This is a genomic window from Faecalicatena sp. Marseille-Q4148 (genome assembly GCA_018228665.1).
In the GTDB taxonomy this organism is placed as follows: domain Bacteria; phylum Bacillota; class Clostridia; order Lachnospirales; family Lachnospiraceae; genus UBA9414.
In genome coordinates this window covers 2,640,491-2,698,161 of record CP073692.1, presented here as the reverse complement: position 1 = coordinate 2,698,161, position 57,671 = coordinate 2,640,491, and the positions used below count along the sequence as shown (strand labels likewise).

Annotated in this window: 54 protein-coding genes and 1 pseudogene (2 of these 55 running past the window's edge); 12 read left to right on the top strand and 43 right to left on the bottom strand. The window is 41.9% G+C overall.

Going from position 1 to position 57,671, the window contains the following annotated elements:
• A protein-coding gene (locus KFE17_12915) for an RNA-binding transcriptional accessory protein (GenBank protein ID QUO31727.1) crosses the window boundary here: on the bottom strand, nucleotides 1-30 show its 5' portion. The gene continues 2,124 nt to the left of window position 1, outside the view; 30 of the gene's 2,154 nt are visible here — the first part of the coding sequence; the start codon lies at nucleotides 28-30; the stop codon falls past the left edge of the window.
• Between the two features lie 182 nt (nucleotides 31-212).
• On the opposite strand from KFE17_12915, the gene KFE17_12910 reads away from it, so the two are divergent.
• Complete coding sequence (locus KFE17_12910) at nucleotides 213-851, top strand: TetR/AcrR family transcriptional regulator (GenBank protein QUO31726.1); 639 nt, start codon at nucleotides 213-215, stop codon at nucleotides 849-851.
• 93 nt (nucleotides 852-944) lie between these two features.
• On the opposite strand, the gene KFE17_12905 is transcribed toward KFE17_12910, so the two are convergent.
• The 12 genes from KFE17_12905 to KFE17_12850 all read right to left on the bottom strand — a co-directional run bounded on the left by KFE17_12905 (nucleotide 945) and on the right by KFE17_12850 (nucleotide 14,952).
• Entirely contained in the window at nucleotides 945-2,102 is a 1,158-nt protein-coding gene (locus KFE17_12905; protein ID QUO31725.1) for an amidohydrolase family protein, read from the bottom strand.
• Nucleotides 2,102-3,217, bottom strand: coding sequence for an amidohydrolase family protein (locus KFE17_12900; GenBank protein QUO31724.1), 1,116 nt, complete (start codon nucleotides 3,215-3,217; stop codon nucleotides 2,102-2,104). Before KFE17_12900 ends, KFE17_12905 begins: the two co-directional genes overlap by 1 nt.
• 157 nt (nucleotides 3,218-3,374) lie before the next feature.
• Entirely contained in the window at nucleotides 3,375-5,075 is a 1,701-nt protein-coding gene (locus KFE17_12895; GenBank protein ID QUO31723.1) for a peptide ABC transporter substrate-binding protein, read from the bottom strand.
• A gap of 42 nt (nucleotides 5,076-5,117) precedes the next feature.
• Nucleotides 5,118-6,101: an ATP-binding cassette domain-containing protein gene (locus KFE17_12890; protein QUO31722.1), complete on the bottom strand. Its 984-nt coding sequence runs from the start codon at nucleotides 6,099-6,101 to the stop codon at nucleotides 5,118-5,120.
• The gene (locus KFE17_12885) at nucleotides 6,101-7,135 is read right to left on the bottom strand and encodes an ABC transporter ATP-binding protein (protein QUO31721.1); all 1,035 of its coding nucleotides are present in this window, start codon (nucleotides 7,133-7,135) and stop codon (nucleotides 6,101-6,103) included. The genes KFE17_12890 and KFE17_12885 overlap by 1 nt, the downstream gene beginning before the upstream one ends.
• Nucleotides 7,136-7,147: 12 nt before the next feature.
• On the bottom strand, nucleotides 7,148-8,062 hold the full coding sequence (locus tag KFE17_12880; protein ID QUO33715.1) for an ABC transporter permease: 915 nt from the start codon (nucleotides 8,060-8,062) through the stop codon (nucleotides 7,148-7,150).
• A 46-nt stretch (nucleotides 8,063-8,108) separates the two neighbouring features.
• Nucleotides 8,109-9,068, bottom strand: coding sequence for an ABC transporter permease (locus tag KFE17_12875; protein QUO31720.1), 960 nt, complete (start codon nucleotides 9,066-9,068; stop codon nucleotides 8,109-8,111).
• A gap of 16 nt (nucleotides 9,069-9,084) precedes the next feature.
• Nucleotides 9,085-9,753, bottom strand: a complete 669-nt coding sequence (locus tag KFE17_12870) for a GntR family transcriptional regulator (protein ID QUO31719.1) — start codon at nucleotides 9,751-9,753, stop codon at nucleotides 9,085-9,087.
• Nucleotides 9,754-10,179: 426 nt separating this feature from the next.
• Nucleotides 10,180-11,214, bottom strand: a complete 1,035-nt coding sequence (locus KFE17_12865) for a galactose mutarotase (GenBank protein QUO31718.1) — start codon at nucleotides 11,212-11,214, stop codon at nucleotides 10,180-10,182.
• An 18-nt stretch (nucleotides 11,215-11,232) separates the two neighbouring features.
• Nucleotides 11,233-12,726, bottom strand: coding sequence for a UDP-glucose--hexose-1-phosphate uridylyltransferase (gene galT / locus KFE17_12860; GenBank protein ID QUO31717.1), 1,494 nt, complete (start codon nucleotides 12,724-12,726; stop codon nucleotides 11,233-11,235).
• Between the two features lie 31 nt (nucleotides 12,727-12,757).
• A complete protein-coding gene (locus KFE17_12855) occupies nucleotides 12,758-13,927 on the bottom strand; it encodes a galactokinase (GenBank protein QUO31716.1) in 1,170 nt (389 codons plus the stop codon).
• A gap of 107 nt (nucleotides 13,928-14,034) precedes the next feature.
• Nucleotides 14,035-14,952, bottom strand: a complete 918-nt coding sequence (locus tag KFE17_12850; protein QUO31715.1) for a helix-turn-helix domain-containing protein — start codon at nucleotides 14,950-14,952, stop codon at nucleotides 14,035-14,037.
• Nucleotides 14,953-15,174: 222 nt separating this feature from the next.
• On the opposite strand from KFE17_12850, the gene KFE17_12845 reads away from it, so the two are divergent.
• The 3 genes from KFE17_12845 to KFE17_12835 all read left to right on the top strand — a co-directional run bounded on the left by KFE17_12845 (nucleotide 15,175) and on the right by KFE17_12835 (nucleotide 19,568).
• On the top strand, nucleotides 15,175-17,007 hold the full coding sequence (locus KFE17_12845; GenBank protein ID QUO31714.1) for an FAD-dependent oxidoreductase: 1,833 nt from the start codon (nucleotides 15,175-15,177) through the stop codon (nucleotides 17,005-17,007).
• Complete coding sequence (locus tag KFE17_12840) at nucleotides 17,001-18,749, top strand: [FeFe] hydrogenase, group A (GenBank protein QUO31713.1); 1,749 nt, start codon at nucleotides 17,001-17,003, stop codon at nucleotides 18,747-18,749. The genes KFE17_12845 and KFE17_12840 overlap by 7 nt, the downstream gene beginning before the upstream one ends.
• A gap of 165 nt (nucleotides 18,750-18,914) precedes the next feature.
• A complete protein-coding gene (locus KFE17_12835) occupies nucleotides 18,915-19,568 on the top strand; it encodes a phosphatase PAP2 family protein (protein ID QUO31712.1) in 654 nt (217 codons plus the stop codon).
• Between the two features lie 28 nt (nucleotides 19,569-19,596).
• Here KFE17_12835 and KFE17_12830 read toward each other — a convergent pair whose 3' ends face one another.
• From KFE17_12830 to KFE17_12745, 18 genes are all read right to left on the bottom strand, one after another.
• Nucleotides 19,597-20,556: a hypothetical protein gene (locus KFE17_12830; GenBank protein ID QUO31711.1), complete on the bottom strand. Its 960-nt coding sequence runs from the start codon at nucleotides 20,554-20,556 to the stop codon at nucleotides 19,597-19,599.
• Nucleotides 20,549-21,679, bottom strand: coding sequence for a DUF58 domain-containing protein (locus KFE17_12825; GenBank protein ID QUO31710.1), 1,131 nt, complete (start codon nucleotides 21,677-21,679; stop codon nucleotides 20,549-20,551). The genes KFE17_12830 and KFE17_12825 overlap by 8 nt, the downstream gene beginning before the upstream one ends.
• 3 nt (nucleotides 21,680-21,682) lie before the next feature.
• Nucleotides 21,683-22,624: a MoxR family ATPase gene (locus KFE17_12820; protein ID QUO31709.1), complete on the bottom strand. Its 942-nt coding sequence runs from the start codon at nucleotides 22,622-22,624 to the stop codon at nucleotides 21,683-21,685.
• 114 nt (nucleotides 22,625-22,738) lie between these two features.
• Nucleotides 22,739-24,058: a TldD/PmbA family protein gene (locus tag KFE17_12815; protein QUO31708.1), complete on the bottom strand. Its 1,320-nt coding sequence runs from the start codon at nucleotides 24,056-24,058 to the stop codon at nucleotides 22,739-22,741.
• Nucleotides 24,058-25,437 carry a TldD/PmbA family protein gene (locus KFE17_12810; GenBank protein QUO31707.1) on the bottom strand — a complete coding sequence of 460 codons (1,380 nt, stop codon included), beginning with the start codon at nucleotides 25,435-25,437 and terminating at the stop codon, nucleotides 24,058-24,060. The genes KFE17_12815 and KFE17_12810 overlap by 1 nt, the downstream gene beginning before the upstream one ends.
• 21 nt (nucleotides 25,438-25,458) lie before the next feature.
• Nucleotides 25,459-26,421 carry an ATP-binding cassette domain-containing protein gene (locus tag KFE17_12805; GenBank protein QUO31706.1) on the bottom strand — a complete coding sequence of 321 codons (963 nt, stop codon included), beginning with the start codon at nucleotides 26,419-26,421 and terminating at the stop codon, nucleotides 25,459-25,461.
• 4 nt (nucleotides 26,422-26,425) lie between these two features.
• A complete protein-coding gene (locus KFE17_12800; GenBank protein QUO31705.1) occupies nucleotides 26,426-27,463 on the bottom strand; it encodes an ABC transporter ATP-binding protein in 1,038 nt (345 codons plus the stop codon).
• Between the two features lie 10 nt (nucleotides 27,464-27,473).
• Nucleotides 27,474-28,394 (bottom strand): ABC transporter permease, encoded by a 921-nt coding sequence (locus KFE17_12795; GenBank protein ID QUO31704.1) that lies wholly within the window; start codon nucleotides 28,392-28,394, stop codon nucleotides 27,474-27,476.
• A gap of 17 nt (nucleotides 28,395-28,411) precedes the next feature.
• Entirely contained in the window at nucleotides 28,412-29,338 is a 927-nt protein-coding gene (locus tag KFE17_12790) for an ABC transporter permease (GenBank protein ID QUO31703.1), read from the bottom strand.
• Nucleotides 29,339-29,422: 84 nt separating this feature from the next.
• Nucleotides 29,423-31,132, bottom strand: coding sequence for a peptide ABC transporter substrate-binding protein (locus KFE17_12785; GenBank protein ID QUO31702.1), 1,710 nt, complete (start codon nucleotides 31,130-31,132; stop codon nucleotides 29,423-29,425).
• A gap of 154 nt (nucleotides 31,133-31,286) precedes the next feature.
• Nucleotides 31,287-32,147 (bottom strand): MurR/RpiR family transcriptional regulator, encoded by an 861-nt coding sequence (locus tag KFE17_12780; GenBank protein QUO31701.1) that lies wholly within the window; start codon nucleotides 32,145-32,147, stop codon nucleotides 31,287-31,289.
• On the bottom strand, nucleotides 32,135-33,292 hold the full coding sequence (gene glf / locus KFE17_12775) for a UDP-galactopyranose mutase (protein ID QUO31700.1): 1,158 nt from the start codon (nucleotides 33,290-33,292) through the stop codon (nucleotides 32,135-32,137). Before glf ends, KFE17_12780 begins: the two co-directional genes overlap by 13 nt.
• The gene (sfsA, locus tag KFE17_12770; protein QUO31699.1) at nucleotides 33,285-35,066 is read right to left on the bottom strand and encodes a DNA/RNA nuclease SfsA; all 1,782 of its coding nucleotides are present in this window, start codon (nucleotides 35,064-35,066) and stop codon (nucleotides 33,285-33,287) included. Before sfsA ends, glf begins: the two co-directional genes overlap by 8 nt.
• A 3-nt stretch (nucleotides 35,067-35,069) precedes the next feature.
• Nucleotides 35,070-35,507: a 4Fe-4S dicluster domain-containing protein gene (locus KFE17_12765; protein QUO31698.1), complete on the bottom strand. Its 438-nt coding sequence runs from the start codon at nucleotides 35,505-35,507 to the stop codon at nucleotides 35,070-35,072.
• 5 nt (nucleotides 35,508-35,512) lie between these two features.
• Nucleotides 35,513-37,558, bottom strand: a complete 2,046-nt coding sequence (locus KFE17_12760; protein ID QUO31697.1) for a molybdopterin-dependent oxidoreductase — start codon at nucleotides 37,556-37,558, stop codon at nucleotides 35,513-35,515.
• Nucleotides 37,540-38,073 carry a molybdopterin-guanine dinucleotide biosynthesis protein B gene (gene mobB, locus KFE17_12755; GenBank protein ID QUO31696.1) on the bottom strand — a complete coding sequence of 178 codons (534 nt, stop codon included), beginning with the start codon at nucleotides 38,071-38,073 and terminating at the stop codon, nucleotides 37,540-37,542. Before mobB ends, KFE17_12760 begins: the two co-directional genes overlap by 19 nt.
• Before the next feature lie 94 nt (nucleotides 38,074-38,167).
• Entirely contained in the window at nucleotides 38,168-38,986 is an 819-nt protein-coding gene (locus KFE17_12750) for an undecaprenyl-diphosphate phosphatase (GenBank protein ID QUO31695.1), read from the bottom strand.
• A 13-nt stretch (nucleotides 38,987-38,999) separates the two neighbouring features.
• Nucleotides 39,000-39,830: an HAD family phosphatase gene (locus tag KFE17_12745; protein QUO31694.1), complete on the bottom strand. Its 831-nt coding sequence runs from the start codon at nucleotides 39,828-39,830 to the stop codon at nucleotides 39,000-39,002.
• A gap of 189 nt (nucleotides 39,831-40,019) precedes the next feature.
• On the opposite strand from KFE17_12745, the gene KFE17_12740 reads away from it, so the two are divergent.
• Complete coding sequence (locus KFE17_12740; GenBank protein ID QUO31693.1) at nucleotides 40,020-41,144, top strand: cell wall hydrolase; 1,125 nt, start codon at nucleotides 40,020-40,022, stop codon at nucleotides 41,142-41,144.
• Nucleotides 41,145-41,223: 79 nt separating this feature from the next.
• Here the strand turns inward: KFE17_12740 and KFE17_12735 are convergent, their stop codons facing one another.
• From KFE17_12735 to KFE17_12715, 5 genes and pseudogenes are all read right to left on the bottom strand, one after another.
• On the bottom strand, nucleotides 41,224-42,453 hold the full coding sequence (locus KFE17_12735) for an MFS transporter (GenBank protein ID QUO31692.1): 1,230 nt from the start codon (nucleotides 42,451-42,453) through the stop codon (nucleotides 41,224-41,226).
• Nucleotides 42,454-42,558: 105 nt separating this feature from the next.
• A pseudogene (locus KFE17_12730) lies at nucleotides 42,559-42,726 on the bottom strand (RelA/SpoT domain protein).
• Nucleotides 42,727-42,771: 45 nt separating this feature from the next.
• Nucleotides 42,772-44,634, bottom strand: coding sequence for a carbohydrate-binding domain-containing protein (locus KFE17_12725; GenBank protein ID QUO31691.1), 1,863 nt, complete (start codon nucleotides 44,632-44,634; stop codon nucleotides 42,772-42,774).
• A 21-nt stretch (nucleotides 44,635-44,655) separates the two neighbouring features.
• Entirely contained in the window at nucleotides 44,656-45,351 is a 696-nt protein-coding gene (locus KFE17_12720; GenBank protein ID QUO31690.1) for a DUF4956 domain-containing protein, read from the bottom strand.
• Nucleotides 45,344-46,063 (bottom strand): polyphosphate polymerase domain-containing protein, encoded by a 720-nt coding sequence (locus KFE17_12715; GenBank protein ID QUO31689.1) that lies wholly within the window; start codon nucleotides 46,061-46,063, stop codon nucleotides 45,344-45,346. The genes KFE17_12720 and KFE17_12715 overlap by 8 nt, the downstream gene beginning before the upstream one ends.
• A 487-nt stretch (nucleotides 46,064-46,550) precedes the next feature.
• On the opposite strand from KFE17_12715, the gene KFE17_12710 reads away from it, so the two are divergent.
• Both KFE17_12710 and KFE17_12705 read left to right on the top strand, forming a co-directional pair.
• On the top strand, nucleotides 46,551-47,750 hold the full coding sequence (locus KFE17_12710) for a transposase (protein ID QUO31688.1): 1,200 nt from the start codon (nucleotides 46,551-46,553) through the stop codon (nucleotides 47,748-47,750).
• A 22-nt stretch (nucleotides 47,751-47,772) separates the two neighbouring features.
• Nucleotides 47,773-47,967: a hypothetical protein gene (locus tag KFE17_12705; protein ID QUO31687.1), complete on the top strand. Its 195-nt coding sequence runs from the start codon at nucleotides 47,773-47,775 to the stop codon at nucleotides 47,965-47,967.
• Nucleotides 47,968-48,104: 137 nt separating this feature from the next.
• On the opposite strand, the gene KFE17_12700 is transcribed toward KFE17_12705, so the two are convergent.
• From KFE17_12700 to KFE17_12690, 3 genes are all read right to left on the bottom strand, one after another.
• On the bottom strand, nucleotides 48,105-49,328 hold the full coding sequence (locus tag KFE17_12700; protein QUO31686.1) for a HAMP domain-containing histidine kinase: 1,224 nt from the start codon (nucleotides 49,326-49,328) through the stop codon (nucleotides 48,105-48,107).
• Nucleotides 49,325-49,999: a response regulator transcription factor gene (locus KFE17_12695; protein QUO31685.1), complete on the bottom strand. Its 675-nt coding sequence runs from the start codon at nucleotides 49,997-49,999 to the stop codon at nucleotides 49,325-49,327. The genes KFE17_12700 and KFE17_12695 overlap by 4 nt, the downstream gene beginning before the upstream one ends.
• A 105-nt stretch (nucleotides 50,000-50,104) precedes the next feature.
• On the bottom strand, nucleotides 50,105-50,992 hold the full coding sequence (locus KFE17_12690) for a LysR family transcriptional regulator (GenBank protein QUO31684.1): 888 nt from the start codon (nucleotides 50,990-50,992) through the stop codon (nucleotides 50,105-50,107).
• 197 nt (nucleotides 50,993-51,189) lie between these two features.
• Between KFE17_12690 and KFE17_12685 the strand changes: the two genes are divergently transcribed.
• From KFE17_12685 to KFE17_12665, 5 genes are read left to right on the top strand one after another with little or no spacing between them, the layout of a single operon-like run.
• Nucleotides 51,190-51,465, top strand: a complete 276-nt coding sequence (locus KFE17_12685) for a hypothetical protein (protein QUO31683.1) — start codon at nucleotides 51,190-51,192, stop codon at nucleotides 51,463-51,465.
• 14 nt (nucleotides 51,466-51,479) lie between these two features.
• Nucleotides 51,480-52,352 carry a DUF3737 family protein gene (locus KFE17_12680; protein ID QUO31682.1) on the top strand — a complete coding sequence of 291 codons (873 nt, stop codon included), beginning with the start codon at nucleotides 51,480-51,482 and terminating at the stop codon, nucleotides 52,350-52,352.
• Nucleotides 52,353-52,377: 25 nt separating this feature from the next.
• A complete protein-coding gene (locus KFE17_12675; GenBank protein QUO31681.1) occupies nucleotides 52,378-52,917 on the top strand; it encodes a flavodoxin family protein in 540 nt (179 codons plus the stop codon).
• An 11-nt stretch (nucleotides 52,918-52,928) separates the two neighbouring features.
• The gene (locus tag KFE17_12670; GenBank protein QUO31680.1) at nucleotides 52,929-53,297 is read left to right on the top strand and encodes a hypothetical protein; all 369 of its coding nucleotides are present in this window, start codon (nucleotides 52,929-52,931) and stop codon (nucleotides 53,295-53,297) included.
• A 14-nt stretch (nucleotides 53,298-53,311) separates the two neighbouring features.
• Nucleotides 53,312-53,833: a flavodoxin family protein gene (locus tag KFE17_12665; GenBank protein ID QUO31679.1), complete on the top strand. Its 522-nt coding sequence runs from the start codon at nucleotides 53,312-53,314 to the stop codon at nucleotides 53,831-53,833.
• 136 nt (nucleotides 53,834-53,969) lie between these two features.
• On the opposite strand, the gene KFE17_12660 is transcribed toward KFE17_12665, so the two are convergent.
• From KFE17_12660 to KFE17_12645, 4 genes are all read right to left on the bottom strand, one after another.
• Nucleotides 53,970-55,178: an ABC transporter permease gene (locus KFE17_12660; protein ID QUO31678.1), complete on the bottom strand. Its 1,209-nt coding sequence runs from the start codon at nucleotides 55,176-55,178 to the stop codon at nucleotides 53,970-53,972.
• Nucleotides 55,165-56,052 carry an ABC transporter ATP-binding protein gene (locus tag KFE17_12655; GenBank protein QUO31677.1) on the bottom strand — a complete coding sequence of 296 codons (888 nt, stop codon included), beginning with the start codon at nucleotides 56,050-56,052 and terminating at the stop codon, nucleotides 55,165-55,167. Before KFE17_12655 ends, KFE17_12660 begins: the two co-directional genes overlap by 14 nt.
• Nucleotides 56,053-56,306: 254 nt before the next feature.
• Entirely contained in the window at nucleotides 56,307-57,614 is a 1,308-nt protein-coding gene (locus KFE17_12650; protein ID QUO31676.1) for a GHKL domain-containing protein, read from the bottom strand.
• Nucleotides 57,611-57,671, bottom strand: partial view of a response regulator transcription factor gene (locus tag KFE17_12645; protein QUO31675.1) — the 3' portion only. Its footprint extends 659 nt past the window's final position; only the last 61 of its 720 coding nucleotides appear in the window; its start codon lies beyond the right edge, outside the window — the gene reads right to left on this strand; it ends in the stop codon at nucleotides 57,611-57,613. The genes KFE17_12650 and KFE17_12645 overlap by 4 nt, the downstream gene beginning before the upstream one ends.

Here is a 57,671-nt window from a genome sequence, read left to right as displayed (position 1 = left end):
TTCTTCTGTCAGTTTTTGATTAATGTCCATATGTTCTTGCCTTTCCTCATAACTTTTCAATGCCTGCCAGACTCTTCTGAGCGCATTCTTACTTCATTATATCCCGAACTTTCTCTCTGTGCAAGACAGCAAAACAGAGCTTACTCTCTTTTCTTGTCTTTTCCTCTAAGCTATGCTATAGTTATATATCATAATGTTGGAGGGTAAGAGCCATGAATAACTCTATTGCTATTGACGAGAATGAAAACGGACTTTCCAGGCAGCAGCTGAAATCACAGCGGACTAAGGCTCGTATTTTCCAGGCTGCCAAAACTATTTTACAAAAAAGAGGCTATGAAGCACTCTCGATTAAAAATATATGCGAAGAGGCCGGTGTATCTAACGGCAGCTTCTATCATCATTTTCAGACAAAAGATGATCTGCTTTCCTACTATATCGAAGAACAGCCCGCTTTGCCGCCGGAACTTTCCTCTGCTCCTAATTCTCTTTCAGAAGCCAGAGAACAGATTATCCGTGTATACTTGAATTATGCTTCCTACTGCCGTGAACTGGGAGTCGATTTTCTTGCCAGTTACTATACGCCTAAAAATCAGGCTTTGAACCCTGAGAGCCGTACGGAACGTCCTTATCCGATCCTAACAGTCCGCTCTTATCTGGAAAAAGCCATTGCCAATCATATTCTTCCGGATACGCTGAATCTGGAGGAGGTTACAACCGATATCCGCATGCTTGTCATCGGAAATGTATTTGAATGGAGCATGCGCTCAGGACAGCCTGACATCGAGGCAAATCTGAGACGTTCCATCGGAACCTATCTGGATGGACTGTTTTCTTCTATTTCACAGCCTTAACAAACAAAAAACTGCGGCATACTGTCGGGAGAAATTCTCAAACATTCTCCGGCTGCATGCCACAGTTTTTATTTTATAAAACTTTTGTATTACCTAGACTTCCCTGCGATAGATCACATTTCCATCCATAATTGTGTACAAAACTTTTGCGTCTGTATCAAGTCCAAGACGACCTTTCATCACAATCACATCCGCATCTTTTCCTGCTTCCAGACTTCCAAGACGATCTTCCAATCCAAGCTGTCTGGCCGGATTGATCGTAACCATACGCACTGCCCGCTCCTGTGATAATCCCTCGCGCACTGCCTCACCAATATGGTGATATAAAGACTCCTCGCTCAGAATAGGAGAATCTGTAATAATCGCAACATTTACTCCGCGGTCATCCAACATCTTTACGGCCTCTACATCTACTTTACGGCGTTCTCCCGGAGAACGGTAGGTAGCGATCGGTCCATAACAAATGTCACAGCCGCTTTCTGCAATCTCATCAAGATAATCTGTTGCTCCCCATGCATGCTCCAGAGAAAACCGCACGCCATACGCTTTTGCAACTTCAATCGCTGTCAGCATATCGTACTGTGTACAGTGGATCTTACAAGGGATCTCTCCTCGCAGCGCCGGGATAATTGCTTCCATATTTGCATCATACGGCTGTTTTTCTCCCTTTTCTTTCTTATCCAGATATTCTTTTGCTTTTCGTAACGTATCCCAAAGAACATGCGCTACTCCCATTCTGGTCATCGGAAGACGTTTCATATCTCCAAATGTATTTTTCGGATTTCCTCCAAGCGCGATTTTGACTGCTGCCGGAGCCTTTACCGTCATTTCAAAAATATTGTCTCCATATGTCTTTCCGACAAATGGCTGTCCGCAAAAAACATCTCCGCTTCCCGGTGTAAAGAGGATTGACGTAATTCCATGTTCATAAGCAACTTTCAATTCTCTTGCCTTTGGATTCATACCATATCGCGCATCAACTGCCGCCGATACCGGATCTGTCATTTCATTGGCATCGTCAACACTTTTATCATGATTAAAATCAAATAATCCAATGTGAGAATGTGCATCGATTAATCCCGGAAGCACATAACATCCTGCTGCATCAATTATCTCAGCATCAGCATCTTCGATCTGTTCTGCTACTGCTTTGATCTTTCCGTTTTCCAGAAGAATATCTCCCTGAAAAATATTCTTCTCATCATCAGTCATTGTGTAAAGTGTTCCACCTTTAATTAGTATCTTAGCCATTAGAAGAGCACCTCCCCGTTTACAATACTGTGTACAACTTTCGCCGCATAAGTTGTTACCGGATGTCCTGAGAATACAGAAATATCTGCATCTTTTCCCGCTTCAATCGTTCCAAGTCTCTGCTCTATCCCGAGCATTTCTGCCGGATACAGACACATCATCTTAACGACTTCTTCTGCCGGAACGCCCGCTCTGTACGCCTCTATCGCACTCCAGATAAATACTTCGCGTCCTTCAGACCATCCTCCGCATGTGTTCGTAAATGCAACCCTGTTTCCATTTTCCACAAGATCATTTAACTTCGACAGATCCATTCCATTTTTGGCAATCTGAGACATATTATTTACATTTCCAAGAATAATTCCAACTTTCTTTTCTTTAATCTGTTTCAGTGAATCCGCAAAGCAAAATGCGTCAACCAGGTTAATCTGTACCTTCTCATCTTTCAGAAGATGCAGCAGCCCATCGATTTCATTTTTTGTAGAAGCGGCAGCAAACAGCGGCATACTCTCTTTATCAAATACATCTGTAATCACTTTCTGCTTATCTGTACGTTTCTCTTCTTCTGCTTCTCTTGCAGCGCGAAGCGTCTCTTCAAACAAATGAAAAATCCCCATTTTTGTCATCGGAACCTGACTGTTATCGCCATAAGTCTCTTTCACACTGCTTGTCACACTGCATTTCAATCCTGCATGTTCTTTCACAAGACGTTCTCCCATTTTCTGAGGAGCAGTCTTGCAGACAGCAATCTGTCCGCCCATCAGGTTGTTGTTCGTCGGCGCCGCTCCAATTGCCGTAATACCGCTTTTATAAAATTCCTGGCGGTTGACTTCATCCGGATCAATACTGTAACGCAGATTCATTTCCGGTGTGATTGGATTCGTCCGCTCATCATTGTCAAAATAGCGTCCCGGAATCCCCATTGCTCCAATACTGGATACCGGATCAATAAATCCCGGAAATACCTCACATCCTGTTGCATCAATCACTTGTGCATCGCTTTCACTCAGTCCGCGCCCAACTGCCTTGATCGCCTTTCCCTCTGTCAGAATGTCACACTCCGGAAGTACTGTTCCATTTCCTACATGGACATTACCGTTTTTGATCAAATACATTGCTTGATCTCCTCCTTTATCATTTCATTTTCTTTTATCCAGCCTGATCGTTCCCGCGCAGACACTGTTCTCATCGCAATGGCCTGCACCTAAAAAGGGGAGCAACCCTTAAAGATTGCTCCCCCGCAATATACATTTCAGGCGACAAAAACTGATATTATTTCTCTACATCAACTGCTGCCCAGTTAACACTTCCCTGTGTAGATACATAATAGTTCTTCACATATCTTGCAAGGAATGTTGGTGATTCGTACAGGAATACCGGTGCGATCAGTGCATTCTTAACAAGAAGCTCTTCTGCCTGCAGATAGATTTCTGCTTTCTCTTTATCATCTACAATGAATTTTGCTTCTTCGCAAAGTTCTTTGAATTTCTTAGCATCATCATTCTTCCATCCTGTCTTGTCTGCGTTGAAGTATCCGTTATCCGGATCAAATAATGTCAGGATTGCACTTGGCTCATTATAGTATGGTCCCCATCCGCCGGAAGCGATGTCATAGTCACCAGCGTCGATCTTATCCCACATGATGTTCCATTCCATCATATCGATCTCTACTGTAATTCCAAGCTGTTCTTCCCACGTCTGTTTGTACCACTCAGCCATCTTCTTAGAAAGTTCCGTTGTACCACGGCTTGCGTAACTTACTTTAATTTCTGACGGATCAGAGATTCCGAGTTCTTTCATACCTTCTGCTAATAACGCTTTCGGATCTTCTTTCTGAAGATCTTTAACAAAGTAGTTCTTTCCATCTACAAGCTCTGTATATGTTTTCTCTCCAACTTTCATTGTATCCGGCATTACAGAGTAAAGCGGAAGTCCACGTCCATCCCAGATTGCTTCAACTAATGCTTCACGGTCGATAGCTGCTGAAATTGCCTGGCGAATCTTTGTGTTAGCTAAGTACTGGTTGTTCAGGTTGAACATTAAGAACTCTGGAGCGCTGTCCGGAACAGTAATTGTCTCAGACATATCGGCAGCCTCTACTGTCTTAATCCAGTTAGAGTCAGATGTTCCACACTTATCAATCTCACCATTGATAAATGCCTGAACAGCTGTAGAGGACTCCTGAATAACTTTCTGAACGATCTTATCCAGTTTTACATTTTCAGCATCCCAGTAGTTTTCATTTCTTGCAACAACAAATTCTGTATTCTGGCTCCATGATTCTACTTTATAAGGACCGCTGCAGATGATCTTATCAGCAGAAGAACCATATTCTTCGCCCCACTCTTCGTATTTGTCCTGTCTTACCGGATAAAGGCTTCCGACTAATTCAAGGAAGTAGGATGCCGGGTGAACAAGCTTGATCTCAAGCGTTGTATCGTCTACTGCTTTAACTGCGATATCATCTGGTGTCTTTCCATTGTTATAGAGAGCTTCACCGAAGCTTTCAATTACACCGTCAAACAGCCATGCATTTACTGCTGCTGTGTTCGGATCTGCCATCAACTTTAATGTGTACTCAAAGTCTTTTGCTGTAAGCGGCTCTCCGTCGCTCCATTTTGCATTTTCATGGATCTTAAATGTCCATGTCAGTCCGTCTTCGCTGACTTCCCAACTCTCTGCTGCTGCAGGAATACTTTCACTTGTGTTATCCTTGGCAGCCACGTTTCTAACGAGGGGATCACAAATGAGGTTATGCGCTTCATTATCCGGAGCCGTTGTATTCAGAATCGGGTTGAGACCAACGATAACACTGTTTGTGCTGTAGTTGAATACCTTTTCTGCTCCTGATGACTTAGCGCCGTCGCTTCCGCTGCTTTTTTTGTCATCGCCGCCACCGCCGCATCCGGCAAGGGAGCCGACAACTAATACAGCTGCGAGAATACCTGCAAGCATTTTTGTTCTCTTTCTCATGGTTACATTCCTCCTTTTATTTTTTATAATCAGCTTACGCTGTTATAAACTCTCATTTAATTCCTTTACCCGGTGACAGGCTACAAAATGTCCTTCTTTCACTTCCTGAAGCTCTGGCGTATCTTTCATACATGCTTCTGTTGCATAGCGGCATCTTGCCGCAAATCTGCATCCCGGTTTTGGGTTGATCGGGCTAGGGATCTCTCCTTCGATCGGAATTCGTTTCTTGCTCTTTTCTTCTTCCGGATCCGGAATCGGAATTGCTGACATCAGAGCTTTCGTATATGGATGAAGCGGTTCAGAATACAATTCATCACTGGCCGCAAACTCAACCATATTTCCAAGATACATAACACCGACGCGGTCTGAAATATGTTTTACCATTGACAAGTCATGTGCAATAAATAAATATGTCAGATTCTTTTTCTTCTGGAGTTCAATCAACAGATTGACAACCTGAGCCTGAATGGACACGTCCAGCGCCGAAATCGGCTCATCACAGACAATAAATTCCGGTTCAATTGCCAGAGCTCTTGCAATTCCGATACGCTGTCTCTGTCCTCCCGAGAACTCGTGCGGGAATCTCGATGCATGCTCTTTATTTAATCCGACAAGTTCCAACAGCTCATGGATTTTATTCGTGCGCTCTTCTCCTTTGTACAAACCGTGAATATCAATTCCTTCTCCGATAATATCTCCTACTGTCATACGCGGATTCAAAGAAGAATATGGATCCTGGAAAATAATCTGGGCACGTTTTGTAAATTCTTTCTTTTCTTTCTTATTCAGACTGTGAATATCTGTTCCATCGAAAATAACCTGCCCGCCTGTTGCATCATAGAGTCCCATAACGGTCTTTCCACATGTTGTTTTACCACAGCCGGATTCCCCAACAAGACCAAGTGTTTCTCCTTTATAAATCTTAAAGTTAACACCATCTACCGCTTTCAAATAAGCATTTTTTCCAACTTTAAAATATTTTTTCAGATCTTTTACTTCAATCAGAACTTCTTTTTTCTCTGCCATTATTGTGCCCCCCTTCTGATCATACCTTCCGGCAGTCCTTTCGTATCAGCCTTCGGATGATGCAGCCAGCAGGAACACTCCTGTGAGCAGCTGAATTTTGTTACGTCCGGATATTTTTCACGGCAAACTTTCATACCGTATTCACATCTCGGTGCAAAAGAGCATCCAACCGGAGGATTAATCAGATCCGGAGGAGTTCCTTTCAGAGAGTATAATGTCTCTTTATTATTTGTATGAATCTTCGGCACGGAGCTTAACAATGCTCTTGTATACGGATGCGTAGATTTATAGAAAATCTCGTCTACCGTTCCTCTCTCTACAATCTTACCTGCATACATTACCTGAATTCGGTCTGCTACGCTGGCTACCACTCCAAGATCATGTGTTACAAGAATCACTGCCATATTCAATTCTTTCTGAAGTTCACCGATCAAATCCATGATCTGCGCCTGAATTGTCACATCAAGCGCTGTCGTAGGCTCATCAGCAATCAGAATCTCCGGCTTACATGCAAGCGCTACTGCAATCATTGCTCTCTGGCGCATTCCGCCTGAAAACTCAAATGGATACTGTTTCATTCTGGCTTTCGCATTCGGGATTTTAACCAGTTCCAACATTTCTAATGCCTGTTTCTCAGCTTCTGCTTTCTTCACATCATGATGGATTAAAATACTCTCCATAATCTGTTCTCCAATCCGCATTGTCGGATTCAGAGAAGTCATCGGATCCTGGAAGATCATAGAAATCTTACGTCCTCTGACCTGTGTCATCTGCTTTTCTGTGTAATCAAGAAGATTCTCTCCATTGAATAAGATAGCAGATCCTCCATCTTTTTTAATATCTGTATTCGATTCCGGAAGCAACCCCATAATCGCTTTTGATGTAACTGTCTTTCCGCATCCGGACTCTCCAACGATCGCAAGTGTTTCTCCACGGTTCAAGTAGAAATCCACGCCTCTGACTGCGTGTGAAATTCCTGCATAAGTACGGAAGTTCACTTGCAAATCTTTCACTTCTAATATTTTCTCACTCATTTTTACGATCTCCTACTGTCTAAGTTTCGGGTCCAATGCATCTGAAAGTCCGTCACCGATCAAATGGAATGAAAGAATCGTCAGGACGATCAGCAAACATGGGAAAAATAACTGGTGCGGATAGAACATTAGCTGCTGCTGTCCGGCACTTGCCAGAGCACCCCAGCTTGTTTCCGGCGGTCTGACTCCAAGTCCGATATAACTTAAGAACGCCTCACTGAAAATGAATCCGGGTACAGACATTGTAATATCTACCATGATAATTCCAAGCGTGTTCGGAAGTAAATGTTTGATAATAATTCTTTTCGTGTCTGCTCCAAGCGCCTTAGCAGCCTGCACATAATCCTGTTCCTTGATCTGAAGAATCTGGCCTCGCACCATTCGCGCCGTTCCAACCCAGGCTGTCAATGACATCGCAAAAACAAGGGAGAAAAGGCTTCGTCCCAATGTAATAGAAAGAATAACAACAATGATCAAGTACGGCAGGTTTCCGACAAATTCACAGATTCTCATGATAATGTCATCTACCAGTCCGCCTTTCAGACCTGCGAGTGCTCCTACAAGAGCACCGATCACAAACATTACGACTGTACAGCAAAGTCCAATATAAATTGAAATACGTCCTCCGACACAGACGCGGGTAAATAAGTCACGCCCCATATCATCTGTACCGAACCAGTATTCAGAGTTCGGCAGCATATCTTTCTTTGAAGCGTCAATGTACTGATAGTCTTTTCCTGAGATCATCGGTCCGACAAATAGAAGGATAATGATCGCCACAAGCAGGATCATACCAAACAGCGCCAGCTTATTTTCACGAAATCTTCTCCATACATCAGCCCAGTATGTGAGAGATTTCTTTCCAAGTTCCTCCCCAGATAATCCTTTCGTACCGACACGCTCGAATAAGTCATCTGCAAGAGACATATCTTCCATATTGTTTTTCGTATTCTCGCTCATCTCTACACCTCACTTATTTCTTGCCCTTTGTTACACGGATTCTCGGATCGACAATACCATACAGGATATCCACAATAATCAATGCCGCTACATAAAGCATTGCAAAGAAGATTGTCAGACCAATTACCATCGTATAGTCATTATCAGATACCGCTTTTACATAATAAGAACCAAGTCCAGGAATTGCGAACATCTTCTCAATAATGAATGATCCTGCGAAGATACCTGCAACTGCCGGTCCAATCATTGTGACAATCGGGATCATAGAGTTTCTTAAAATGTGTTTGCGAACAACTCTTTTTTTCGTACAGCCTTTTGCTTTCGCTGTTATAATGTAATCTTCACTGATAACAGATAATGTACTGTTTCTTGTGTATTTGCAGTAAGAAGCGATTCCACCAATGGCATATGCAGCAACCGGAAGTATGTAGTGTTTTAATTCTCCCCATCCGAATACCGGAACCAGTTTCCACTTAAAAGCAAGGAAATACTGGAGAAGCGCCGCAAATACAAAGCTTGGCACACAGATTGCGAGTACTACCATAATTCGAATCGCATGATCGATAGGTTTTCCTCTGTTCAGCGCTGCAACAAGTCCGAGCAGCACACCGATCGTTACCTGGAATAAAATAGCAAGCAAACCGATCTTGGCTGAGATCAATGTATTGTCCCGGATAATGTCATTGGCAGATTTTCCCGTGTAAATAATTGATTCTCCAAAATCGCCTGTTGTGATTAGATTCTTCATATACATGAAGTACCTTTCAACTACCGGACGGTCAAAACCATATTTTGCATTAATAATGGCTTGTGCCTGTTCCGGCATCTGACCTACTTTCGCTGCAATAGGATCTCCCGGAGCTCCGGCTACCAGGAAAAATGTTGCCGTAGCAATCAAAAACAGCGTCAGTACGGCAAAAGCAAGTCGTTTTCCAATAAATTTCAGCATCTTTTCATCCTCCTTTGATTTCATTATCGTTCTGCTAAAATTATTTTTCTCTCAAACTATGTTTTTTCTCGTATAATGTCTGCGGAACAACCATATAATGTTCTCTGATTCTTCTTTGCGTTTCGCTGACATCACGAGACTGCAGCGCTTCTAAAATCCACCGATGATTTCTTGCGATAACCGCAAACGGCATCAATACTTCATTGCTCATTGTAAGATAGGTTGCTGCATTATCCCCTTCCAGCATTTTCCACATTTTTAAAAGCTTGCTGCATCCGGATGCTTCCACAATACAGCAGTGGAAACGCTCATCTAATTCAACAATACTATAAACATCTTTTGTACTCGATGCGCCTTCCATCTCTTTTAAGATTTCTTCCATCTCGTCTTCATATTCCTTCGGCAACTTCGCTTCGTAGATTTCTACAGCTAACATTTCCAGCGCAGAACGGATCAAGTAAGATTCCTGCATATCTTCATATGTAAGCTCCCTCACAACACAGCCTTTGTGCGATAAATAAGTCACAAGCCCTTCTTCTTCAATCTGCCGAAGCGCTTCTCTTACCGGCCCTCTGCTGACTTGATACTCTTCCGAGATTTCTGCCTCAATTAATCTCTCGCCCGGCTTAATTTCTCCTGACAAAATTTTCTTTCTCAGTATCTCAGCGATTTGCTCACGGAGCGTTTTTTTCATTACATTCTCTTTCATGAATCATTCTCTTTCTAAAATAAATTGTCGTTATTTTTTAAACAATAAATACAACAATCCATTAATTTGTTTTCTCTATTATACTAATATATTAGTCCAATGTCAATTGTTAACAATCTTCAAATATAATTTTTTACCGTTTTTCATTAATTTCATATGCGATTTTTGTGCATTTTAAACACTTTTCTTTTTGTTATTCTTTTAACAAGTTTCTTTTTTGTATTAACGCGGCATTCTTTCATTTCATTTTTGAAAAATTCATGTAAAAATATTTTATACGATAATTTTCCGCACATAGTAAAAGGACCTCCGAGGCAAGCGTCCTCGAAGGTCCTTTGAAGGGAATTGGCAATTTCTTTTGTTGAGATTAATATACTATACTTTCCCCAAAAACACAAATTGTTTGATTTGATATATTCCAGTAATTTATAGATAGAATCTATATGACGTTTTTGTTCGATATGTTTCTCCGGCCTTTGTTATTGGCTGCTGGAAATGTGGTTTATGAACTGCATCCGGATAATACTGCGTCTCAAAGCAAGCTCCGCTTCTTACATGATAGATTGTTCCGCCTTTTCCAAATACATTGCTCACAAAATTTCCTGTATAAAACTGCATTCCCGGAAGATCCGTGTATACATCCATGCCAATCCCTGTTCCTTCTGCGTACATCGCAGCTGCTTTTTTGAATGTTCCGTCATACTTCAGACACCAGTTATGATCATATCCGTGACCAAGCTGTACAGCCTCATATTCTGAATCAATTCCTGCACCGATCAATGTGGGATTACGAAAATCCATCGGTGTTCCTTCAACCGGAACCACTTCTCCGGTCGGAACGGATGTTGCATCTGCTCTTGTGAACGCCTCTGCATCAATCTGCACATGCTGACGCAGCACGTTCCCGGAATCATGTCCTTCCAAATTGAAATAACTGTGATTTGTCATATTTAAAATGGTGTCAGCATCCGGAGTCGCTTCATAAGAAATTTCTACTGCATTTTCTTCTGTCAACCTATATGTAACATAAAGTGTTACATTTCCCGGAAATCCCTGATCCATATGAGGACTTTCCAAAGACAGGCGTATGCTGTTCTCCGTTGTCTCTTCTACCGCCCACATTCTCTGATTAGAAAAGTCCAAACCGCTATGAAGATTATTCTCTCCATCATTTTTTGCAAGAAGATAGGTCTTTCCATTTAATTCAAAAGAAGCTCCGCCGATCCGGTTAGCATTTCGTCCCACAGTAGCTCCAAAAAATTTATCGCTTGCTTCATAACCGCTAACATCATCAAATCCAAGCACGACATCTGTAAGACGTCCATTTCTATCAGGAACTACTACATTTACAAGAGTTGCCCCAAAATCTGTAACGCCCATGAGCATCCCATTCCGGTTTTCAAATACATACAGACTTGCCTGCTCACCTGTTTTTGTCTGTCCAAAAGATTTTTTCAACATGTTTTTTCCTCTCTTAGTTTACAGTGTATGCACAAATCTCAGGAAAGCTTCTCTTCCCTCTTCTGTGCACTTATAAACACCGGCATCTTCAAGTACATGAACAAATACTTTTCCAATCTCTTCTTTCAGAATTTCCATCACATTTTCGCTGTTCAGCTCACTGTGTGCCGCCTGAATTTCTTCTGCCCATTTAGCATGTTTGGCAAGTATTTCATTTTCCCGAATGGCTTTTCCGCTAACCATGGCATCTGCCAGAAGCTCCATCTCTGTTTTCAGTCTTGCCGGAAGAACCGCAAGTCCCATTACCTCGATCAAGCCGATATTTTCTTTCTTAATATGGTGATATTCGTCTCTTGGATGATACAAGCCCATCGGGCGTTCTTCTGTTGTCAGATTGTTCCGAAGTACAAGATCAAGTTCAAACACATTTCCACATTTACGGGCAATCGGTGTAATCGTATTATGTGGTTCTCCGTCTGTTTCCGCCAATATCATCGCCGCCTCATCTGTATAGCTTCTCCACACATGAAGTACATGATCTGCCAGATCAATCAGACGTTTCTCATCTTCATGCCGTATTCTGAGTACAGAAAGCGGCCATTTCACGATTCCTGCTTCTACATCCTCGTAACCCGGAATGGTTACCGGTTTCTCTATTTCTGCCTTTGCCATAGCAAATGTATAGTGACCTCCCTGAAAATGGTCATGGCTTAAAATAGATCCCCCTACGATCGGCAGATCTGCATTTGATCCGAGGAAATAATGCGGAAACAATTTTACAAAATCAAATAATTTCACAAAAGTATTCCGCTCAATCTTCATTGGCGTATGTTCTCCATTAAACACAATACAATGTTCATTATAGTATACATACGGAGAATACTGGAATCCCCAACGGCTGTCATTAATCGTAATCGGAATGATTCGATGGTTCTCTCTGGCCGGATGGTTTAATCTTCCTGCATATCCTTCATTTTCCACGCAGAGAAGACACTTTGGATAGCTGGAAGCTTTCGCATTTTTCGCTGCTGCAATCGCTTTTGGATCTTTCTCCGGTTTAGACAGATTAATTGTAATATCAATCTCACCGTATTCACTGTCCACTTTCCATTTCATATCTTTTTTTACACGGTAACGACGGATATAATCCGTGTTCTGGCTCAGTTCATAATAATAAGAAGTCGCTGCTTCCGGTGATTCTTTATAAAGTTCCCAGAATTTTTCCTGTACCTGCGCCGGACGCGGTACAAGGCAATTCATTAACTTTGTATCAAATAGATCCCGTTCTGTAATGCTGTCTTCGATAATTCCCCGTTTCACTGCTTCATTTAACAGTTCTGAAAGAATCTCTTCCAACTCCGGCTCCTGATCCTTTTCTTCCAAAACTTCTTCGTAGCTGTCTTCCTTCATTAAATCAAGCAGAAGATTTGTTGTATAGATTCTCTCGCACTTTGGTGTAAGTCCTGTTCTAATTCCATAATTCACTAAATCTCTAATCTGTTCTGATAACATGTCTCGTCTCCCTTATTCTTTTATCCGGTTTTTAGGAAAGCACACGGGCTCCGTCACCGATTTCCACCACATAGAATTCTGCTTCATGTCCGGTTTTCTCACGATAACCATTTCCCACCTGCTCTATAAATGTATCGACTGCATCATTTTTCACAATACTGACCGTACAGCCTCCAAATCCGCCTCCGGTAATTCTTGATCCGACAACTCCCTCGATCTGCCATGCCAGTTCAACAAGTACATCGATTTCTTCACAGGATACTTCATAATCATCTCTCAAAGATACATGTGACGCATTCATTAATGCTCCAAACTTCTCAATATCATTGTTCTTCAGAGCTTCCACTGCTTTGATTGTTCTCTGATTCTCATATACTGCATGTTTTGCCCGTCTTTGTCTTACTTCAGACTGAATAGCATCTTTATGAACTTCAAATTCTTCTTCTGTAAGTGCTCCAAGAGACGGAACATCCATCACTTTCTGAAGTTCTTTTAAAGCAGTCTCACATTCATTTCTCCTGTCATTGTACGCAGAACTTACAAGGCTATGTTTCACTTTACTGTTTGTAATCACAATCTTGGCATCTTCCAGTTTGACACATGCATATTCATAACTCAGATCGCTTGTATCAAGGAAAATCGCATGATCTTTTTTGCCCATTGCACTGGCAAACTGATCCATGATGCCACAGTTCATTCCATTATAATTATTCTCTGAATACTGTCCGATAAGAGCAAGATCCGTCATGCTCAAATCATCAAATCCAAACAGATCCCGCAGAACTGTTCCTGTCAGAACCTCAAGAGAAGCGGAAGAAGAAAGTCCTGAACCATTTGGAATATTTCCATAGATCAACATATCAATTCCTGACGGCAGCTTATATCCGCGGCCTTCAAAAGCCCACATAACTCCCTTTGGATAATTTGTCCATCCAGCAGCATCATATGGAGTCAGGTCATCAAGGCTTGTCTCTACAACTCCGCTCTTTGGGAAATTCTGAGAATAAAAACGGATCTTTCTGTCCTCGCGCTTCCTTGCCACCGCATAAGTTCCAATCGTCAGCGCACACGGAAATACATGGCCTCCATTATAGTCTGTGTGTTCCCCGATCAGATTCACACGTCCCGGTGCAAAGTAAACATGAAGCTCTCCTTCTTCCCCGAACAACTCCTGAAACGCTTTGATTAACTGTTCTTTCATGTCATATCTCCTTTCATTTATAACAATATTTTTGTTTTAAAACATTTATCTTGGTTTAATGATATCATCTGCGCTCCTCTCTGTCAATGAGGAGAGACGTCTCTTTCTTATTCATAGATAAGCCGCATAACAATATCCTGTGGATAGTCTCCAAACTCATCGCCAAAAAGATTCATTCCGCCTTTTTTTGCTGCATCCGGACTAATGCCGATCTTTACAGAAATGTATTCATTCTCCTCCAGTTTAAATGCCAAAAGCGGTGTATTCGATGTCTGGGCTCCATCCAGATAACTTCCCTGAGAATCAATCTTCCACACTTTCATCATTCCGTACTGACTGTTCTGAGAAGGCCACCACGCCGGCGTGAGCCTTCCTCTGCGATCTCCGAAATCCGCCGGACTTCTCCATGTTCCAACCTCAATCTCATTAATCCAAAGCGTAATGTCTGACTCCCAGTCCATATTATATTCATGATCTTCTGAGCAGACCTCCGCTGACACTTCAATACTCTTTAATACATTTTTCTTCAGGGCTGCATTCGGAAAACGATATTCCAGATACCCATTGCCAAGCCAGATCAACTTCGCCTCTGTCCTTCTCGGATTATAAAAAACTGCCGGTTCATCTTCAATATCAATATGTCCTGTCCCTGATACAATACCACATGTCGGTTCCACATGATAATCAACGAAATTTCCAATAGGCATTGGGATTGTTTCCGCTTTCTCATAGTTCTTCTCATCCAGACGGATCGCGATACTTCCTACGCTCCTGCGGCAGATTTTCATGGAGCCGCGCACTGCCGCCTTGAACTCTGTCTCAATCAGTCCCGCTTCTTCCAACACTTTAATATGCATTGCCGCAGAAGAGGAAGGAATTTGAAGCAGCTCTGCAATCTCATTGATATTATAATAACGATTTTCCAAAAGCCCTAAAATTCGAATTCTTATCTCTGAAGAGAGTGCTTTTCCGACAATTGCAAGTTTTTCAGGCTCATTCATATTTAATTTTATATTTTTTTCCACAACTGCCTCCTCGTTTTCTTTTCTTTATATTCTGTCATATCTTTTTCGATACTTTCATTATTATAAGAATTCTTCATTTCGTCAATGATTTTCTCAAAAATATTGTGATACTTTTGTTAATCTTTGACTAAAAAATAACTTTTCTTGTTTCTTGCTTTGTTATATATTACAATATTTGTAAATGACCATCAAACAGATCTTTACGAAAAGGAGAGTGATAATATGAGCAGACTTGAGATTCCTACTCCTAGTAAATCTCAGCTCGTTGTTGAAGGACTTTATAAGGAACTTGAACATAGAATCGAAGCCAGCCCGCCGGGGCTTTGTCCTGTAGATATTACACGGGCATTTTTAGAATTGTGCCATGCACAGACATGCGGTAAATGTGCGCCTTGCCGCATTGGACTTTTACAGCTGAAGCATTTGATCACAGATGTATTGAATGGCGAAGCTACTATGGACACATTAGATTTAATGGAAGAAACCGCTCTTTCTATCATGCATTCCGCAGACTGCGCTATCGGCTATGAAGCTGCACATATGGTATACAAAAGTCTGATTGGATGCCGTGATGATTACGAACAGCATATTCGCGAAGGACGGTGTACATGTACATATCATCAGCCGGTACCGTGCGTTGCACTCTGTCCGGCACATGTTGATATTCCTGGATATATTGCCCTTGTCGGTGCAGGAAGATACGACGATGCAATCCGCCTGATCCGCAAAGACAATCCATTCCCAACTACTTGCGGTTTTATTTGTGAACATCCTTGTGAAGCTCGCTGCCGCCGCAATATGGTAGATGATGCAATTAACATCAGAGGTCTTAAGAGAGTTGCTGCTGATTTTGCAGGCAAGGTTCCGCCTCCGCCATGTGCTCCGTCTACCGGAAAACGTGTCGCTGTTGTCGGCGGTGGTCCGGGAGGTCTTTCGGCTGCCTACTATCTGCAGCTGATGGGACATCAGGCTACCGTATTTGAAATGCTTCCAAAACTTGGCGGTATGCTTCGCTACGGTATTCCAAACTACCGTCTTCCGAAAGAACGTTTAGATGATGATATCGAAGCAATCCTGGCAACAGGAGTAGAAGTAAAATACGGCATGCGTATCGGCAAAGATATGACAATCCAGAGTCTCCGTGAAGAGTATGATGCTGTCCTGATTACAATTGGCGCCAGCACAGATAAGAAACTTGGTCTGGAGAACGAAAACGCTGAAGGAGTTATGTCTGCAGTACAGTTCCTGCGCGCTGTCGGTAAGAACGAACTTCCGGATCTTACCGGACAGGATGTAGCAATCGTCGGCGGCGGTAACGTATCTATGGATGCTGTCCGCACTGCTGTACGTCTCGGCGCTAAGAAGGTAAGCTGTGTATATCGCCGTCGTATCGCTGATATGACTGCTCTTCCTGCTGAGATTGAAGGTGCGATTGCTGAAGGTGTAGAAGTATGTACATTGAAAGCTCCATCCCGCATTGAACGTGATGAGAACGGTCATGTAAAAGGGCTCTGGGTAACACCTCAGATGATCAGCAAGATCAAAGACGGTCGTGCAAGTGTAAAACCATCCGGAGAACCGGATGAATTTATTCCTTGTTCTGCACTCGTTGTTGCAATCGGACAAAATATCGAAACAGAACATTTTGCAAATGCCGGTGTTCCTGTTGAGCGCGGTAAGATTATGGCTGAGAAATTCGGTGGATTTTCCGATATTCCTGGTGTATTTGCCGGCGGAGACTGTGCAACAGGTCCTGCTACCGTTATTCGTGCGATCGCCGCAGCGAAAGTTGTAGCTGCCAATATAGATGAGTATCTTGGATACCACCATGAAATTACATGTGACGTTGAGATTCCGGAACCGAACCTCGATGACCGCGCACCATGCGGACGCGTGGAACTGACAGAACGGGAAGCATGTGAACGTATCCACGATTTCGAAGGTGTTGAAAACTGCATGACCAAATCAGAAGCTTGTCAGGAAGCCGGACGTTGTCTGCGCTGTGACCACTTCGGTTATGGTCTGTTCAAAGGAGGTCGGGAGAAAGTATGGTAAATTTTACAATCGATCATAAACAAATTTCTGTGCCGGAAGGCACTACCATTATGGAAGCAGCAGCACAGAACGGAATCCCGATTCCAAAGCTGTGTTATCTGAAAGATGTGAATGAGATTGCTGCATGCCGCGTCTGCGTTGTAGAATTAGAAGGCAATGACCGCCTGATCACATCCTGCAACAATGTTGCTCAGGAAGGCATGGTAATTTATACAAACAGTCCAAAAGTACGGGCAGACAGAAGAAAGACGGTGCAGCTCATCCTCTCACAGCATGACTGCAAATGTGCAACCTGTGTCAGAAGCGGTAACTGTTCTCTTCAGAAAATTGCCAATGATCTCAATATCCTTGAGATTCCATTTGGCGAACGTCTGGAACGTCAGCCATGGGATAAAAACTTCCCATTGATCCGTGACTCTGCAAAATGTATCAAATGTATGCGCTGTGTTCAAGTCTGTGACAAGATCCAGAGTCTGAATGTATGGCATGTGGAAGGAACAGGTTCCCGCTCTACAGTCAATGTCTCCGGTCACAGAACAATTAATGAAGCAGACTGTTCTCTTTGCGGTCAGTGTATTACACATTGCCCGGTCGGCGCTCTGCGTGAACGCGACGATACAGAGAAAGTATGGGAAGCAATTGCTGATCCGAAGAAAGTTGTTGTAGCCCAGGTAGCTCCGGCTGTGCGTACTGCATGGGGCGAAGCTCTTGGCATGAAACGGGGAGAAGCAACGGTTGGAAAGATTATGGATTCTTTGAAACGCCTCGGTGTCGATTATGTATTTGATACAACCTTCTCTGCTGACCTTACTATTATGGAAGAAGGTACCGAATTCCTGGAACGCTTCACAAAAGGCGAGACAAAAGAACGCCCGATGTTTACTTCCTGCTGTCCTGGCTGGATCCGTTTCATCAAATCACAGTATCCTCATCTTGTACCACAGCTCTCTACTGCAAAATCACCGCAGCAGATGTTCGGTGCCGTGATGAAGACTTATTTCGCTGAGTCTATCGGTGTAAAACCGGAAGACATGGTAACTGTTTCTGTTATGCCTTGCGTAGCTAAGAAAGGTGAACGTAATATGGAACTTTTCTACGGCGAATACGCCGGACATGACACAGATATCGTTATCACAACCCGCGAGCTTACCCGCATGATCCGCTCTGCACATATCGAACCTTCTACACTTGTAGACCGCGAATGTGATCCACTTATGAAAGAAGGCTCCGGTGCCGGCGTGATCTTCGGTGCAACCGGAGGTGTTATGGAAGCAGCTCTTCGTTCTGCTTACTTCCTTGTAACCGGAAAGAATCCAGAACCGGATGCTTTCAAAGTTGTTCGTGCTACAAGTCAGGAAACTGATATCGTAACTGCTGAATTCCAACTGGGAGATGCTGTTGTAAAGGCAGCCATTGTAAATGGTCTCGGCAATACACGCCGTCTTATCAATCAGATCGAGCGTGGTGAAGTACATTATGACTTCGTAGAAGTTATGGCTTGCCCGGGCGGATGCGTTGGCGGCGGCGGACAGCCGATCCATGATGGCGAAGAACTTGCTTTTGAACGTGGCAAGAATCTCTATTTCCTTGATTCTAATGCACAGATTCGTTTCTCTCATGAGAATCCGGATGTTCAAAAATTATATACAGATTATCTTGAAAAACCAATGTCCCACAAGGCGCACATGCTGCTTCATACAGATCACAATGCATGGGAGATGCCTCGTAAACAAGGTCGATAGATAATATAACTATCAGGGAGAGAATCTTCTATACGATTCTCTCCCTTCACTCTTCTAAATTTCTAAGATTTTATTAAGATTCTAAATTTACTGTGAATATTGTTGTTGCACTTTCGAAATCATGTTATAATCCGAATGACTCCAAAAAGAAAGCGGGGGTTCATTATGAAAAACTTTATTCAGAAATATAAGCATGCGTGGGTGTTTTTATACGGACTGATCTACCTCCCATGGTTCTTCTATCTGGAACAACATGTCACAACTGAATTTCATCTGATCCATTCTCCATTGGACGATAAGATACCGTTTATTGAATTCTTTGTCGTACCTTATTTATTGTGGTTTGGTTATATCGCTGTAACTGTCGGATATTTTTTCTTTCACGACAAAAGAGAATTTTATCAGCTCGTCAGTTTCCTGTTTACCGGAATGACGATCTTCCTCATTATTTCTACGGTATATCCAAATGGGTTGGATTTGAGACCGGATGTATTTCCACGGGATAATATTTTTACGGATATGGTAAAGACACTTTATATTGCCGATACTTCAACAAATGTCCTTCCAAGTATCCATGTATTTAATTCTATCGGAGCTTACATCGCAATTCATCGCAGCCAGGCGCTCAGAAAACATAAAGCACTTCAGATTGGCACATTTTTACTGACAGTATCTATTATTCTGTCTACAATGTTTTTAAAACAGCACTCTGTTATTGATGTTGTAAGCGCTTTTCTTATGGCAGCTGTATTATATTTTTTCGTATACGCGCCTCGTCCGATTAAATCAGAAACTTATACAAAACAGACCATTGGTTAAAAAAGAATCCCGCAAGCGGGATTCTTTTTTATCTCATATTCTGCTGTAGTCTCTCAGCTTCTCTTGCATCAAATTCTTCTTTTCTCCCATACCGAATGCATTCATACATTTCATGGATTTTCTGATTGCCTTCTTCTCCTGACAATCCGACAAATGCTTCGATTTCTTCAGGTGTCCATGCCGGATTAACATTACTCCCTTTCTTCAGACGCCGTCGGATCATTTTTCGATAATGTTTCCGAAACTGTGACGCTGCATCTCTTTGAAATCTATTTTTGAATGAAATCGGCTTTTTTTGCATCTGAACTGTTTTTTCATCCTTTTCAATTTTCAGCACTTCGTCATCAAACTGAAACCGCACTTTTTCCCATATTTTTCGGTAAATCGTTACAAATGTATACACAACAAGAATACAGGTAAGCACAATCCCAAACACAATCATTATTTTTTCCAGAAATCTTCCAAACGCCGTATTAACAGGCGCATCTCCTCTCAGATCAGCAAAATAATCCATCATCCCCATATTCATTCCGGCTTCTTCTCCCGCTGAAGAGCTTATGGCGGTTTTAGCAAATCCACTGAAAATAAACCGAAGCAAATCCCGCAGCCGGATTGCAATAGACGTACCGATCTCCATGAGCGGAAGCTGCATAAAAAGAAATGTGATTCCACCAATCAGTAATGAAAAAACAAGAAGATACATCCCGTTAATTACCTGAAGTTTTTTCTCCGGAATTCCTTTCATATAACGGCTGGAATTAGCGAACCGATATAACCGGTGATGATTCCACTGCACAAGAGCAATAAGAAAATTAATACCGAAAATCCAAAGTGCAGCCGCAGGCGGTACCGCTGTTTTTATATTATCAAGAATCAGGTATAGAAATATGCATACGATTCCAACTCCTACATGGAATGGCATCCGAAAGCGTTCTACCCATTTCTTATACATGCGGTTGGATAATTTTGTACTTGTTCGGCTATGCATAAGGCACCTCCCACATCATAATATTTTCGGAAAGCTGCTCCAGATCTTCTGTTTTGTCATCAATCCGTTTCACAAGAATCATTTGAGAACCTTCACATACTTCTGCAAGCTTTGGAAAGTCTGCTACTGCATTTCGATTCCGCACTTCACTGATTACAACATACACCGTATCCTGATTCTCTTCACTGAGAATCCGCTCTTTGATACAGGATGCAAAAGAGGTCTGATCCGATGTTTCTATCAGTCTGGCAAGGCAGCGGCCGATAGCCTCTACATGACTTCTGGCAGCCCCTGCCTCCAAATAAATCGTTTTGCCGTCTAAACGGTCTCTCCCATTCGAAATCAACCCTGTCTGTATTCCCTCTCTGATCAAATGCTCTGCCAGTGCATAAGCAATCGAAATCCCCTTTTCCACAAGGATACGGTTATCCCCGTCATCGCTTGCCGCATTCAAAAGAATCACGACTTTCTGGTCTGACATACTTCCTTTCTGCATTACCATCAGCTCTGTACAGCGTGCAGAAGCTTTCCAGTTAATATAGCGCATTTCATCATAAGGCTGATATTCCCGTAATCCCCGGAATTCATATGGATCTTCGACCAGAAAGCGCCGCGCTGTCACTTCACCATAAATCTTCCTCGCCGCTTTCTCCGACAACTCTGCCGGAACTGCCGCCGGATAGACATAAAGCACGGAATCGGAATGACATTCTTTATGGAACTGTTTTCGATAAAACAGATCGCTTGTAGATAATTCCAGATCCTCAATCTCATAATACCCTCTCTTCTGACAAAGAATAGGCGCAACCCGTCTTACTTTTTCATATCCTCCTATAGAAAATACATCATAGCGATAAGTATAATCCGATACCGCGCTATTTTCCTCTTCCAGACAACGGATTGTCTTATCTACACGAAATGCAAGACTGACTGCACTGAGCGGTATATTTTTTCGATTGGTCACAGTGATAGAGATGGTTGATCTCTCTCCTGCGTTTAATTCTTCTTCATCGAAATATACTTCCGCCGACAGCCCCCGTCTCGAATATATTTGAAAAAATTTCTGCTGCAGCCACAAAGCAATCCCGGCAGCCGCAAGCATTTCTAACATGATCATCCACATTTTCTAACGGCTCCAATCTTCCGTCGGTACCGGAATTCCTTCGAGAAGCTCTTCTATAATCGTTTCCGGACGTCTTCTCCCTTCCCCCTTCTGAAGAGAAATGCGGTGCGCCAAAACAGGAACCGCCAGCTCTTTTATTTCTTCCGGCGTCACAAACCTCCGTCCATTCACATAGGCCAGCGCTTTTGCTGCACGAACAAGTGCAAGTGTCCCTCTCGTACTGACACCTGTAAAAATCTGTTTATGTGTTCTTGTTGCCATTACGATCTTCACAATATACTCCATCAGTTCCTCATGGAGAAATACTTCCTGCACTTCTTTCTGAAGCACAAGAATCTCTTCTGTTTCGCATACCGGCTCCAATTTCTGAAATGGATTGCCGTAAAGAAACCGTTTGATCACTTCTATTTCTTCTTCCGCTTTCGTATTTCCGAGAGAAAACTTCATCAGAAAACGGTCAAGCTGAGCCTCCGGAAGCGGAAACGTTCCTACTGTTTCAATCGGATTTTGTGTTGCAATAACAAAAAACGGAGCCTCCAGCATATAAGTCTTTCCGTCCACCGTTACTTGCTGCTCTTCCATACATTCCAGAAGACTGGACTGTGTTCTCGGTGTCGCCCGGTTAATTTCATCCGCTAAAAGAATATTACTAAACACCGGTCCTTCTTTAAAAGTAAATATTCCTTCTTTTTGATTATAGTAATTTAATCCAAGCAAATCTGACGGCAGCAGATCCGGTGTGAACTGAACCCTGTGATACTTTGCCTCCACCGACTGCGCCAGCGTCTTGGCAAGCATTGTTTTCCCCGTTCCCGGAACATCCTCAAGAAGCACATGGCCTCTTGCCAGAAGCGCCGTCAGAAGCCACCGTGTCTGTTTCTCCTTACCTACGAGAACACTTCCTATATTCTCTTTTAATCTCTTTATCTGTTCTGTATGATCCATGTTATTCTCCTCCAAGCTTCGTCATCTCCTTTGTTATTATATCACTTCCTTTTCTCTCCGAACAGAAAAAAACAGGAAACTGTTTCTTCTTCCAGTCCCCTGCTTTTCTCCTCACTATTTACCAGACACAACAAGTTCTCCGACAGATACGGATGGAGCTTCAAAGATTCCTCCGGCTCCTCCTGTTACGAGATAGTCATTTGCAATGCCTCGAATATGTTTCAGCATATCATAGAAATTACCTGCTACTGCAATCTGATTCACTGCGCGATCCAGCTTGCCATTTTTCACAAGATATCCTTTTGAAATCAGAGAGAAATCTCCGCTTACCGGATCTGCTCCGGCAAACATGCCGTCACAGGCAGTAATATATAACCCATCCTGCAGTTCTTCGATCAACCTCTCTCTTGATTTTTCTTCTCCAATCAGTTTCAGATTTGTTACCCCAATTGCCGGAACACTTCGATAGCTGGATTTGAACCCATTTCCTGTGGATTTCTTTCCTGCCAGAAGCGCCTCTGCCTGATTGTACAAATATTCTCCAAGAATTCCGTCTCTGATCAGATATTTCTTTACCGTCGGCGTTCCTTCATCATCAAAGCTTCTCGCATTGAGGCCTTCCGGATCTTCTACCAGATTTACAATCTCAGATGCTACTTCCTTTCCTGTCTGTCCTGCCAGTTTGCTGATATTTTTCCGCACAGTATCTGCCCCAAAGGAAGGAAGATACATAGATAACATCTCACAGATAACACTGTTTTTTAAGATGACCGGATATTTCTTCGTCTCTACCGGAGATGCTCCCAACAAGCTGCATGCCTCTTCGACAGCTTCTCTTGCCACTGCTTCCATCTTCAGTTCTCCTGCAGAACCTTTCAGATCTTCGCCCCCGGATGTCTGTACTGCATCATTTTTCACAGCTTCTGCTCCTACATAAACACCGGCAAATTTAACCGCATCTTCCATGCGTCCTCCACGGTCATTTTGGATTACGATCCGACGAATCGTCTCCCTTGCAGATAAATGAGAAAACTTATTAAAATCCGGATGAATTCCTTCACATGCTTCCACGGTCTGAAGCAGCTGCTCCGTCATATGTTCCACACCTGAAAGTTCAAATTCTTTCTGACATGTACAATTGCCAAGCTCTTTTGCTTCATAAGGTTCTTTCAAATATTCAGCAATTTCACAGAACTGATCCAGCTTCTCCTCCAAATATTCCTCTGAAAAATCTTCAGCATAAATATATCCTTTATACCCCTGATATTCTCCTTCTACATAGCAGGCCTCCACATCACTTTCTGTCTGGAATTCCGGCTGTTTTTCGTAAATATTTACCGATGCGGACTGCACAGATTCCGCATAAAATTCCAGATTCCGGATTCCACGTTCATGTGCGGCTTTCGTAAATTCCTCAATAAATTTCTCCACCATTATCGAATCCCTCCTACTGTCATATTACTTACGCGGATTGTCGGCTGACCGGCTCCGATAAAGAGAGCGCCGCTTGATGCATAGCAGTATCCCTGACGCAGATCATAATCTCCTGCCACCATATCTACGTTCTGCAGAACTGTTCCGCCGTTTCCAATCAATGTAGCGCCGCGGACCGGAGTCGTCACTTTTCCGTTTTCAATCAGATAACATTCGCCTGTACTAAAGTTAAAATCACCTGTTGCAGATTCTACAGAACCGCCAATAATGGATTTTACATAAAGTCCTCTCTCTGTCGCAGCAATAATTTCTTCCGGAGTACTCTTACCCGGAGCAATATAAGTATTTGTCATACGGGCTACCGGTGCAAATTTATAGTTCTGGCGTCTGGAAGAACCTGTCGGTGCAAGACCTGCACGCATACCATTCAACCGGTCTACCATATAGCTCTTCAAAATACCATTTTCAATCAGAATATTTTTCTGAGTTGGCGTACCCTCATCATCAATGTGAAGTGATCCCCACTCTCCATCAATAGAGCCGTCATCAATCAATGTTACCACATCTGATGCAACTTTCTTGCCAAGCTTTCCGCAGAACTCTGAAGAATTCTTAGCGATGACAGTTGCCTCCAGGCTGTGTCCGCAAGCCTCATGGAAGAGAAGACCTCCGAATCCATTGTCAACAACAACACTCATACGTCCTCCCGGACATGGTTCTGAATGGAGTACGACCTTCGCCTGACGCGCAGCCTCTCTCGCACATGCTTCTACATCGATTTTATCGTAATACTCATGTCCCTGCATAGCTCCCGGACCAAAATATCCATTCTGTACATCTGTGCCGTTCTGAGCAAATGCTCCGATATACAGACGCGTCTTCACTCTTGTATCTTCTGCAAACAGCCCTTCACTGTTGGCAATCTGAATCTGCTGTTCCATATCAGTCAGTTTTACACGCATACGGACAATCTCTTCATCATAATCCATTCCTGCACGGATCGCTGTCTGTACCGGCTCCATTTTCCTGGAAAAAGAAAGCCCGGACGGCATCAGAACCGTCGGGGCCATTGTATAAATGTTCTTTTCCCCAAGAATGATTTTGGAAGCCTCTTTCTGACGCATCGCCTTTGTCAGACGCTTTGTCAATTCTTTTAAACTTTCTTCCGTTTTCTGGTTTGTATAGCCATAGTAGCAATTCAAACCTTTAAAGATACGGATTCCAACACCGCTTTCACGTCCCTGCACACTCTGCTCTACCTTCTCCTGAGTTGCAACTGTCTCTTCAAAAAGACTGTTCTCTTCAAAGACCTCTGCAAAATCTGCTCCCCGCGTTACTGCTTCATCCAGTATCTTTTCAATCATATTCTCAGTTAACATTTTCTCTCTATCTCCTTATGCTTAAATGTCTTTGCAATGATGACATGCAACAAAATGCTCAGGAGCAATTTCCTGAAGTTCCGGGCGTTCTTGTGCACAGATATCTGTAGCATATGGACATCTTGTACGGAATTTACATCCGCTTGGTGCATTGATCGGGCTTGGCACCTCTCCCTGAATCTTCAGACGTGTCATTTTTTCATTTGCATCCGGATCGGCGATCGGAATCGCAGACATCAGAATTTTTGTATATGGATGGGCCGGATTGTCAAAAATTTCCTTACTTCCTGTTATTTCCACAAGACTTCCGAGGTACATAACACCAACACGGTCAGAAATATGACGCACCATAGAAAGGTCATGAGAAATAAATAAATATGTCAGACCTCTTTCTCTCTGAAGCTTAATCAGCAAGTTGACAACCTGTGCCTGAATGGATACGTCAAGAGCAGAAATCGGTTCATCACATACGATAAATTCCGGATTGACAGCTAACGCGCGGGCAATACCGATACGCTGACGCTGTCCTCCTGAAAGCTCATGTGAAAAACGGTTTGCAAAGTCTTCATTCAGACCAACACTCTTTAAGAGTTCTTTTACTTTCTCATCTTTTTCTTTTGCACTGTAATTACAATGCACATCCATACCTTCTGCAATAATTTCTCCAATTGTCATACGCGGATCAAGAGAGGAGTATGGATCCTGGAAAATCATCTGTGCCTTCTGTTTGAAATCCAGAAGATCTTTTCCTTTTAATTTGCTGATGTCTTTTCCATTAAAGATTACTTCTCCGGAAGTTGGCTCATATAATTTTAATACAGTACGTCCGCAAGTTGTCTTACCGCATCCAGACTCTCCAACAAGACCAAGTGTCTCACCCTTTTTAATGTAGAGACTGACATTGTCCACTGCTTTCAGTGTTTTCTTCTTTCCAACCGGGAAATATTTACAAAGATTTTTAACTTCGATCAACTTCTCACTCATGTCTCTACACCTCCTCGTTCTGTTTGCTTTCTTTTTGTTTATCGTAGAATGATTTTACCTGCGGTGCATCCGGGTGCTGCAGCCAGCAGGATACTTTATGAGTTCCTGTAACGTCAGTCTCTTCCGGCATTGCTTCTTTACAGATTCCCATGCAGTATTCACATCTTGCTGCAAATGGACAACGTTCCATCTTCATAAGAAGATCCGGCGGTGTTCCCTTCAATGCGTACAGTTCCTGTTTGTTCTCTGTATCAAGTCTTGGAACAGATGATAACAGAGCCCATGTATAAGGATGCTTTGCATCGTAGAAGATTTCTCTTGCAGTTCCACGCTCAATCACCTGACCTGCATACATAACCTGAATTCGGTCTGCAAAGTCTGCTACGACACCGAGATCATGTGTTACAAGAATAATCGCTGTATTTAACTCTTTCTTCAAATCTCCGAGCAGTTCCATAATCTGTGACTGAATTGTAACGTCCAGCGCTGTTGTCGGCTCATCGGCAATCAGAAGAGACGGGTTACAGGACAGTGCGATAGCGATCATAACACGCTGGCGCATTCCTCCTGATAACTGATGCGGATATGCATCAACACGTTTTGCGGCATCCGGGATTCTTACAAGTTCCAACATATGGATTGCTTCCTCGCGTGCCTGCTTCTTATCCAATCCCCGGTGAAGGATCAGACTTTCCATAATCTGTTTTCCGATTGTCATGGTCGGGTTCAAAGAAGTCATTGGATCCTGGAAGATCATACTAACTTCATCTCCACGGTATTCCTGAAGTTCTTTTTTAGACATCTTCATAACATCTTTGTCACGATACATGATTACGGAATCATCTTTGATTACAGCAAACGGCGGCTGAAGAAGACGCATAATTGCTTTTGCTGTAACCGTCTTACCACATCCGGATTCTCCTACAAACGCAAGTGTCTCACCGGCATTCAGCTCAAAGCTGACACCGCGAACTGCTTTTACTTCTCCGGCATATGTATTAAACGATACTTGTAAATTCTGAACATCTAATATTTTTTCCATATTGCAACTCCTACTTTCTCAATTTTGGATCCAGGGCATCACGCAGACCGTCACCTAATAATGTAAAGCAAAGCATTGTAAGTGCGATCATAAATGCCGGGAAGAACAACTGATACGGATAAAACTGCAGCTGCGGCTGTGCAGCAGATGCAAGTGCACCCCAGCTTGTGTTCGGAGGCTGGATACCAAGTCCGATATAACTTAAGAATGCCTCTGAGAAAATGTATCCCGGAATGTCAAATGTAATTGCTACGATAACATTACTGAGTGTATTTGGAATCATGTGGCGCATGATAATCTTCCACGGTTTTACACCGAGTGCCTGCGCTGCAAGAATAAATTCTTCGCTCTTGATCGCCAGCATCTGTGCACGCACAAGACGTGCCATACCGCACCATCCGGTAATACACATGGCAAGAAGCAGTGTGAACATTCCCTTACTGTCAAGTACAAGAGAAAGTACGATAACAACGATCAGGTAAGGAACACTGATGAGGATCTCAACAATACGCATCATAAATGTATCTACCTTGCCGCCGAAGTACGCTGCAATACCACCGTAAATACATCCAAGTACTGCAGAAACCAATGCACCGACAACACCGATTGTCAGAGATACACGACCACTGATCCATACACGAGCGAAGATATCTCGTCCTAATTTATCAGTACCAAACCAGTGCTTACCATTTGGAGACAGGTTTCTCGCTGTCTTATCTACTTCCTCAAATGCGTAACCGCTAAGCTTTGGTCCGATGATAACCATAATTATAATAAGTAATAATACAAATAAAGCCAATGTCGCAACTTTATTCTGACGGAGACGGCGCCATGCATCTTTTAGATAGCTTACCCGCGGTCTTGCGATAGCCTCCATCTCATTTTCCTGAATTCCGATAATCTGGAATTTTTCTTTCGCTATATTCTGCATAACTTTACCTCCGATAATTAGTCAGACGTTACCCGGATTCGCGGATCGACGATCATGTAAACGAAGTCAACAACAAGCTGCATAACAATGAAGAGTACTGCGTAGAAGATTGTGGTACCCATGACCATAGAATAGTCCTTGTTGTTAATAGACGTTACATAGTAGAATCCGATTCCCGGGATTGAGAACATTTTCTCTGTTACAAACGCACCTGTAAATACGCCAACGATACTGCTTGAGAAAATGGTAATTGCCGGAATTAAAGAGTTACGAAGTACATGACGTGTAATAATCTTGCGTTCACTTAAGCCTTTCGCTCTCGCTGTCAGTACATAATCCTGGTTTAATGTATCGAGCATACTGGATTTGATGTAACGCGCATATGTCGCAATCGAACCAAAACTCAATACGATTACCGGAAGGATCATCTGATTTGGCTTACCATAGCCGGATGCCGGGAGCACTCCCATTTTTACCGCAAAGACGTACTGCATAACCGATGCCAGCACAAAGACCGGTATGGTGGCGCCTAGTATGGCAATAAACATAACAATATAGTCGGGCCATTGATTTTTCTTAAGCGCTGCAATGACGCCGAGGAACACACCAATCAAAGTACCGATAATCAAGGCAGTACCTCCGACAGAAGCGGATACCGGTGATGTTCTTGCAATTTCACCTGCAACAGAACGGCCAGGAAATACGATACTCTCTCCGAGATCGAATGTCACAAGCCCTTTCATATACAACAGATACTGTGTAAACAGCGGCTTATCCAAACCATATTTTGCATAGTAGTTTGCTTTCGTCTGTTCCGGCAATGTCCTTGCCATACTTGCAAGCGGATCACCCGGAATACTTCTCATTAAGAAAAAGGTAATTGTCGCAATTGCGAACAATGTCAAAAACATATAAGCGATTCGTTTCAATGCATATTTTACCACGAATTTTTCCTCCTTATCAGGCAACTGAATTTAAAAGACGGGCTATTACAGCAAGTCTATAATAACCCGTCCCATACTCAGTTGCTATCTGCCAGATGTATAAACGTTCTTCCATCCTGGATGAATGAAGTACAGGTTTTCCTGTCCATACTCAGCATATTTATCATGCATAAAGTCTCTTGTAAACTGATGTGTTACAGCTGTTGCAAATGGATCTGTTACATATTCATCTAACAGAATCTTCTCTGCTGCAATATAATCCTGCATACGTTTTTCAGCATCCAGTTCTGTGACACCAGCTAATGCAAGTTTATCGTACTCTTCATTAGACCATCCTGTGTAAATCTGGTTTGCAGTAGATAAATGGATACTTAACATATCATATGGATCGTTGTAGTAAGCGCCCCATCCCATCATACCAATCTGATAGTTACCAGACTGCAGGTTGCTCTCAAAGATAGACCAGTCAGCAAAGTCAATCTTCAGATCGATACCGAGCTGTTCTTTGTACATCTGCTGTAAGTACTCGCCAAATGTATGGAACCACTCATCTGTACCAGCCAGTGAGAATGTTACATCCAGTTTCTTCGGATCACTTCCAAGTCCGGCTTCTTCCATACCCTCGATCAGGATATCCTTTGGAGTCTTGCCTTCTGCTTCCATCTCTTCTCTCTGCTCTTTAATTGTATCTCCTGCTTCTGCTCTCATGCTCTTTCCATCAACAGAAAGCGCCGGAGCGATCCATCCATATAATGGCTCTCTCAGGTTACTGAATGCCATATCGTTCAGTTCTTCCTGATCTGCTGCCATTACGAATGCCTTACGGATGTTCTTGTTAGAGAATACTTTATCTGTTGTATTGAAGAATGCAAATGTAATTGTACCGCCGGAAATCTTTGTATATTTCAGACTTGGATCTGCTTTGTATTTTTCAAGTGTTTCTGCGGAAGAAGCACTGATCATATCAAGCTGTCCTGCATCAAATGCGTTGATTGCAGCTGCTGTATCTGTAATGATCTGGTAATTTACATAGTCCAGATCTACGTTCTCAGCATCCCAGTATTCTTCGTTCTTCACGATTTTCATTTCGCTGTTATGTGTCCAGGACTCTAATTTGAATGGTCCATTGTATGCAAGTGTATCAGCTTCTGCACCATACTGATCTCCTGCTGCCTCTACTTTATCCTTTCTCTGTGGATAGTAGATACTTGCATCACAGCTCTCCAGGAAACTTGGCATTGCTGCATTTAATGTGATCTCTAATGTATGCTCATCTACAGCTTTTACTCCTAATTCTTCCAGTGGAGCTTCGCCTGTAGATACTTTGTCATAATTTTTAATTGGTGTCAGGAAATATGAGTTCGGACATCCTGTCTGCGGATCTGCACTTCTCTGAAGAGAATATACATACTGATCTGCTGTTACCGGTTCTCCGTCATCCCATTTTCTGTCTTCTCCGAGATGGAATGTCCAGACTGTACCGTCTTCGCTTGTCTCCCATGATTCCGCATCACCTGGCATGATCTTGTATTCTCCGTCTCTCTGCTCGATACGGATCAATCCCTCCATACAGTTGATAAGGATTTCACTTGAATAAGTGTCAGAACGACGGCTTACGTCAAGTGTTGTCGGCTCAGATCCCAATGATGCATTGATATACTGCTCAGCATCTTTTCCGCCTTCTTCTCCTTTTGCGCTGTCTCCGCCTTTGGAACCACCACCGCCGCCGCATGCAGCAAGGGATGCTCCCATTGTCATTGCCAATAATAAAGCAATTATCTTCTTTCCTTTCATAAATTGCCCTCCTTTTATAGCGTTTACTATATTTACATTTAAGAATTTTAGCATTTTCATGTAATTTAGTCAATAAATAAGCGTGAAAATATACATTATCTATAACGAATTGTCATTTTGCATATTTTCACGCTTTATTTTTTATACAATAATACTATTGACGAAACAACTCTGTAAAGCTTTGGTCAGCGGACATTTGTCTGTCAGATGCACTCACCTCGATTTCAACCGCCGAAGCCAGCAGATTGATGACTGCCATCGGTGAAGACAGGTTGTTCATAAACAGCCGTGTAGAAGACGGCGCCAACAGAAGCACATCGCTGAACTCCGCAATCGGGGCTTCCTCTACGTTCGTAATTCCGATCACCTTTGCCCCGCTTTTCTTGCTGAACTCAACAATTTTCGTTGTCATAAAATAGTAATCCGGGAACGAAAATGCGACAACTACTGTTTCCTCTGTAATCAGCGGCAGCAGTACATGGATCTCATCGTTTAATTCCGTGTCCATCACAATCCCCGGAAGTCCCGATGTACCAATCCATATCTGAAGGGCTTTGCACATCAATATTGAAATTCCTCGGCCGCAGAACACAACCCGTTTTCCCTGCATAATGATGCGAGCAGCTTCAATTACTTTTTGCAGATCCAACTGCGCCAACGCATGATTGACACATTCCTTCTCTTCTTTTCGGATCGCGTCCAGAAGCGCTTCCCGTTCCTCTAATTCATATTTCGGAATGGCTGTAGACGTATACTCATTTTCCTTATGAATTTCAAACTGTTCCTGCATACTGACATATTTACGGAACTCATATTTTACTTCATTAAAATTCTCATATCCAAAATCTGAGCAGGCTTTCAGTATTGTTACCTCTGTCGCATCCACTGCTTTACTCAGTTCTTTTAACGTAATAAATGTCATTTGCTCCGGGTGTGCCATCATATAGTCTGCAATCTGTTTCTGTTTTTTCGTCATACTCGGATATTTTTCCTTGAGTACTGTTAATATTTCCATAACTTCTCCTCTAATAATTCTCCGCTAAGTTTCATCGCCCTCTCTACAATCGCATCAATATCATAATATTGGTATTCTGCAAGTCTGCCCAGTGTATAGAAATTTTTGATATGTTTTGCATCAGCGGCATATTTTTCATATAATGCACGATTTTGTGCATTCTCTATTACATAATACGGAATTTCATCCGGTTTTCCCTCATAATCCCTCGGATATTCCCGGCTGATTGTTGTTCCGTTTATTTTCTGTCTTGTAAGATATTTATATTCTGTAATTCTTGTAAATGCTTCACTTACCGTATAATTTACTACCGGAACTCCCTGATAGCTTTCTTTCTCCATATGTTCAAATGCAATCTCCAGTGTGCGGTACGGCAGCCGTCCATATTTGCAGCCGAACAGTTCATCCAACGCTCCGGTAAAAATAACTTTCCCTTCAAATTTATCCCCTGCGTAGTATATCTGCCCGTTTTGCACTTCTGTACAGTCCTCAAGGCTTGTTCCTGTTTTCACAGTAATATTGGGATGATCCAGCATATTTTCAAACAGAACTGTGAACCCTTCTGACGGAACTGCCTGATACTTATTTGTGAAATATCCATTGTCATATGCAACTTTGACCGGAACTCTGGCAGTAACGCTTTTGTCGATTTCTTCCGGCTTCTTCCCCCACTGTTTCATCGTATAGTGGAGATAAATATTTTCATAGACATACTCGCCGATTCGTTTCAGATCCTGATCTGATGTATGAAGCAATTCCAAAACAGGCACCTTCGTTCCCTGTCCGTAACTGTCAATCAGTTTCTTTTCTATCCGATCTGCATCTTCCCCAAAAACAAGATGCAGTGTATTCAAATTGAATGGAACCGGAATCAATCCTTCTTTTGTCTTTGCTTTTACTTCATGCTGAAAATGTTTCCATCCGGTAAACCGGGACAGAAACTCCCATACCTGCTCTCGATCTGTATGGAAAATATGCGGTCCATACAAATGAATCAGTACCCCATAGGGATCTTTCTCATCGTAACAGTTGCCCCCCACATGACTGCGTTTTTCCAACACAAGCACCTGTTTTCCCGCTTCTGCCAATATCCGGGCCGCTGTACTGCCGGCTGCTCCGGCTCCGGCTATGATCACATCATACATTCCTTCTGCCCTCCTGATCAAATTTCTCCTGCCCTAACTTTATCTCAATATAATCTGTATATGTCTCAAACGCCGCCGGGATTGGGTACTTCTTCTCAACCTCTGACGGCGCTGCAAAAATCATCTCTTCCCTGCATGACTTTTCAAGCTCATCTACCTGGATCAGATATCCGGTCATGTGCCACTCAATGTGACTAAAGATGTGCTTTCCTTCCGGAAGCGGCAAGACACGGATCGGAGCCAGACCAATTTCTTTCGCATAGGCAACCGCCTCATCTGCATCCAGTTTTCCTTCCAGGTTCGGCAATTCATAAAGCCCTGCCAAGAGCCCTTTGTCGGGGCGTTTTTTTACTGCTACGGTATCTCCGTCCCGAAATACAAAGACCGTTCTCTCCTCTATGCGCCGTGCTTTTCCTTTGGAACGCACCGGAATCTCATCTGTCAGACCATTCAGAGATGCCAGACAAAATGGTTTCAGCGGACATTCACTGCATTTCGGCTCGCCGTTCGGCACACAGACGATCGCACCGACTTCTATCAAGCCCTGATTAAAATCACTCGCTGCCTCCGCCGGAATCACAAGTTCCAGCTGCTGTTCTATCCTCGTTCGCACTTCCTGACGCATAATATCCTGCTTTAGACCAAGCAGACGCGCCACAACCCGCAGGACATTCCCATCTACCGCCGGTTTTGGGATTCCATACGCAAATGAACTGATCGCTCCCGCAGTATAAGAACCGATACCGCTCAAAGACTTAATCTGATCATACTCTGAGGGGAATTTTCCTCCATACTCTTCCATAATCTGAATTGCTGCTTTTTGCATATTTCTCACACGATTATAATAACCAAGCCCTTCCCACAGCTTCAGCAGCCGGTCTTCCGGAGCCTTAGCCAATGCTTCGATTGTCGGAAGCGCCTCCATAAATCTTGCATAAAACGGTTTTACCGCTTCTACTCTTGTCTGCTGCAGCATAATCTCTGATACCCAGACACGATAAGCAGTCGGATCTTCCCGCCACGGAAGCATCCGTTTATGCTCCCGGAACCAGTGGATAAGCGGCAGTACACTTTGTTCCAACCGCGACTCCGGAAGAATCACCGGAATACGTTTTCCCGCTGTAATAGAATTTTTCGTTACCGTACAATCAAGTGCGAGCAGCTCCACACCACTTTCCCGCGCCCGCGAAAGAGCATCGGCAAATTCCGGATGTGTCTTCACATTCGGCGTCAAAAACCGTACCTGCTTCATCTGGATTACAAAACATACAACAGCTTCATATCCTTCTTCCCTCGCTGATATCAACTCTTCCACATGCTTTACTGCCCGCTCACTTGGTGCATCCGGAAATTTTGCAATTCCATCTTCTTCCAGCGTCACGCCCTTGACTTCTATGAAAATTTTTCGTCCTTCCTCCGTTTCCACATAAAGATCAAAACGGGAATTTCCGTAAGTCACTTCTGTCTTAATCTGAGACACCCGGTCAAACAGCCTGCCTTTTTCGATATATTCTTTCACAACCTTGTTTGGAATCTGAGAATCCATATTGACAATCTGTCCGTTTTTCTCAACTGAGATCAGATCCCATTTTGTTTTGCGCTCAGGATTCTCTGATGGCTGCAGATAAACAACAGCCCCCGGATACAGAAGTTCCCGGCACCGCCCTGTATTTTTCACATGGACACATTCCCTCTGCCCTTCTATTTCTACATATGCAATAAAACGATTCGGGCGTTCAAGAAACCTCCCTGTCTCTATACGGCTATATTTCACAATTTACTCCTTTTTCTCTGCTTCCAGACAAACTGCACCGGCAAAGCAAGTACGCACACAGGCAGGCTTGCGCCCGTTTCGTATTTCTTCAATACAGCCGTCACATTTTGCCATCTTTCCATTCTTATCAAACCGGATCACATGCATCGGACAAGCTGCTTCACAAGTACGGCAGCCGGTACATTTTTCTTTCTCTACGAGAATAAAACCTGTCGCTTCATCCCGGTAAATGGCTCCATGCGGACACGCTCTCATACAGGCGCCGCAATGAATGCATCCCGGACAGATTGTTTTCTGGAATCCCTCTTCTTCATTTCTGATCGTTCTGGTGGCACGAAAGCTTTCTGCATCTTCGGCGTCCACTGGATAATGGGCGTCTATGCAGGCGATATGACAAGCAAAACATCCGCTGCATTTTTCTTTGTCAAAATTCAGTTTCATTGCCCTTACCCCCTTTTCTCTACGCGGCAGAAATAGCTTTTGTATGCCGGAAATCCTGAAATCGGGTCCACATAATCCAGATCGATCAGCTCATTCGCATCTGCATTTGGATTGCCATGATACATACAGATCATTCCCGGCTGCATAGAAAGCTGATAGCCTACATGGCCTGTAACCTCGCCTGCCGGCGATACAATCGTCACTTCATCGCCTTCTTCAATTCCACAGGCCTTCGCATCTTTTGGATGCATCTCAATCAGATCCGGCGCCTCCAGATTCCTGATCCAGGAAAGACGGTATGTCCTCGAATGATAATATTGCGGTCTTCTGCATCCAACACTTAGAATAAACGGATATGCCTCGTGATCCACTTCGGTCTTTTCTCTAAAATCCTCAAATACCGGAAGCCCCTGATACCCATACTCTTTGCTGTATTTTTCCAATACAAGCGACTTGAATTCTACTTTTCCGGACGGAGTATCAAACGGCTGTTTCTCATAAGTCCGCTCCATTGGCATGACAAGATTCGGAGCTTCCAATCCTTCCGGATGTTTCCTCAGTTCTTCTAATGTTAATCCGGATGGCTTCAGAATATGCTCCATATATTCCTCATAATTCATCCCAAGAACTTCATCTTTTAATCCAAGCCGTTTTGCCAGTTCCAAAATGATCTCAATATCATTTTTACATTCTCCCATAGGTTCAATTGCTTTCTCTGACATTCGGAACCGGCCGCCCATGCCTCCCATTACTTCTTCTCTTTCAAACGGCGTGCTCGCCGGAAGCACAAGATCTGCCATGCGGCAGGACTCTGACATCATAAATTCTGTATTTACAAAGAAATCCAATTCTCCAAGCGCTTCATTCAACAATTCCGGCTTCGGCCACATCCGATGATTCAATCCAAATGCTACCATTCCTTTCAGCAGATACGGTTTCTCTTCTTTTATATACTGTGCCAGCTTTGTACATTGTGATTCCTCACAGGAAATATCAAACCATACCGGAAACTCTTTCTGTCCGATTGCTTCCACCTTGTTCATTCTCTTTACTTTTCCGTATTCATTGCGCGGCGCCATTGGCATCCCCATCGTACGATTGCCGCCTTTTACATCATAATTTCCTGTCAGCGCACTTAACAGAAAAATTGCGCGGTGATTCTGAACACCATTTAAGTGATGTGCCAGCGAGGAGGCTGACCATTTAATCGCTGACGGTTTTTCTGTAGCAAATAGCCTTGCAGCTCTGCAGATCGTCTCTTTTGGTACCCCGGTAATCTCTTCGGCTCTTTCCGGAGTAAATGTCTTTACATATTCCCGGTATTCTTCAAACCCATAGCTATATTTTTCAATAAATTCTTTATCATACAAATCTTCTTCAATCATCACATGTGCCATTGCCAATGCAAGCGCTCCATCTGTCCCCGGATACGGCTGCATATGAATATCCGCTCCGTGACAAGTCACCGTGTTGCGTGGATCTACACTGATCACATTCACGCCTCGCTCCTTCATTTCAAGCCACATCCTGCTGGATGGTGTCTGTGAATGATACGGATTAGACGCCCACACAAGGACTGTTTTCGCATTTTTTAAATCCGGCATACAAATATGACCTCCGTAATTCAGCCTCCACGCCAGATCTACTGCCTGAAAACAGGTACTTGATTCCGTGCAGAAATTCGGTGAGCCAAATGCATTCGCAAGCCGAAGCGCTGCAGGACGATTCCATTTCGGATATCCCACATAGAAAATAACCGACTCCGGTCCATAAGTTTCTTTCACTTTCTGAAGGCGTTCTGCCATCATCTCATAGGCTTCCTCCCATGTGATACGTTCAAAATGGCCTTCTCCTTTTTTGCCGACCTGTTTCATTGGATACAAGATCCGGTCCGGATGATACACATACTGTCGTGCAGCGGCTCCCTTTGGACAAAGCCCCTGCTTTCCTTCTACCCGGACAATTTTTCCCTCTTCCACATAAACATCTACCGGGCAGCATGATCCGCACACTGCGCAGGTCGTTCGTTTTACTACTGTATTTTCTGACATGTCCTACTTCCCTTCTGCCTGATTCCCGCTTCGATTATATCACACAATACCAGAATATCGCTATAGGTGTAAAGAGGAACTTTATTTTTTGTCTGCTCCATAAATTCTCTGATTTCTGTATTTCCCTCATTCGCGATGATCCCCCGGATTGTTTCCGGCGCTGACACGGTTTCTCCATAATCTCTCACAGTCTCAAACTTCGGATGTGTCCCCCGCTTCATCCCCTCAATCAGAATCACATCTGCTTCCGGAAATTGCAATGCCAGCTGCTCTGCCGTTACTGCTGTTTTCTTTACGATCATATGTGAAGTTTCTGAAAAAATTGCTGTTCCAAAAGCTCCTGCATTCAAATGCCGAAACGTATCGGTTCCCGGACGATCCGGTTCAAACTCATGTCCGTCATGTTTAATCGTTGCAACATCATATCCCCGCCCCGACAGCTCCTTCACAATCTCACAGACAATTTTCGTCTTCCCTGTATTTTTTCTTCCACTAATTCCAAAAATATACGGCATCTGGACTTCCTCCTGTCTATTTGCAAAAAAACTGCCCGGTCAACAGTGTCGGGCAGTTTTGTGTTATTTTATCATTCTAATTGCTGTATATTTATTATCCCCAAATAAGAAAATAGATAAAAATCAGCACTGCAAGTACGATACGATAATAACCAAATACTTTGAAATCGTGTTTCTTAATATATCCCATAAGGAACTTAATCGCAAACACAGATACAAAGAATGATACGAGACAGCCAACAAGCAAAATGACTACCTCCATCGGTGTATAGTTAAAACCAAGTTTCAGAAGCTTCACGCCGCTGGCTCCAAACATCGTTGGAATTGCCAGGAAAAATGTAAACTCTGCCGCAACGCTTCTGGAAACTCCGATCAGCAGCGCACCAATGATCGTTGCACCTGAACGTGATGTTCCCGGAATCAGTGCAAGCACCTGAAAGCATCCGATCAAAAATGCAGTCTGATACGTAAGCTCTTTCAGTTTTGTTACCTTTGGCGTCATGGACGCATTACGATTCTCCACAACGATAAATAAAATACCATACACAAGCAATGTAATACCGATTACGATATAAGTGGATAAATACTTATCGATAACATCATCAAACAAAATTCCAATAATTCCGGCTGGAATACATCCGACAATCACTTTGCACCACAAATTAATCGTGTTCTTCTTCTGCCGTTCATTCTTCCGCGGCGAAAATGGGTTTAACTTATGAAAATATAAGACAACAACTGCAAGCGCTGATGCAAGCTGAATCACCACTTTAAACATATTCATAAATTCTGTACTGACATCCATTTTCAGAAATTCATTCACAAGCAGTAAATGTCCTGTACTGCTGATCGGAAGCCACTCTGTGATTCCCTGAACGATTCCAAATATAATTGATTTCAAAATATCCAGCATCTTTTCTCCTCCTCTATGCTAAGACAAATTTTTCAATTGCTTTTGCGACTCCATCTTCCTCATTGGAAACTGTAATATAATCTGCCGCCAGCTTCACTTCTTCGGCTCCATTTTCCATAGCAACAGCAAATCCTACTTCCCGAAGCATCTGGAGGTCATTGAGCCCGTCTCCGCAAGCCATGATTTCTTCTCTTCGAATGCCAAGCATTTCTCCCAGCTTCAGAAGCCCTTTCCCCTTATTTACATCTTTTCCATTGATTTCGATATTATTGTCCAGTGCACTGGATATGGTAATATCCGGTATCTTCGCAAGTTCTTCCCATGCAGCTCTTCGCTCTTCCCGATTTGCAAACATCGCATGAACTTTATCAAGACCACGGTTCATTTCCTTTACTTTTGCCTTGACATCCGGCACCGTCTTCTTCGTTGCCCGGATATATTTCTGCATCGATGGATTCGCCACATATCTCTCAATCTCGTCCATCGCTGCCTGCTGTACATACGAAATACCCTCAAAGTACACTTCTCTTAGTGTATCATATTGTTCAAAAACATCCAATATTTTTTCTGCACTTTTTGTCGAAACAAGTGATTCAAAAATAACCTTATTTTCTTTCAGGTCAAGGATACGTCCTCCGTTTGCCGTCAATGCATAGCGCATTCCCGGAAATGTTCTTAATTCTTCCGGCACGCCTGAAATCGGCCGTCCCGTAGCCACAAGAACGGTAACTCCCTGACTGATTGCCTGTTCAAGTACCTTTCTGGAATAGGCTGTCAGCTCTTTTCTTTCATTTAATAATGTTCCATCCAGATCCATTCCGATCATTTTTATCTTCTGCTGCATATCATCGTTCTCCTTATGCAAGTTCTGTTGATTCGTTTCTGTCTATCGCGCAGTTATTGTATCATATGTGAATTAAAAATTGTGGATTGTAACAATTTCTTAACAAAATTTGCATAAATTCGAAATTTATAGTATAATACACTGGCAACCGATTCACGGTCTTTATATTTAGCGAAAGGAAACTCGAATATGAACCCAAAATTGAAGCGCAGATTTCGCTCTCTGACTGCACTGGCAAGTGCCTGCATCCTGAGCATATCTGTTTTGCCTGCACATGCCGAGGAGACAATTGATTCCCTGCGGGACAAGACCTCGACACTGCAAAATGAGCTTGATGGGCTCAATACTGAACTTTCTTCCATTAGCGCAGATGTAGATAACATCCTTACCCAGATTACAGAGACAACTGCGCAGGTCGAACAGACAAAGACTGAGTTGGGAGAAGCATTGGCAAATGAGGAACAACAATATAATGATATGAAGATGCGTATCCGCTATATGTATGAAGAAGGCAAAACTGCTATGCTGGATACACTCTTTAGCGCAATCAGCATGGCCGATTTTCTAAATAAAGCTGATTTTATTACAAAAGTCAGTGAATATGACCGGGCAATGCTTGAGAAACTCCAGAACACGCGGGAAGAAATTGCTGCCAAAGAACAGGCACTTGAAATCCAACAGCAGGAACTCCTGACACTTCAGGCAGAGCTCACTGCCAAAAAAGATGCGCTCGCCTCCAGAATTTCTACCGCTTCCGGTGAACTTTCTGCCTACAGCGCTAAACTTGAACAAGCCATTGCAGCTGAAAAAGCCGCACAGGAAGCGCTTGCCAAGAAGGCAGAAGAAGAAAAACAGGCTGCACTTGAACAGGCTCAAAAAGAAGAAGAACAGCAGGCACAGCAAAAGCCATCCCGTCCTGATCCGGATGATTCCGGCAATTCTGATCATTCCGGGAACTCTCATCCTGCTGATCAAAGTGACCTTGATCTCTTTGCCGCCATCTTACAATGTGAAGCAGGAACTCGCGACTACGATGCACTTCTTGCAGTCGCAACCGTTATTATGAACCGTATGGAAAGCTCTAAATATCCAGATACATTACACGGTGTTATTTATCAAAGCGGTCAGTTCTCTCCAACCTGGAACGGAAGCCTTGATAAAGTATTGAAAAAAGGAGCTGTTTCGCTCTGTTATACCGTTGCCAGCGATGCACTCGGCGGTGCGCGCCATCCGGATGTTAGAAACTGTTACCAGTTCCGCGCAAGTTATACCGGCCACCAGGGTGTTGTGATCGGCGGAAACGTATTCTTTTAAGAAATAAAAAGACTGATACGATGTAATTTATTTTTATTACATTGCGTCAGTCTTTCTTCTTTCTATCTTTCTTTCATTTTTATTTATCATAAAGCAGAGAAAATGCTTTCTGATCTCTTTGCCGGAGAATCACATACCCGACAACATTGATAACACCTATGATTACAATAAACATCCACACCGTCTGCATCGGCATTCCATCTGCCATACTTCCCACAACCTGCTGACCTGATAACTGAAACGCCCCTCCAAATATCGTGTAAACGGAAGAAAATCTTCCTCTATGGGATGCCGGAATACGTCTCGTCAGATATGGCTGCCGTCCAAGTGTCTCACAGATCTCTCCAATCGTAAAAATAATCATAGAAATAAAATATACGATCAAAACATTCTGCACAAGTGCATAGGATAAAAAGCCGAGTACAACAAGAAACTGACCAAGCAGCAGGCGATCCACATCCCGTATGCGCGACATCATCTTCGTGAGAACCGGTGTACCGATAATCACAACAAATGCATTTACACTTGTCAGTGTCCCAAATAAAACTGCTCCCTGTTCTCCATAGTACTGTTCCAAATTCAATGGCATTAAAAAGTTAAACTGACTATAAACAAGCATCCAGATGCCGCCGCAGAGCATAAACAGCAGCAACAGTTTATTTTCCCACAGAACGCGCCAGATGCTGTGACCATCCCGCACTTCCTCATAATGACCGGATACCGTCTCCGTTTTCACCGGTGTAACGTCTTTAATGAATAAGAAAATCAACACCGTTGATGAAAATGTTGCCAGACTGCTGATAAGAAACGCAAGCGAAAGGTGATTCGCAAACAAAAATCCTCCGATTGTCGGCGCCAGCACAAGGCCAAGATTCGTTCCAAGATAACTTAAACTATACGCACGTTCCCTGTCTTCAGCCGAAGACAAATCTGCCACTAATGCATCATAGCTCGGCCATTCCATTTGCGCAAAAATAGCCGCCAAAGCCAAAATCGGTACTAACTTCTCTGACATCGGCATAAAGGCACATACAAAGTAACTCACAACCGTTACCAAATCGCATACAATGATCAGATTCCTCTTATTAAATCTGTCTGCCAGTTTCCCGCCGATCAGCGTAAAGGGAAGCTGTACAAATCCGAGAATCATAAGTATTGCCGCAATCTGCGTTGCCGAATACCCAAGCTTATTCTTCAAAATCAGTGTCATCATTGGCCAGATCAATGCTCCCATGTTGGTCACAACCCTGCCCCAAAACAAAATGTACAGTTCTTTCCGCATTCCCATGTATTGTCGAATGTATTTCATAATGTCCCCCTGCCGAAACCAATTGCTGTTCTTCCTACATATCTTCTACATTATCTCATACAGTTTTCTTCTTCGTCAACGAAGTTTTTATATTAATTCTATATACTATTCATACTCCCATATATCACTTTGTAAAAGCTCTCTTATTGTCTGCATGGATAAATCTACAGACGCAATTTCATCTGCACATCTTTTCAATTCATTCCGAATTGTCTCTTCATGCTGTACGTTTCTTTTATATTTCATTTGATGTTCTAGTGCTGCCCAAAAATCATTCTTGGTTATAGCCCGGAATCAATGTAATTTTCAGACATTGACTCATAGGATGTTTCCAGAATCTTGTTCTTTTCCCGGTTTCCTCTGCATGCCATCTCCTTGCCGGTCTCCTCTTTCTCCACCGCTGCTTCCAGGTGCTCCTCCATGAGAATTATTTCCATAAACCATACTATCCATAGTAATACTCTGCTCTGTTGTTCCGGCTTTTATTGTATAAGTTTCTCCTTCTTTTATTTCCGAACTGCTTATGATAATAGACGAATATTCTTTTTCTGCTGTCCAATTCAGAAGTTCTGTTCCATTGCTGTCAAGAAGTACAATATTTGTATTTTGCTCCTGTGGATCTGTATTAATCATAATAACTCCCTGCGTGGAAGAAGAGTCAAAGTTTTGTGCCATACCAGAGGAACCAGCCGCTGCAAAAATGCCTCCGGTGATTTGTGCTGTTCCGCTATAATCTAATGTTCCATTTCCATCATTCGTAGGACCGGATACATAGGTTTCTCCACCGGAAACAGTAATATCTCCATTAGAATCGATTCCATCTCCAGAAGCATTTACCCGAAGAACTCCCCCTGCAATGTTAATGTATGCACCTTCTGTGGATGCAAACTGGTCGCCTCCAAATCCAGGTCCTTCAAAACCGCTGCTGTCATTTCCTCCTGCTGCATTCATGCCATCATCCGTTGCTAAAACAAAAATTACTCCTCCCGTAATATCAATACTCAAGCCTTCAATTCCTTCATAGCTTTTAATAATATCTATACTTCCTCCGGAAATACTCGCATTGGAATCCGCATGAATCCCATCATCTCCTGATGATAACGCATAGGTGCCGTTTTTGACAGCAAGATTTCCGTTAGAATGAAGTGCATCATCCTCTGCATCAATATTATAGGTACCGCCATTTAATACCAACTGTGCAGCTGCTTTTATCCCTTTAATACTAGTTGTATTTTCTTCTGCCTCTTCCTGGAACGTCCGTTGCATCGGTTTATCTTCTCCACTACTTTGGTTCTGTACTCTGGCACTGCCTTCTCCTGACAGAATCTCATAAGTTCCATCCTCTGCCTGCAGCCATGAGCTGGCACTAATTCCATCCTGTTGCGACGTGATGGAAAAACTTCCTCCCGCCAGATACACAAATCCAAGACTGCTGTCCTCCGTATTTTCTGCATGGATGCCATCTTTTTCTGATACAATCGTATAAGAACCATTGGCGATACGGACACTGTCCTTTCCTGAAATTCCATGACTGGCACTTGTGATTACATAGGTTCCGCTTGTAAGAACCAAATCGTCTTTTGATACAATCCCATGCCCTTCCTGAGCTGTGACTGTAAGGGTTCCTTCCCCATTCAACGTCAGATCTGATTTGGAAAAAACAGCTGAATCAATATTATTTTCATCTATGGCCACATAGGTACCGTTATTTTCCAGAATATTTTCCGTTCCTGAAGCAGTGGTAATAAACACTTTATCTGCTGAGCGAACATACAATGCTGCTGACTGGGAATTCGAAATGCTTACACCATTAAGAATAATTTGAATTTTGTCTGTATCTTCTGCCTCTACAATCACCATTCCGTTTGAAAGAGATCCTGAGAGTATGTATGTTCCTTCTTCTTTAATTGTTACCGTATTTTCTGTAATAACCACAGCATCTGACTCACAGACAGAACTATCATCCGCCAGCGAAATGGCAACACTTTCCGACTCTTCATATCCTACTTCTTTATCACGATCCGAGAACATATTAGAAGTATCTATTTCTGTAATCGAAGTACCTACCGCATCAGAAGACTCTGTCGTATTTTGCTGCGTATTTTCTCCTGTCTTTTTGTTACATCCGGATAATATTAACGTTCCCAGCAGTAAAAATAATAAAACTTCTCTTTTTCGCATTTGCCATCATCTCCTACACTTCTATAATTCTCCGATTACAGTTTCCTGTCTGCACATAGTAATTTCCAGATTTCCATTTCTGCACCGGAGCGCATCAATTAATTCTTTTTCTGTTGCCGGATCTTTCAGTGTTAGATTATATGTAATCTTAAACAAACTTCCCATGTTCGTAGTTTTAATCTGTACAACCTCATAATCCGTTGTATATTTCTTCAATATTTTGTCAAATACCCCACTATAATCCAAATCCTCCGGTATGGTAATATGTAAGGTTTTATAACGCAGCCCATGTTTTCTTGTTCCAAAGTCCATTCGATTATATAGCAGCATAATTCCGCCCAGAATCAGCGCAGATAACAGCGCATACGCAAGATACCCCATTCCTGCCACCAGACCGGAACACATAGCAAGGAAAATCGCTCCAATTTCTTTCGCCGATCCCGGAACGGAACGGAATCGCACAAGACTAAAAGCTCCGGCAACGGCCACACCCGTTCCCACATTTCCGTTGACCATCATAATGACTACACAGACCACTGCCGGAAGCAAAGCCAACGTTGCCACAAAGCTTTTTGTATATTTTGTTCCGTACATATATGTTCCTGCCAAAATCAATCCAATCACAAGGGCACATCCCACGCATAACAAAAAGTCTGAAATAGAAATCACACTGGTCATATCGGTATCAAAAATTCCCTGAAATAAAGTATTAGACATTGCTGTATCCTCCCTGTAAGGACTCTGCCAGCATACGCTGATAGGCAGAACCATATTTTGAAAATGATGTTTTATATAAATGGTGTTTCGTAAGTGTTTCGCTCATCCATAGAGGTATCCCACCGGACGTTTTGATTTCCATGAGAGCCTGGTCTTTCCCTAACAACGAAATCCCGTAAATTTCACTGCCAAGTGAAAAATCATTTCTCCGATAAAGGATATTTTCGTCAAAGGTTATCCGGAAGTCACTGCCGTCAAGGGAATAATAGGCTTCTCTTTCATAAGATAAAAATACAGATGGATGAAGATTCTCATAGTAGTCACGAAAATACTGAATTTCATCTCCGATTTGAGAATTTACCGGAAGCGGCTTTCCCGTCTGAAAACTCTCCATAACTTTTTCTTCCGGAAGCTGCAGTCTGCGTTTATAAACTACCGACTTATATTTTTTCTTAATTTCCACAAAGACCGGATCTGTTGTCTCTACCGGTTTATAACTTCGGATGCGAAGTTTTTCTTTATATACCGGTTTTTCCAGTGAACGCCTGATTAACCGGAAGTTATCGGTATCAAGGTAAATATTTCTTATAACGGTTCTTCCGTAATCATCCAGTTTCATGTATGGTTCCATTGCAAGAAGTATCTCTTCCTTTTCCTGCCTGTTCAGCAGGTATTTTAATTCATAACGCTTAAAGGTCATTTGATAGGTCATAATATTTCTCCCTGTGTTTTTATTTTACATACATAAAATACGCTCTTAACCTTAATTTAACTTAAAATGCTTTTATGAAAGTCACTTCTTCTAGCCAGCAAAATAGAAATTGTTTCTCAATAGAATCTTGATACTCTTCTGTATAAATAGACTTTTCTTCATTTTTAGTCACTTCCGTTGCATCTGCCTGTATCATTTCATTTATTTTTAGTTTTGAAAAAGAGACCAAAATTCCGGCTGCTGCCAGTACAAAGACAATTTTTCCTATTTTTTTTCTTTATGTTTTCTTCTTTATACATTTGCAGTTCCTCCTGATTGTTTCTGTTGATGGAAACAACTTACCATCTTTACCTTAACTACACTTTAAATAGTAATTAATTCCTGAAAAACAGCATAAAAAAGTGTCTCCGACACTTCAACTCCCCTTCCCCTCACTCTTGAGGGGTTAGGGGTTTCTTTTTTTCTCATTTTCCCTCATAATAGTCTTATGAATGTTTTACAAAAAATTTTTAAAGACCATTTTGAGGAAATGATTTATATTCAACATCCTCGTGACTCCGTCATCGAAAATGTAGAAAAAATGATTCATTGTGGCGATCCTTCTTTTGGCGGTGCCATGTATGCCTGCCCTTCCTGCGGAAATTTCAAATATGTTCCTTTCCGCTGTCATTCTAGGTTTTGTCCTACCTGCGGCAACATGTATTCCATCGACAGAACTACTTCTATGTCTTTTAAGATCATCAATGTCCAGCATCGCCACTGTGTGTTTACCATTGCTCGAGAACTACGTCCTCTATTTTTAAATGACCGTTCTCTTTTAAACTGCCTTTTCTCTGCTGTCAACAGTGTTGTCACTCGCATGTTCCATAAAGATAACAAAACCGAACTCTTTACTCCTGGCTTTATCTGTGTTCTTCATACCTTTGGCAGAGATTTAAAGTGGAATCCCCATATCCATTGTCTCATTTCCGAAGGCGGCGTTGGGAATTCTCTTCATTGGCGTCACAAAAAACACTTCAATTATAGGCTTTTGCGCGATTCATTCCAAACGGCTCTTTTGAACGAGTTACATTCTAAGCTCGGTGACTCCTTTAAAAAACTTAAGGCTTCTATCTACACCGAACATAAAAATGGTTTTTATGTTCGAGCTATGCCCAATAAATGCAACCCCTCTCATGTGATTAAGTACATTGGCCGTTATCTTGGCAGACCAGTCATTGCAACTTCTCGTATTGATTCTTACGACGGTGAATTTGTTACTTTTCACTATAATCGTCATGAAGACGAAAAACTGGTCACTGAAACTCTCCCTGTTCTTGATTTCATGGCACGACTTACTCAGCATATCCCTGAAAAACATTTCAAGATGATTCGTTATTACGGCATATATGCCAGACATCGTAAATCTGACCAATCTCTTCACAGAGCAATCTCCAGGGAAAAGCACAAAATATTTCTTTCCTTTAATCGGTGGCGAGATTCTATCCTTCATACTTTTGGTTATGATCCTCTAAAATGCCCTTCTTGTGGTACAACTATGCTTTTCCTTGAGTTATATTTCAACCATGAACCTGTTCCTTTGCATGAATTATATGAAAGAGTGATGCGTAAGCACCGATGCCGTTCTCCTGCCTCTCCTTCTTCTCTTCCACAGTCTCCTGTTACATGGTACAATCAACGTATCTAATATGGAAATGGAGGCTATCACTATGAAACGAATCACTGAGGCAGAACTTGCAAAGGAACTTCGGGAACAGTATATTAAAAATCCTCCAGAAGGCATGACTTCTGACGAAGTCCGCGACATGAGCGATGATGATCTTTTGGATATGGATTATTTCTTACACGAATTTGATGATCTGGATGATGACGATTTCGGCGAAGAAGGTTTTTATATCTTCTAAACTCAAACCGTCTATTTCCTTTGCCCGCCTTTGTGCGGGCTATTTTCATTCAAAAGTTCGACGAAAGTCGAACTTTCCTATAAAGTAAAAAAAAGCCCGTATCAAACATGTCATTTGTACGAGCTGTATAAAAACTATTATGTTGGAAGTATTACCGTAATTTTCAATGATTTTTCATCCTTCGTTTCTGCAAGGATTTTGCCCCTATGGGACTCTACCGTTGCGGCAGCAATAGAAAGTCCCAAACCATAGCCTCCGGTCTGCGAATTTCTGGATGCATCTGTACGATAAAACCGATCAAACAAATGCAAAATCTGTTCTTGGGAAATATATTCTGTCGTATTAAAAACAGACAAGTACATACGGTTTTTCTTCTTTTCCAGAATAACAGAAATCTGTCCATTTTCATTTGTGTATTTTACTGCATTGTCTAGAAGAATTGTTACAAGACCCCGGATTGCTTTTTCATCCCCCTTCATAGATATCATTGGTTGAATGGTACTGTCCAGATTTTTCTTTTGTACCTTTGCAGGTGCCTGGAACGTATGACACACTTCTTCCACCACATCGGATAGCGGAAAATCTACTTTCATACTACTGTCCTGCCCTTCTTCCATACGTGAAAGCATGATAAGCGTATTCGTCAGATCCGCCAGCCTTTTTGTCTGTCCCTTAATATCCTGAAGCCATTCATTTTCCCCAAAATCCATTTCCAGAACCTCTGTATCAGCTTCAATGATAGTTAACGGTGTCTTTAACTCATGTCCTGCATCTGTAATAAAGCGCTTTTGCTTTTCATAATTATCAGAAAAAGGTTTTACAATGCGAGATGACATAATAACCATTAACGCAAATACAGATAAAATTCCTACGCTTGATACCCCAAAGGTTGTAAGCAGAAAGTTGTGAAAATTATCTAATTGCCGTCTGCAATCCAGAAAAATAATGCGTATCTGTCCTTTATAAGAACATTTCCAATATCTATACTCATCCAAAAATCCTTTTTCTGTTCCTTTTTCCCAAATCTCAGAAGCATATTCCATCGCTTTTTCTGTATCGATCGAAATGATTTTGGAAGTATCCGTTAAAATAATGTTTCCATTTTCATCAAGCAAAACAGAAAAAAATCTGGATTCATAAGGAATTTCCGGTGACATTCCAAGCCGGTCATCTTTTCTTTCTGTCGGAAATTTTTGTGGGAATTTCCCTGCGTTTTCTTCCAGAACTTCCAGAATCCTGTCTGCATCATTCACGATTTTCTTATAATTTAAAATTCCTACGATTCCTCCAATCACAAAAAGTACAAGAAAAAGCGAAATCATGGAGGCAGCAATCAATTTAATGCGAAGTTTTTTTATCATGACATTTCCTCCAGAGAATATCCTGCATTTCGTGTCGCTTTAATCTGAACATCTGCATGAAGCGCGGATAATTTTTTTCTCAAATAGGAAATATACACCCACACCACATTAATCTCCGCCTCACTGTCATATCCCCATATCTTTTCTAAAAAACGTTCAGAAGAAATTAATTGATGCGGATTGCACATTAAAAGCTCCAGCATTTGAAACTCTTTATTCGCAAGACGGAAACTGCCTTTTGCTGTTGAAAGTTCAAAGGTTGCTCGATCCAGTGTGACATTTCCCATGGTTAGTTTCGAATTCATCTGTGCGGTTTGTAATCTTGTCATTGCCCGGATTCTTGCTAACAACTCTTTCGCATGAAACGGTTTCGCCAGATAATCATTTGCTCCGGCATCCAAGCCTTCTACTTTATCATCAACTTCAGACTTAGCTGTTAACAATAAAATCGGAATCAAATTTCCTTTTTCTCTGACTTTTGTTAATACGGTAAGACCATCTACTTTAGGCATCATAATGTCTAAAATGACTGCATCATAATTATCCATTTCCAAATAATCTAATGCAGCTTGTCCATCATAAACCGCATCTACAGAATAGTTATTTCTCTCTAAAATTGCCACTAATGCTTTTGATAATGCTTTTTCATCTTCTGCTAATAGTAACCGCATTGTATGTTCCTCCTCTTGAATTACCTTCTCATTCAATTATGGTTAATCTGTTTTTGTAAGAATAAGTGTATTACCTTAATTATACCTAAAATAAAGTTAAAAAGCTCATGCGGAAACCAATTTTATTTTTTCGATAAATTTTTCGGATGCTTTTGAAAATACCTGGTATTTTTTCCAGATAATGTGCATACCGGCTTCCGTCTTTGGCGAAAGCGGTCGAAAACACAGCTTAGTATTTCCTGAGGTGTTAATGATTTTATCTAATCCAATTGCATATCCCAATCCTTCTTCCACCATCAAAGATGCATTGAATAACAGATTGTAAGTTGCTACAATCTCTAATTCAGATAGTTCTTTATTGATCCATGCAGTTAAAGTGCCTTTGCTGTCATCCTGATTTGAAATAATTAGCGGCTTATCCCATAAATCTTCCGGTTGAATGGTTTCTTTCGCAGCCAGCGGCAAATCTCTCCTCATCAATACTCCCCATATATCTCTAAAAGGCAATTCAATGGAATTGTACTTTGTATGATCTACATTTCCAAACACAATTCCGAAATCGATTAATCCCTTATCCAGCTGTTCGTTAACGAAATCTGCATTTCCGCTGGAAATGTGATAATGAATTCCAGGATAAGACTCATAAAGTTCTTTCGCAGCTCTTGCAATAAAGCGGACAGCATCTGTTTCTCCGGTTCCGATATAAACATCTCCTACAATCATTTGCTCAGAAAACGATATTTCCCGTTCTGTTTTTTGCACCAGACTTAATATTTCTTCTGCCCGCTTACGAAGAATCATCCCTTCCTCAGTAAGCGTTACCTTTCTTGTTCCCTTCGTTCCTCGAATTAAAAGCTGTTTCCCCAGTTCCTTTTCCAGCGCCTTGATCTGAGTCGAAAGCGTAGGCTGTGAAAGATGCAGCGACTCTGCTGCTCTGACAATACTCTGTTCTCTTGCAACTGCAAGAAAGTAGCTGAGTACCCTCAATTCCATCCTCAACTCTCCCTTCTGTTTGTGCTGATTATAGTATAATTTGCTTTTGCATAGGTTTCAACTATTGAAATCAATAACATATAAGTATTTGCTATTCTTTTTCCATATTACTATAATAATAAATACAGGGACACTCAAAATAGCTTTCCCATTAGATAGTACAATATTTCATAACAGACAGGCGGTGATAAATACATATGAGTGATAAAAAAATAAAATTGGAGCAGCTCCTTGCATATGGTTCCAAGACAGCAATCATTCAAAATCTAAAAGATGCCGGATGCAGTCAGGAAACAATAGATTGCTGCCTTTCCTGTCTGGACACCGGAAAAAAGACAGAACTGTTAGAACGATTAGAAGCACATCGAAACGGGATATTGAACAAAGTACATGAAGGCGAAAAGCAGATCGACTGTCTTGACTACCTGGTGTTTCAAATAGGGAAATGTTCTTGTCCGCCCGATAAAGTATAAGGAGGAAACCGAGTATGAAAATAATAGAAAATCAAAGATTTGACGAGGAGCGTGCGCTTTATGGCAGCAATCAGCTTTTGGTAAAAAACTGTTCCTTTGATGGACCGGCTGATGGCGAAAGCGCATTCAAGGAATGCAGTCATATCGAAGCTGAACACTGCTTTTTCAACCTTCGTTATCCATTCTGGCATGATAATGGGCTTACAATCCGACATTCTGAAATGACAACCGACTGCCGGGCAGCATTGTGGTATTCCAATCATGTGACAGTAACAGACAGCGAACTCCACGGAATCAAAGCATTTCGGGAATGCAGTGATGTAACAATCCGAAACTGCGACATTATTTCTCCGGAATTCGGCTGGTCTGTTCAGAAAATCTGTATGGAAGATACTGCCGCAGTCAGTGAATATTTTATGATGCGTTCAGAAGATTTAACATTCCGCAGAGTAAAATTTCAAGGGAAATACTCTTTTCAGTATATCCAAAATGCCACTTTTGAAGATTGCATTCTTGATACAAAGGATGCATTCTGGCATGGAAAGAATATCACAGTTCGAAACAGTACTATAAAAGGTCAATATCTGGCATGGTATTCTGATGGTCTGACATTGATCAACTGTAAAATTATTGGAACACAGCCATTTTGTTATTGCAAAAATTTGAAACTAATTGACTGCGAAATGCTTGAAACTGATTTGGCTTTTGAAAAATCTCAAGTAGATGCAACAATCGTTACGAAAGTTGACAGTATCAAAAATCCACTGTCCGGACAAATTACCGTACCAGATGTTGGTGAAGTGATTGTAGATGATGTCAATGCAAAAGGCAGGATTATCATTACAGAACAAACAAAACATAACGAAACTATAAACAAAAATGCCTAAGTTTTTAAAATGAGGAGTAATATATATGAGTAAAAATATTTTGGTTATTTCAACAAGCCCAAGAAAGGGCGGAAACTCAGAAACACTTGCGGATGCGTTCATCCGTGGGGCAAACGAATCCGGACATGCAACAGAAAAAATCTGCTTATATGATAAAACAATCGGCTTTTGCAAAGGCTGCCTTGCCTGTCTGAAATCTCATCGCTGTGTCATCCATGATGATGCAGATGATATCGCACAAAAAATGGGCAAGGCGGATGTTCTAGTATTTGCCACACCGATTTACTACTATGAGATGTGCGGTCAGATGAAAACGATGCTGGACCGAGCCAATCCGCTGTATGACTCTGACTATCAATTCCGAGAAGTTTATCTTCTTGCAGCCGCAGCCGAACCCGAAGAAAGCGCTATGGATGGGGCGGTAAAAGGACTCTCCGGCTGGATCGAATGCTTCCCGAATTCCAGACTCGCCGGAACCGTATTTGGAGGAGGTGCAGATGCTGTTGGTACAATCCAGGGAAATCCGGCGCTGAAACGGGCATATGAAATGGGGAAAGCAGTTTAAGAAGGATGTATATGAAGAAAACAACAACGAAAATGAAACTTGAAGTTGGAAACTATGTTTTTACAGCTGCTCTGGAGGAAAATTCTTCCGTAGATGCATTGAAAGAATTACTTGCAGCCGGTCCACTGACGCTTACTATGACTGACTATGCAGGAATGGAAAAGGGCGCTGATCTTGGAATGGTATTGCCGCAAAACAATGTGCAGATGAACACACAGGCAGGAGACATTATCCTATATCAAGGAAGAACCTTCGTAATCTATTATGATACCAATTCTTGGAGTCTGACACCAATCGGGAAGATCGAAAATGTGGACGCGGTCGCATTGCGACAGGCGCTTGGTACAGGAAATGTTTCCGTAACAATATCCATTGAATAAAAGGAGGATAAAACATGAATATATTGATATTAAATGGCAGCCCCAGACCAAATGGAAATACTGCAGCGATGGTGGCAGCGTTTTCCGATGGCGCAAAGCAAAGCGGTCATAGGGTAAACATTGTGAATGTTTGTCAGAAGAAAATCGCAGGGTGTCTTGCCTGTGAATACTGCCATACCAAGGGGAATGGTACTTGTATTCAGAAAGACGATATGCAGGAGGTTTATCCTCTCCTTGAGGAAGCAGAAATGATTGTACTTGCCTCTCCTATTTATTATCATAGCTTTTCAGGACAATTACAATGTACCATCAACCGTATTTACGCACTGGATAAACCAAAAAATCTAAAAAAAGCCGCACTAATCCTCAGCTCCGGCAGTGATCATGTATACTGTGGCGCCATCTATGAATATCAGAATTCTTTTCTGAATTATCTGAACCTAGAGGATATGGGAATTTTCTCCGCATATGACAAACAAAACAAGTCCGCTGAAAAACTAAATGAGCTTCGGGAATTTGGAAAAACACTAAAATAATGATGCTCTGTTGAATGAACTGAGCGTACCGTGAAAAGTGCTGCTGAAATAAAAGCACAGACAGAAAAACGGGCGGATTTCCCGCCCGCTTCAATTATATTCTTTATCAACTTTTTCTTAGTAAATGAATATTCATTTATTTCACTTCTGCCTTTTTATATATTAGATACAATACCGGAACAGTCACGATACAAAGTGTCAGATATAATGGTATTAGGAGTGTAAAGACTCCCATTACTTTTCCGCCGATTTCACACAAAAGAAACTCGTCGTGGTATGTGCATATCCTCAGCAGCATATCCGGGAAAAATGTTACGATACGTGTAAGAACCGGAATTCTTCCCAGAAACATCGGCGCACAGGATAATGCAAACGGAATCACAACCGCAATTACAGTAGAACGCGTCAACGCCGATACAGCCATCGTCAAAAAGATAATAAACATAACTCCAACATATCCACCGATTGTAACATAGAAATATTTTTGCAGGTAAGTCCAATTATACATACTCATCCAATTGCTTTCCCCAAGCTGTACCGGACAATCAGCCCCGCCGATGCCTAAAGCCCCCAGTATAATTACGGTAAAGAGAAGTAGCGATGCCCAGTATAAAACGGTCGTCATCAGAAAACCTGTGCTGATTTTAGATAAAATAGCTTTATTTCTTCCCAATTTACTGGAAAAGAATATGGCGTCCGCTTTCTGCGAATACTCATCTGAAAAAATCCCCGCTGCAAGTGTGCCGAGAATCACAACTAATAGCGTCATCAAAGTCGGAAGATACTGCGAATCTAAAAGTGCTTTCCATCCTTCTGCATATTCGTAATAAAAAGGTGTCTTGAGGTTCTCCCATTGGTTGATCAAGAACTCTTTTTCTTTTTCCGAAAAACTATCCTTTATCTCCTCTCTGGAAAGATATTCTTTCAGACTATCCACTCTTATCTGATAAATACCTGCCGCCTCCTCCGGTGATAAGCTGTCTGCACGGTAATAATCCCACTCATCGAATCCGGCAAATCCGTTATTTAACATCTCATGAATATCCCTAAGTCCCTGCTGCTTCACAGACGCTTCATCAAGATCAGGTGTTTCCGCAAGAATCTTTTTGTTTTCCTCTATTACCTGCCTTAATACATCCTCAGTCAACTCACCTTTCCATTCATTTTTTGCAGACTTAAGTTCTTTTGCAGCAGAAATTCCTCGAAGCACTTCTCCATTTTCTGTCGTATACGTCACATCTCTAAGAGTAAGAAGACTTCCCGCTAACAACATTGCCGCCAGAACAAAAAGTACGATCTTATTCACCGGCTTCACAAGAATTTTTCTAATTTCAAAATTCAGCATTGTTGTCACCTGCCTTTTCTCCAAAATAGTACAAGAATAAATCCTCCAGATTTGCCTCCACAAGCTCTGCATCCGCCATCGGTTTTTTCGCCGAAATAATCCGAAGTTCCACACCGTGAGCTTCCGACTTCATGTTAGAAATCTTATATTTCCTCATGTACTTTTCCACTTCGCTTTTATTTACATAGCACTTCCAAACAACCTCTTCCATCATTCCCAACAATTCATCTGCAGTACCGTTGTAAAGGATTTTTCCTTCTTTCATCAGCAATATTTCATTCGCAATATACTCAACATCTGAAACAATGTGCGTTGATAAGAGAACCAGCCGATTTTCAGCCAATTCACTAATCAGGTTTCGGAACCGGATACGCTCGTTTGGATCAAGTCCTGCTGTCGGCTCATCCAATATCAGTATTTTCGGATCATTTAACATTGCCTGTGCAATTCCCGCTCTTCGCAGCATACCTCCAGATAACTGTTTCATTTTCTTTCTTGCCGCCTTTTGAAGTCCTACTCCCACAATCAGTTCCTTAACTCTCTTTTTAGCTACCGCCGGACGAATCCCCTTGATGGATGCAATATACAGCAGATAATTTTCTATCGTAAAATCCGGGTAATAGCCAAAATCTTGCGGAAGGTACCCTAGAATTTCTCTGTATTTTTCATCGAGTTTTAAAATATCACGCCCATTACAGGTAATCTTTCCACTTGTAGGACGAAGCAACGTACAAAGCATACGCATAAGTGTTGTTTTTCCTGCACCATTTACACCCAGCAGACCATACACACCGCTTGTCATGGTGATGTTCAAATGGTCTACTGCGGTAAACTGTCCAAATTCTTTTGTAAGATTCGTAATCTTAAGTTCCATTTTTCATACTCCTCGCCAAATTATATCTGATCCTGAGAAACATTTGCGTCATAGTTGCGTTTCTCAACCGGATTGATATGAGTATACCAAAGGATTTTTATAATAGTTTATTATGTCCGCTAAAAATATGTTTTCTGTCCATAAGTAATATCAATAAAATAGTATAAAATTGATTATTAAAAAAACTCGCCTTTGGGATTAGTATCCAAAGACAAGTTTTTATTTTCAACATACATTTAATTCACTTCCTGCTTCTACAGTTGCTTTGCATCAAATGGCAACATTATTTTTACAATAAACTCTCCTTTTTCATTCACACACTCTAACGTTCCCTCATACTTCTTTACAACATCTGAAACGCTCTGTAATCCCCATCCATGAAACATTTTATTCTCTTTCGTAGTATTTGGAAGCATTTCAAATTTCTTCACATCGTTACACGAATTTACCACTTTAATGAACAGGAAATAATTTATCCGACGCATTGTAATATGAATCCACTTATTTTCCGGTAATTGCTCTGTTGCTTCAATCGCATTATCAATAATATTGGACAATATCGTGCATAAATCATTTGACGATATATTGCTGTTCTCAGGAAGTTCAACATTAATGTCTGATTCAATATGTAATTCCTGCATTCTCTGTAATTTACTATTTATCACTACATCAACTACATCTATACCTGTCCAAACCGTATTACACAACCTCAGAATAGGTTTGCTTATCTCTTTGATATATTCTTTTGCTTCCTCTACATGTTCATCATCCAATATATGATACAAGACATTCAAATGATTGTTCAAATCATGATACAATTTCGAATTATCTCTATAAATCTCATTAATAGAGTCATATTTTTCACTCAAAAGCTTCGTTCGCATTTCCAGAAAATTTACTTTGAATTGTTCTTTCTGACGCTCTGAAAAAAAATATACAATAAATATGATTAGAATCAAAACACAAATAGCCATAAACCAGATTAATGGCATCGTTCTATTAAATGCCATTCGCACGTCATTCACCATAAAAAAATGCCCGCAAAAGCCAATTATAGGTATTAGTATAGCTACATACCCAGAATTAATATTTACCGAAATCTTTCGTAAATATTTACGGAGGACAATATACGTCAATACCCATAAAGTTTTTACAACAATCATCAGTATTACTCTAATATCCCCCATCTCTTCCATTACTTTTGTTATAGTTTCCATACCACCATAAAAGCTTGCAGCTAACGTTATCACTAAAATGTCAAAAGAACTCAAACATATCAGGTAAAAACTTGCCACTACAAAAACAGAAATTTTTCGAACTTTATACAGAAAAATTCCCGTTACACTCAAGTATATCCATACTATCGTTAACGTCACATTAGAAACTAAAACAATATTGTTAAGCAGAACTGTTCCAATTGCCCCTATACTTGCAAAAAACAAATTCATATATGGAATCTCTATTCTTTTATCTTTTCCAAATAGTATCGCAAAAACCAAATACGCAACATAAAGCTCAATAAAAGTTCCTGCATATTCTATCATTTGATACACGAAACTCATATACGTGCCTCCCAATACGAATTAATCGCCTGTTTGACCTGTTCCATTTTAGCATGA

Coding starts and splice junctions, on each gene's coding strand:
- KFE17_12910 (QUO31726.1), top strand. CDS start 213: ATGAATAACTCTATTGCTATTGACGAGAATGAAAACGGACTTTCCAGG.
- KFE17_12905 (QUO31725.1), bottom strand. CDS start 2,102: ATGGCTAAGATACTAATTAAAGGTGGAACACTTTACACAATGACTGAT.
- KFE17_12900 (QUO31724.1), bottom strand. CDS start 3,217: ATGTATTTGATCAAAAACGGTAATGTCCATGTAGGAAATGGAACAGTA.
- KFE17_12895 (QUO31723.1), bottom strand. CDS start 5,075: ATGAGAAAGAGAACAAAAATGCTTGCAGGTATTCTCGCAGCTGTATTA.
- KFE17_12890 (QUO31722.1), bottom strand. CDS start 6,101: ATGGCAGAGAAAAAAGAAGTTCTGATTGAAGTAAAAGATCTGAAAAAA.
- KFE17_12885 (QUO31721.1), bottom strand. CDS start 7,135: ATGAGTGAGAAAATATTAGAAGTGAAAGATTTGCAAGTGAACTTCCGT.
- KFE17_12880 (QUO33715.1), bottom strand. CDS start 8,062: ATGTCTCTTGCAGATGACTTATTCGAGCGTGTCGGTACGAAAGGATTA.
- KFE17_12875 (QUO31720.1), bottom strand. CDS start 9,068: ATGAAATCAAAGGAGGATGAAAAGATGCTGAAATTTATTGGAAAACGA.
- KFE17_12870 (QUO31719.1), bottom strand. CDS start 9,753: ATGAAAGAGAATGTAATGAAAAAAACGCTCCGTGAGCAAATCGCTGAG.
- KFE17_12865 (QUO31718.1), bottom strand. CDS start 11,214: ATGTTGAAAAAATCTTTTGGACAGACAAAAACAGGTGAGCAGGCAAGT.
- galT (QUO31717.1), bottom strand. CDS start 12,726: ATGTTATCAGAACAGATTAGAGATTTAGTGAATTATGGAATTAGAACA.
- KFE17_12855 (QUO31716.1), bottom strand. CDS start 13,927: ATGAAAGAACAGTTAATCAAAGCGTTTCAGGAGTTGTTCGGGGAAGAA.
- KFE17_12845 (QUO31714.1), top strand. CDS start 15,175: ATGAGCAGACTTGAGATTCCTACTCCTAGTAAATCTCAGCTCGTTGTT.
- KFE17_12840 (QUO31713.1), top strand. CDS start 17,001: ATGGTAAATTTTACAATCGATCATAAACAAATTTCTGTGCCGGAAGGC.
- KFE17_12835 (QUO31712.1), top strand. CDS start 18,915: ATGAAAAACTTTATTCAGAAATATAAGCATGCGTGGGTGTTTTTATAC.
- KFE17_12830 (QUO31711.1), bottom strand. CDS start 20,556: ATGCATAGCCGAACAAGTACAAAATTATCCAACCGCATGTATAAGAAA.
- KFE17_12825 (QUO31710.1), bottom strand. CDS start 21,679: ATGTGGATGATCATGTTAGAAATGCTTGCGGCTGCCGGGATTGCTTTG.
- KFE17_12820 (QUO31709.1), bottom strand. CDS start 22,624: ATGGATCATACAGAACAGATAAAGAGATTAAAAGAGAATATAGGAAGT.
- KFE17_12815 (QUO31708.1), bottom strand. CDS start 24,058: ATGGTGGAGAAATTTATTGAGGAATTTACGAAAGCCGCACATGAACGT.
- KFE17_12810 (QUO31707.1), bottom strand. CDS start 25,437: ATGTTAACTGAGAATATGATTGAAAAGATACTGGATGAAGCAGTAACG.
- KFE17_12805 (QUO31706.1), bottom strand. CDS start 26,421: ATGAGTGAGAAGTTGATCGAAGTTAAAAATCTTTGTAAATATTTCCCG.
- KFE17_12800 (QUO31705.1), bottom strand. CDS start 27,463: ATGGAAAAAATATTAGATGTTCAGAATTTACAAGTATCGTTTAATACA.
- KFE17_12795 (QUO31704.1), bottom strand. CDS start 28,394: ATGCAGAATATAGCGAAAGAAAAATTCCAGATTATCGGAATTCAGGAA.
- KFE17_12785 (QUO31702.1), bottom strand. CDS start 31,132: ATGAAAGGAAAGAAGATAATTGCTTTATTATTGGCAATGACAATGGGA.
- KFE17_12780 (QUO31701.1), bottom strand. CDS start 32,147: ATGGAAATATTAACAGTACTCAAGGAAAAATATCCGAGTATGACGAAA.
- glf (QUO31700.1), bottom strand. CDS start 33,292: ATGTATGATGTGATCATAGCCGGAGCCGGAGCAGCCGGCAGTACAGCG.
- KFE17_12765 (QUO31698.1), bottom strand. CDS start 35,507: ATGAAACTGAATTTTGACAAAGAAAAATGCAGCGGATGTTTTGCTTGT.
- KFE17_12760 (QUO31697.1), bottom strand. CDS start 37,558: ATGTCAGAAAATACAGTAGTAAAACGAACGACCTGCGCAGTGTGCGGA.
- mobB (QUO31696.1), bottom strand. CDS start 38,073: ATGCCGTATATTTTTGGAATTAGTGGAAGAAAAAATACAGGGAAGACG.
- KFE17_12750 (QUO31695.1), bottom strand. CDS start 38,986: ATGCTGGATATTTTGAAATCAATTATATTTGGAATCGTTCAGGGAATC.
- KFE17_12745 (QUO31694.1), bottom strand. CDS start 39,830: ATGCAGCAGAAGATAAAAATGATCGGAATGGATCTGGATGGAACATTA.
- KFE17_12740 (QUO31693.1), top strand. CDS start 40,020: ATGAACCCAAAATTGAAGCGCAGATTTCGCTCTCTGACTGCACTGGCA.
- KFE17_12735 (QUO31692.1), bottom strand. CDS start 42,453: ATGAAATACATTCGACAATACATGGGAATGCGGAAAGAACTGTACATT.
- KFE17_12725 (QUO31691.1), bottom strand. CDS start 44,634: ATGCGAAAAAGAGAAGTTTTATTATTTTTACTGCTGGGAACGTTAATA.
- KFE17_12720 (QUO31690.1), bottom strand. CDS start 45,351: ATGTCTAATACTTTATTTCAGGGAATTTTTGATACCGATATGACCAGT.
- KFE17_12715 (QUO31689.1), bottom strand. CDS start 46,063: ATGACCTATCAAATGACCTTTAAGCGTTATGAATTAAAATACCTGCTG.
- KFE17_12710 (QUO31688.1), top strand. CDS start 46,551: ATGAATGTTTTACAAAAAATTTTTAAAGACCATTTTGAGGAAATGATT.
- KFE17_12705 (QUO31687.1), top strand. CDS start 47,773: ATGAAACGAATCACTGAGGCAGAACTTGCAAAGGAACTTCGGGAACAG.
- KFE17_12700 (QUO31686.1), bottom strand. CDS start 49,328: ATGATAAAAAAACTTCGCATTAAATTGATTGCTGCCTCCATGATTTCG.
- KFE17_12695 (QUO31685.1), bottom strand. CDS start 49,999: ATGCGGTTACTATTAGCAGAAGATGAAAAAGCATTATCAAAAGCATTA.
- KFE17_12690 (QUO31684.1), bottom strand. CDS start 50,992: ATGGAATTGAGGGTACTCAGCTACTTTCTTGCAGTTGCAAGAGAACAG.
- KFE17_12685 (QUO31683.1), top strand. CDS start 51,190: ATGAGTGATAAAAAAATAAAATTGGAGCAGCTCCTTGCATATGGTTCC.
- KFE17_12680 (QUO31682.1), top strand. CDS start 51,480: ATGAAAATAATAGAAAATCAAAGATTTGACGAGGAGCGTGCGCTTTAT.
- KFE17_12675 (QUO31681.1), top strand. CDS start 52,378: ATGAGTAAAAATATTTTGGTTATTTCAACAAGCCCAAGAAAGGGCGGA.
- KFE17_12670 (QUO31680.1), top strand. CDS start 52,929: ATGAAGAAAACAACAACGAAAATGAAACTTGAAGTTGGAAACTATGTT.
- KFE17_12665 (QUO31679.1), top strand. CDS start 53,312: ATGAATATATTGATATTAAATGGCAGCCCCAGACCAAATGGAAATACT.
- KFE17_12660 (QUO31678.1), bottom strand. CDS start 55,178: ATGCTGAATTTTGAAATTAGAAAAATTCTTGTGAAGCCGGTGAATAAG.
- KFE17_12655 (QUO31677.1), bottom strand. CDS start 56,052: ATGGAACTTAAGATTACGAATCTTACAAAAGAATTTGGACAGTTTACC.
- KFE17_12650 (QUO31676.1), bottom strand. CDS start 57,614: ATGAGTTTCGTGTATCAAATGATAGAATATGCAGGAACTTTTATTGAG.